Below are 57,671 nucleotides of genomic sequence, written 5' to 3'. Positions count from 1 at the left end.
CGGGGAAATTATTCGGTGTGCTGCTCCAGGGCTCAGGGAAAGAACGGTCTGGATAAATCGACTCAAAAAAGGCATAGCCGACAGGATCATACGCTTTCAATTCCTCACGGGTATTGACCGGGCCACGGACGCCATCCCACGTACCATCGCTGCTCTCGGCCATAACATTAAACCAGATGGCCGTTAGAGTCGCGAAGTATTCTTCGTAATTCGAGATGGCATAGGTTCCAGGCCAAAGGTTATTCGAGGCAGCATGCTCATAGGCATCAACAAGCTGCTTGGCTAATGTCTGGTCTTCCAGATTATTAATACCGATTAAATGGACGGCATGCCCGAATTCATGGGCCACAATGGATTCATTTTTGTATTTGGTCTGAGCGGAACCTTCTACATAACGCATAACATTCTTTTCCGATACCGAAGTCACGGGGATGGTTGGAGTTCCGCCGAAGCCCTCTACGGGATATTGTAAGAAATCCGTTCCGCCGCGATGCTCCGGTATGTCGTATGCATCTTCCTGCAGGCCATAAATAGCCAGGGCAGCATGAAGCTCTGCCATCTTCTTCGCGATCTCAGGCCTTTTACATAACATGATTTCAATCATCTCACATGCCTTCTCATGTACAGCATAGTCAACCCGGGCCGAGGATTTAATCAGAATTCCTGATGTAGTGCGGGTGAACCGGGTATAGAAGTGTTCCAGATTCTTAACAGGATAGGAGTGATGAATGGTTGGCCCAACGACCGATAGCGTAACTTTACCTAAATCACTAAACTGTATGGGGTTCTGCAGACTTAGGGTGGTTCTCCGTTTAGACTTCTCGTATACACAACGGGTGTCCCAGGCTTCGGGATCATCGTTATTGCACAGCGGCTGCTTCACTCCATGAAGCTCCACTGAAAAAGACCCCGGATCATTGGCCCCTTTTGCATCAGCGTTCCAATAGATTTCGATTCTTTGGAGATCAATAAATCGGACGGCAGAAATGTTCAATTCAGCATGTTCTATCATAGAATCCCCCTGTAAGGTTGTTTTGCGGAAACCGCTTACTTTTAGGATAGCATCAATTTCTCTGAAAAACGGTAGCGCAAACCTTACTTAAAGTGGACTATGCAGCATTCCATTATTTTTTATTATAGTGCTTGTAAAAAAAGGTTTTTCGATACTCGGTGGGGGTGACACTCTCATATTTTTTGAACAAACGCATGAAATACTTCGAATCCTCATATCCGGCATCCGAGGCGATTTCGTTAATGCTTAGATCCGTCTCGGTTAACAGTTCTTTCGCATGCTTCAGTCTGAATTTGATAATCTGCTCCGAAATCCCGATCCCCGTATTTTTCTTATAAATTCTGGATAAATAATTTTTATTATATTTGAAATGATCGGCAATATGTTCAAGCGTAATATCCTCAAAGGCATGGATTCTGATCCAGTCCTGGATGGGCTGCAGCCGGTTGCCGTTAAATTCTTTCTGGATAAGATAATCCATGATTTCCGAGGTCAATTCGTGTAATAGACAGGTCAGATAAGCATTCAAGTAGGTTTGTCTTTTATTTTTCTGATACAAGTCGAGCAGCTGATTGAACATGATGTGAAAGCGTTTGGAGTCGATTTTGTTGGTGTAAACGGGCAGAACAATCATTTCATCCAGATTGTTATCGTTAATTTCCTGGATGACCTCCGCTTCAGTCCTGAGCTGCAGATTGCTTGCTGCGAAGTGCAGCCAGTGAAATTTGATCCGGCCTTCACAATATTTGAGTCCCCGGTGAAGCGTGTGCGGAGGAATCACAAGAATCTCACCGGATTCAATAGCGTAGGGGGTATTGTTGCAATCAATGTGCAGGGTTGAATCTATAGGACTGATAATTTCATAGCTGTCGATGATCCTTTCTTTATGAATCCAGGGCCGATCCGAAATAAAAGTTCCGGCAGAAATGAGGGCTGCTTGACCTGAATATTCCTTATCAACGAAGTACATAGCTTAAGCTCCTCCCATATTCGAAATTGCCATATAGTAAATATAATCCACCTATTCTTTTTTTCAACTACCGACAGTAAATTTTATTTCTTGTAACATGGATGATGTGAAAGCGATTAAAAGTACGCGTAGGAGGAAAGCCGATGTCGAATACATTGAGTGCTCTGGAAATTGTCCAAAAGGACATTGAGGCCCTGCATCTTGGAAATCTCAAAACTGTAGAGTTTGATATCACCTTGCCGACCGAAGGCAAAAACGGTTCGCAAATTACTTGGGTCTCGAAAGATGATCGCTGGATTGACGGTTCCGGGAAAGTACACCAGCCTGAGTATGGTAAAGGGGACCGGGTCGTTCCTGTGACCGCCACCTTCAGTTTTGGTGGGGCGAGTCTTCAAAAGGTTTTTGAAGTGAAGATCCTGGAGGAGAAGAATAGAATCCAGGTTGAAAAGATTTTCCCAATTTATATTCGGCGTGAAGTGAACAAGGAATTTCATCTGCCTTCCGTTGTCTCCATTCAAACGGTAAGCGGAGATGTACTGGCCCATTCGGTGACATGGCGTGGGGGCGACAAACGGAATTATGCTGATATCGGGGAGCAAAGTGCGTTTGGCATTCTGACGGATACGATCTATGAGGTAGAGGCCGTTATCCTGATAGAGAACAGCACTCCCAAAACGGGCGATAGAAAGCAACAACTGAATGCAGTCCCGACTAAGAAGGTGCACCTGGAAGGCTCCTCCTTGCCAAAAATTGCCCAGGACCGGAGACTGGAGTTTCTGCTTACGGTTGACGATGACCAAATGCTGTACAATTTCAGGAAGGCCGCCGGTCTGGACACAGCAAATGCTCCGGCGATGATTGGCTGGGACTCGGAGGACAGCTTGCTGAAAGGGCATACCACCGGGCACTACCTCTCTGCCCTGGCTTTATGCTATGCCTCAACCGGCAATGAGCAGATTTACACAAAATTGAACTACATGATCGAAGAGTTGAACAAGGTGCAGTTGGCCTTTGAGGCGGATGACCGCTACCATTACGGATTTATTAGCGCATATTCCGAAGAGCAGTTTGATTTGCTGGAGGTATATACACGTTATCCGGAAATCTGGGCTCCGTATTATACCCTGCACAAAATTTTGGCCGGTCTATTGGATGGCTATAATATTGCGGGCATCGGACTGGCGCTGACCATCGCCGACAAGCTGGGAGACTGGGTCTACAACCGCTTAAGCGCGCTGCCGCAGGGGCAATTGAAGAAAATGTGGAGCATGTATATTGCCGGAGAATACGGCGGCATCAATGAATCCCTGGCTGAGCTCTTTACTTATACCCATAAGGAACATCATATTCTTGCGGCAAAGCTGTTCGATAATGACCGCTTGTTCTTTCCGATGACGCAGCAGGTGGATGCTCTGGGCGCGATGCATGCCAATCAGCACATCCCGCAAATCGTCGGAGCCTTCAAAATTTTCGAAGCTACAAAAGAAGATAAATATTATGAGCTCTCCAGATTCTTCTGGGAATCGGTTGTGGATGCGCATATCTACTCCATTGGCGGAACCGGTGAAGGGGAAATGTTCAAGCAGCCGTACAAAATAGGCGCACATCTTACGGAGCATACGGCTGAAACCTGTGCCTCTTACAATATGCTGAAGCTGACCAAGCAGCTATATATGTATGAGAAGGATGTAAAGTATATGGATTATTACGAGCGAACCATGATCAACCATATTCTTTCTTCAACGGATCATGAATGCCTGGGTGCCAGCACCTACTTTATGCCGACCCTTCCGGGCGGACAAAAAGGGTTCGATGAGGAGAACTCCTGCTGTCATGGGACGGGCCTGGAAAACCACTTCAAGTATGCCGAGGCGATTTTCTTCGAGGATGCGGATTCCTTATATGTCAATTTGTTTGTTTCGTCTGTCCTGGAGGATGCGGAGAAGGGACTGAAAGTTGTACAATCCGTTCCTGAGGTGTTCACCGGTGAGCTTGAGCTTAACATTGAGACGCTGGCGAGAACCAGCCTGAAGATCCGCAAGCCCTATTGGCATCAGGGAAAGGTCTTGGCTTATGTGAATGGCACAGAAGTTCAGGCTGTAGAAGAAAACGGATACATCGTTCTGTCCCGGAACTGGAGCAAGGGCGAAAAAGTGAGCATCAAGTTTAATCCGGAGTTGCGTTTGGAATATACACCGGATCAAGCCGATCTCGCTTCGGTAGCCTTTGGCCCTTATATTCTTGCTGCTGTGTCACCTCAGAAGGAGTACTACGAACTACCGGTCCATGAGGGAAATATTACGGAGCAATTTGAACGGGTTGCACACTCCAACCGCTTTATCTATAAAGATCAGAAGCTTGAATTTGCTCCGTTGGCTGAATTGAACCATGAGCACTATCATTTGTATATAAAAACTATATAAAACTATATGACAAGACGCTGGGAGGGATTAATACATTCCTCCCTTCTGTTATGAAGAAGGAGAGTAATGCAAGATGAATCGGATTGAACGTTTGTTGAAAAAAATGTCAGATGAGCATCTTCCGGCCCTATATGTGAGCAATCCTAAAAATGTCCGCTATTTATGCGGGTTTACAGGAGAAGATTCAGCTTTGCTGCTTACAGCAAATGAAATCTATTTTATTACGGACAGCCGTTATGTGGAGCAGGCCCGCGAGGAGCTAAGCGACCGGATTCAGATTGTATGCTGGAAACAATCACTACTAGATGAAGCGGCGGCAATCATCCACAAACAAAACATTCAAGAGGTTGGATTTGAAGGGGGACATTTGAGCTACAGCGATGGAGAGCATTTCAAATCGCTAGTTCAAGTGAAGGCCAGAACAGCAGACGGCTGGGTGGAGGAGTTCCGCGCTGTAAAGGACGATGATGAAATCCGCAAGACCATAGAGGCGGTAAAAATTGTTGATCAGACGTTCATACACATTCTAAATTATATCCGTCCGGGCCTTTCGGAGAAGCAGGTAGCTGCTGAAATGGAATACTTCATGAAGCAGAAAGGATCGGAGAAGACCTCCTTCGACACGATCGTTGCCTCAGGTATTCGCTCCTCTTATCCTCATGGTGAGGCAAGCGGGAAAGTCATCGAACAGGGAGATATGGTCATACTGGATTTTGGCGCAACCTTCCAAGGGTATGTCTCAGATATCACCAGAACAGTTGCGGTAGGCCAGCCCCATCCGCGTCTTGAAGAAATGTATGATTTGGTGCTGGAGGCGGAGCTGGCAGGCGTAAACGCAATTCGTCACGGCATGATAAGCAAGGAGCTGGATTCAATTATCCGCAGTCCCTTCATAAGAGAAAATGTGAATGACCTGTTCAATCACGGTGCCGGCCACAGCATCGGGCTGGATATTCATGAAGCGCCTTATATCAGTTATCGGGCTGAGTACTCGTTTGTTGAGAATACAATCATGACGGTTGAGCCGGGTCTGTACTTGCCGGGCATTGGCGGAGTACGGATTGAGGATGATGTTCTGGTCGGAGCCGAGAAGAGCCGGGTGTTGACGAGAGCACCCAAGAGTGATTTAATCGTGTTGCCGTTTTAATAAATCCGGGTCAAGCTCTGCTCTCCACCGGCGATGCCGGGTGACTATTTGCGGGCGGATACGCCGGCTGTGGAGCCGGGTACACCCTGTATAGAAAATGAGGACATTCAAATTTCTGCAGCCGGCCCGGCGAATATCATGGTCTGAAACGGCGGAGAGGGGACGGAACTATATGTATTTGGTTACTGCGGAGCAAATGCGGGAGCTGGACCGCGCGACGATCGAACGGCTGGGCATTCCGGCGGTTGCGCTGATGGAGAATGCCGGACGGGCGATTGCGGAAGAGATCGTCCGCTTTTGCCGTGGGCGGAGGCGTGTGTTCGCAGAGGGTTCGGGCTTTGGGCATCCGGCGGTTGATGGAGGTTTCCGGGCGGGTGGAGCTAATGCGGCGGATGGCTGGTATGTGAGGGGCACGGATAGAGCTCTGGAGGCAGGGTGTCCGGCAGGAGCGGATAGAGCTGGAGATGCTCTGGGGGCCGGAAACCCGGCGGGCGCGGATTGCCGGAACCGCGCATGGGACGGGCACACCGGGGAACACGGTGCGCTATTCTCGGTCAGCGGCGATGCCGCGCTGACCCTGGAGCATGGCGGCGACGAGCACTGGCTCGTGCTGGTCGGCAAAGGCAATAACGGCGGCGACGGCATCGCCGCCGCAAGGCATCTGCGTGAGGCGGGTATCGCCGTCACGCTGGTGTATGCGGCCGCGCCGGAGTCGCTGGCCGGCGAAGCCGCGCTGCAGCAGAATGCTGCAGCAGCCATGGGCCTGCCCGCCGTAGTCTACGGCCGGGACCGGGTGGACTTTGCCGCATGCAGCGGCATCCTGGATGCGCTGCTCGGCACCGGCAGCGCGGGAGCCCCGCGCGGTGCCTATGCGGAGCTGATTGCCGCTGCGAACGGCAGCGGCAGACCTATTGTGTCCGCAGACATCCCGAGCGGGCTGGATGCGGACACAGGCCAGGCGCATGAGCCCTGCATTCATGCGGCAGTGACGGTCTGCCTCGCGTTCCTTAAACGCGGGCTGCTGCAGTATCCCGGCGCAGCGAGCGCCGGGCAGGTGGTGGTCCGCTCCATCGGCATCCCGGCTGCCTTGGCCCGGGAGAGCGGCGTCCAGGCCAGCCTGCTGACGCCGGAGGTGCTGCGGACACGTCTGCAGGTCGACGTGTCGCGCCGCCGTTCGCCCGAAGGCCACAAGGGCACCTACGGGCATGTACTGGTGGCGGCAGGAACCTTAAGCATGAGCGGCGCCGGCCTGCTCGCTTCCCGCGCTGCGCTGCGCGCCGGCTGCGGCCTGGTGACCTGGGCGCTGCCTACGATGCTGCTTCCCTATGTCATCGGAGCGGCCCCGGAGCTGATGCTGGCAGCGGCCGGCGGAGAGGACGGAGCCTGGAGCGCCGGGACTGCCGCCGAAGTGTTGCGGCTCAGCAGCGGAAGAGATGTCACCGCCGTAGGACCGGGGCTTGGCCGGTTTGAAGGCGACGGGGAATGGCTGCGTGCGCTGTGGGAAGGCATCGAAGCTCCTCTGGTCATCGATGCCGATGCACTGAACATTCTGGCGGACAGTGAGTACAGCTCCTGGACAAGCCGCCGCCATCCGGTGATCCTGACACCTCATCCGGGGGAAATGGCCCGGCTGGCCCGGCTATCTACGGCTGAGGTGCAGCGGGACCGGATCGGTCTGGCACTGGCTTATGCCCGGGAGCACGGGGTTACCCTAGTGCTCAAAGGAGCTCACACGGTCATTGCAACGCCTGAGGGCGAGGCTTATGTGAATATCACGGGCCATCCGGGTATGGGAACCGGCGGTGCGGGCGATGTGCTGACCGGCATGATTGCCGGATTGCTCGCACAGGGGCTGAATGCCGCGCAGGCAGCGGCCTTTGGGGTCTATCTGCACGGGCTGGCGGGTGAGAGAGCGGCCTGCCTGCGCCATGATCCGGCGGCGTTGACCGCCGGGGATATCATCGAGGCGCTCTGAGCCCGGAGGGCAGGGCGGTGTTATACGTTTGCAAGGCTCTAACGGTGCTGGGGTATTCACAACACATCCCAACTCACCGTGCGTTCGCGGGTGCGCAAATGCAGCTAAGCGGAGGGGACATCCCCCCTAAGTGCAGCCTAGAACAGCACCAGGCAGAGCAGCGGGACAAACAGGGCAAATACCGGGAGCAGGAGCGGCTGGCGCTCTCCGGCCAGCTGTGCAAGCCGGAACAGCAGCAGAGCGAAAATTCCGGCGATGCCGCAGGTTACCGCATCCCCTCCCTGTTCCGAGGCGATCCACAGGCCTGCACCATAGCCGGCGGCCGCGTACAGGAAGAGGGCCGGGACGAGCGAAGTGGAGCGGAACACGCGAAGCAGCGCATCCGCGACCAGCGCAGCCGGCAGTCCGTAGGCATAGATGGCGTAAGGCACTGAGGTTGGCCAGCCTTCCGGGACGCCATCGGTATGCGGGAATCCCAGCATCACGAGGGAGACCAGCATAAATGTCAAACCGGCGGCAGACAGTTTAGTTAATGCGTACATCCCTGCGCTTAGACGGACGGACGGAAGATTGTAATCCTTTATCTTGTTCATTTATTTAACATCCTTTCAGGGAAGTGAACACGGCTGCCGGGATCATCCATTTCTTCGGCGGCTGTTTAGCTTGTAACCATGTCCCCTCCGTTAACATGAATACAGGTTCCAGTGACATAAGAGGAATCGGGACCCGCTAAATAGACATAGGCTCCGGCCAGCTCATAGGGCTGGGCAGCCCGCTTGAATGGGGTGTCGCTACCAAAAACGCTGGTCTCTTCAGCAGAAAAGCTGGAAGGAATCAACGGGGTCCATACGGGTCCGGGAGCCACGCTGTTTACACGGATCCCCTGATCGGCCAGCGACAGGGCGAGCGAGCGGGTGAACGAGACAATAGCGCCTTTGGTAGACGAATAATCGATAAGGTCTTTTTTTCCCTGATAAGCCGTAATAGAAGCTGTATTGATGATCGTTGCCCCGCGTTCCATATGCGGAAGTGCAGCCTGTGTCAGGAAAAAGAACGGGAAGATATTCGTGCGGTACGTCTCGTAGAGCTGCGCCTCCGAGATATCCAGAAGGCTCTGCTGCGGATACTGCACACCATGATTGTTGACCAGGATGTCCATTTTGCCGAAGGTCTTCACGGTATGTTCCACCGCCTGAGTACAATTTGCTTTATACCGCAAATCCGTCTGAATCCTCAGGCAGCGTTGCCCCAGCTCTTCAATACGCCGCTGTGTGGCTTCCGCATCCGAAGCTTCGTATAAGTAGGCAATGGCGACGTCGGCCCCTTCTTTGGCAAAAGCGATCGCAGCGGCTTTACCGATCCCGCTGTCTCCGCCCGTGATGAGTGCCACTTTGCCGCTCAGCTTTCCGCTGCCGCGGCTCTCCGGGTTCTCGCTGATGGGCCGGGGCTGCATCAGACTCTCCAGGCCCGGCTGGCGGTCCTGGTGCTGCGGGGGGAAGCCTATAGGCTGCACACGGCAGACCGTACGTTCCCCGTAATAGGGGTAAACAGGATTCATTAGCGACACTCCTCAGATGCGTTCTGGTTTCCTGTATATTTTTATGCATGCGCCCAGAAAAGCGTGCGCCTCTGCTGTCCGCTGCCTCACAGAAGATAAGAAACCGGTTATCAAAGTTGCTGCACTTGGGGAAATTGGATGATAGATTAAAAGGATCAGCGAGTACAACAGGAGGTGAAGCGATGCTGGAGAGGAACGGCGGTTCTGGCCGAGCTGAGGGGGAGCGGGGCAACGAAGTGCTGAGAGAGGTACGGCGTTTATTGCGTGAGCTGCGCATCATGGAGCTGCTGGCGGAATATCATCCGCTACTGGCGGGAACGGTCCCCTTGGGAATTCAGGTGGAGGGCAGTGATCTGGATATTATTTGTGAGGTGCATGATTCCCGGCGTTTTATCGCTGAGGCCCGAAGTCATTTCGGTCAGCTGGAGGAGTTCTGTGCGGTCACCCGTACGGTAGAGGGGATCATCCGCACTAAGATTAATTTCCGGGCAGGCGGGTGGCAGGTCGAGCTGTTCGGCCAGCCCTTAGCCACGGAGAAGCAGAATGCCTGGCTGCATATGCAGGTGGAAGGACGGATACTGAGCCTGCTGGGGCCCGGCTTTCGAGAAGAAGTGCTCTTTCTGAAGTCCGGAGGCATGAAGACAGAGCCCGCTTTTGCCAAGCTGCTGAGGCTGGAAGGCGATCCCTACGAGGCTATGCTGTCTCTTGGCAGACTGACTCTGGAAGAGCTCGCCGCAATTTGCCAACGTGCTTATCCATACATACTAAATCCAAATGGAAATGGGGAAAGAGAATGAACTACAGACCCATGATTGCCGGTGATTATGAAGCCGCATATCAGTTATGGGAGAATACGCCGGGAATGAACCTAAGTGCTGCGGACTCCCGGGAAGAAATTCTCCGCTATCTGGAGCGTAACCCCGGAATGAGCCAGGTCTGCGAGAACGAAGACGGCACCCTTGCCGGTACAGCGTTGTGCGGACATGACGGACGCAGGGGATATATGTATCATGTCGCGGTCAGCGGACACAACCGCGGCAAGGGAGTCGGCCGTGGGTTGGTTTCACGTTGTCTGGACAAGCTGCTGCAGGAGGGTATCGATAAATGTCATCTGATGGTGATTGAGGGTAATAGCCTCGGCCGCAGCTTCTGGGGTGGGATCGGGTGGCAGGAACGGGAGGGTATTCTCCTGTTCTCCCGGAATACTTTTCACGTAACAGATAATGTCATGGTGTAGCTTTTACGCTGCTGCAGTATAATATAGAAGTGAAGTATATTGTCGAATTTTGATAGGTGGAGATCTGAACAATGCGGTTCAAAGATGTATTCTCAATTATCGGTCCGGCCATGGTCGGGCCTTCCAGCTCGCATACAGCAGGTGCGGCGAGGATCGGCAGGGCTGCCCGGCAGGTGCTGGGTGAGCCAGCGTCTGAGGCCGAGGTGACTTTCTTCGGCTCTTTTGCTGCGACGTATCAAGGGCATGGAACAGACCGGGCGATTGCCGGGGGGCTGCTGGATTTCGCTACGGATGACTCCCGTCTGCCCGATTCCATCGAGCTCGCTGAAGAAGCCGGGATGGCTATTTCCTTCGGTCAGGGAACGGGGCTCTTCCCTCATCCCAATACAGTACGGCTGCGTTTGACGGGTGCTCAGACAGGTACGGAATTAACGCTGACCGGAATATCCATTGGCGGCGGAAATATCGAAATTGTTGATATAGACGGATTCGGAGTTAAGCTTACAGGAATGTATCCCACGGTGCTGATTAATCATATGGATTACCTGGGGGTGCTCGCCAGTGTTACGGATGTCATGCGCAGAGGCCACTTCAATATCGGGCATATGTCGCTGGACCGTAAAAACCGCAGCGGTGCGGCTCTGACGGTTCTGGAGCTGGATGAATCTGCGACTCCTGAGCTATTGCAAGAGCTGAGTGCTCTGCCTGCTGTCCAATCCGTCAAAGTGGTGGATCTGAATGAAACTCTGCAAGAACAGAAAGGGAAGGACAACACACCATGAATTTTCAAACCTTAAGCCAGCTGGCTGTATTATGCGAGGAACGGGGAATGGATATCGGCGCCTTGATGCTGGAGGAGCAGAGCAAAGAATCCGGACGGTCCAAGGAACAGGAATTTGCTACCATGAGCCAGTATTATGGCGTGATGAAAGAAGCTGTCCACCGTGGCATGACTGAGGATACCACCTCGCGCAGCGGGTTGACCGGCCTGGACGCCCAGCGGGTTGCCGCCTACAACGCAGCGGATGAGCCTTGTCTCGGCGGACCTGCCGGTCAGGCCATGGCCTATGCGCTGGCTGTATCAGAGGTCAATGCGTCCATGGGACGCATTATCGCCACACCGACAGCCGGCTCCTGCGGAATTATTCCCGGCGTCTTTCTGAGCTGCCAGGAGCGTTTCGGCTGGGATGATGACTATATGGTATCCGGTCTGTTCGCCGCCGGAGCTATAGGATATGTGATTGCCAATAATTCGTTTGTCTCAGGCGCGGAAGGCGGCTGTCAGGCAGAGGTCGGCTCGGCTATCGGAATGGCAGCGGGAGCACTCACTGAACTGCGCGGAGGAACCCCGGCGCAAGCCGTGCATGCCGTTGGCCTCGCGCTCAAAAATACACTGGGGCTGATCTGTGATCCTGTGGGCGGACTTGTAGAGATTCCCTGCATCGTGCGCAACGGCTTCGGAGCCGTTACGGCGCTGGCTGCTGCCGATATGGCATTGGCCGGGGTACGCAGCGTGATTCCATCCGATGAGGTCATCAAGGTCATGCTTGAGGTTGGCTCGGCCATGCCGGAGAAGCACCGGGAGACGGCTGGGGGCGGACTGGCCCAGACTCCAACCGGACGGAAGATTATGAAGGATCTGAAGAATAAGAAATAGTCCGCAGCTTGTATTATGGACATCGGAAGCATATGCGCTCATCTGCGGATCAGAGCATATGGAACCTTTCGAGCTGCTCCCATTGCCCTTCCTGCCGGAGAATTTCCGGCTGTTTCGGTCCCATAAGATCGAAATGCGGGAAAGGCTTGCGGTTATGAATGTACCGGGACGGCAGCCCATGCTGCTCGCACCAGCTGTGCAGGCGGTCCAGATTGCTGCAGCCGACTTTGGTTACAGTGGTCATCCCCGGGAATCGCGGGTCCAGCCAATAATGGGTTAGGAAGGCGATCTCTCCTGCGGAGACCGCCTGTTTCCAGCGGGTCAATTCTGCTCTATTAATACCGAAGGCCATTGTTGTCTCATCCTTATCCTTAATCTGAAATATAGTAACTCCATTATAACTTAAGAAAGGGGAGCGCATCATGAACGGACAAGTTAGAGCGGATATCCGTGCCGGACTTGAGGTGGATATTGTGTTGAAGCAGGATCAGGCTACCGGCAAACTTACGCATGGCGTAGTCAAAGATATATTAACCAACTCGCCCCGCCATCCGCACGGTATCAAGGTACGGCTGGCTGACGGCCAAGTCGGACGGGTCAAACATATTACGTAAATTATAGGAGTGCTCCCGAGCCGGGAGCGCTTTTTTAGCGCCCCATAAATTCCTCCACGTACTGGTCGGCTTTGGTCTGGTTGCACAGATTGCAGGCGCAGACGCAGTTGTCCGGCGTAGTGTGGCCTCCTTTGGCGCGCGGCAGCAAATGATCAATGGTATCTCCGTACAAGCCGCAGAAATGGCAGGTATACTTGTCCCTGGTCAGAATAAAGGCGCGGAAATCCTTATTACTGTATATTCTGCGGATCGTGCGGCGGTTTACCACTACAGCGGCATGCTCTCTGACGAGCGTTACGGCAAGTTCCAGATCGATTTCCTGATGCCAGCGCCGGCCCTTGTCGCTGTGGCCCCGCATGAGAATCATGCCTTTGGACGACGGAATGAGTGCAGATGCATCCTGAGGATCTGGCTTCGGTCCTCTAATCTGTGGCGCCTTACGGCGGGGGTCGGCCCCGCGCGGCCGCGCTTTGCCCTTGATCCCGTGTGCCGGAGGAGCTGCTGGGTCTTCCTTGGAGCGTTCCGGCGAGGAAGCCTTATGGGCTCCAGGTACAGCGGACTTGGAAGCTGAAGCAGCCGGGTCCGGGGGGAGCGGATACCGCGTAAGCACGAGCGTATCGGTCAATCCGGAATCGGAGATCACGGTGGCTGCAGTCACAGTGGCTACTTTTCCCCGCACAGCAGGCTTGGGTTTATGCGCCAGAAGCTCCTTGCGGCACTCCCGGCAGGCACCGCGGCGGGACTGGCCCTTGGAGCGCTTGCCTGTACGCCTGCGGAATTCAGTTAGAGGTTTATACTGCTGACAGTAGGCGCACTGTTTGGTTAATGGCTGATGGGTATCGGTCATAGGTATGTGTGGAAGGCCGTGATAATCGCCTGTCCAGTCCCCTTCTTTTTTATGGTAGCTTTAGTATAGCGCAAAGTGCGGTGAATCACACAGCAGGCAGGGTAAGGTGCAGATCTCCTAATTTCTGCTGGACGGCGGCGTCCAAAGGCGTTAGAATGGCAGTGAATATAAAAGGGCTTTCATTTGGGGCCGGCGGGAGTGAACCGGATTGACAACGATATATGATATTGCCAAAAAAACCGGCTACTCGCCAACCACAGTGTCCAAGGCGTTCAATAATTATTCCGATGTGCGGGAGAAAACCCGCCAGGATATTTTGCGGGCGGCTAAGGAAATGGGGTATTTGCCCAACGCGCATGCCCGTACCTTGACTACCAAGAAGTCATGGACTATCGGTGTGCTGTTTGTGGAGGAGACCGGTGCGGGGATCCGCCATCCATTTTTCAGTGCGGTCATTGAGAGTTTCAAGCAGGTTGCGGTAGCCAAAGGCTATGCGCTGATGTTCATTTCCAAGGATGTCGGCGGCAAGCAGAGCGGATATCTGGAGAATTGCCGGATTCGCGGGGTGGATGGGGTTGTGGTCTTCCTGTCCGACTATGACGACCCTTATTTTCTGGAACTGCTCGAAAGTGATATTCCTACGGTTATTCTGGACTATGATACAGCGCAGTCGCATACGGTTTGCTCGGATAATATGGCAGGAGCGCAGCTGGCAGTGAATTACCTGGCGTCTTTGGGTCACCGGCGGATTGCTCATATTTCCGGAGGCGGGAACTCCTTTCCAGGAAGCCAGCGCGAGTTGGGATACATAGCAGCCATGGAGCTGCAGGGGCTTGAGGTGCGGGACGGCTACATCGCTGAGGGAGCTTTTTTTTCAAGGGAAAGCGGTTATGCAGCAATGCTGAAGCTGCTTGAGCTAGCGGAGCGTCCGACGGCTGTATTTGCTTCCGGTGACCTGCTGGCACTGGGCGCGGTGATGGCAGCCAAAGACAAAGGCCTCTCTGTACCTTCGGATATTTCAGTCATCGGGTATGATGATATCGAGCTTGCCGCCTATGTATCGCCGGCACTGACGACCATCCGGCAGGATACGGAAAGGCTCGGGACCCGGGCGGCGGAGATTCTGCTCGCTTCCATCGACGGTAAAGGACAAGAGAAGGAGGCATTGATGCTTCCTGTAGAGGTAGTGGTGCGGAACTCCTGCGCGCCGCCGGGCGGGGAATAAAAAGGTTCCGCCGGGTGCGCATTTTTTTTCGAAATAATCGAAACCGGTTTCGATTATCATATAAGCATAAAAAAGGAGCTGGATGAAATGACAAAGGCACGCACAGTGGTAACTGCCAGGGATACGGGAGAACGCTTAAGCCCCGGAGAGGCAATCGTATTCAGAGCCCGCACAACCGAAGAGCACGCAGATGTGCAATTACAGCCGGAACGGGAGTTTCAGCAAATGCTTGGTTTTGGCGGCGCTTTCACGGAGGCGGCGGCCTATACCTTGTCCCGGATGAGCCCCGGGAAGCGGGCCGAGGTCATCCGGAAGTATTTTCACCCTGAAGAAGGATTGAATTACAGCATGGGGCGTGTGCATATCCACAGCTGCGATTTTGCGCTCGGAAATTATACCTATGTGCAGGAGGGAGATACGGAGCTGGCGACTTTTGATATTTCCCATGACCACAAGTGGGTGCTTCCGCTGATCAAAGATGCGATGGAGGTGCGGGGCGGCCCCTTCACGATGCTGGCTTCCCCCTGGAGTCCCCCGGCCTGGATGAAGACCAATGGAGAGATGAACAACGGCGGTTCGCTGAAGCCGGAGTACGCAGCAGTCTGGGCGCGGTATTATACCAAATTCATTGAGGCCTACCGCAAGGAAGGCATTCCGGTCTGGGCTGTCTCCGTGCAGAATGAGCCGGCAGCCGTACAGACCTGGGATTCCTGCGTATACAGTGCGGAAGAGGAACGGGATTTTGTAAAAACCCATCTGGGCCCTGTGATGCATGAAGCGGGAATGGCGGATGTGAACATCGTCATCTGGGACCACAACCGCGATATCATGGTCGAACGCGCCTCCACCGTGTTATCCGACCCGGAAGCTGCCCGGTATGTATGGGGGACAGGCATTCACTGGTACGGCGGCGAGGAATTCGATAAGGTGGCCAAGGTGCATGAGCTTTTTCCGGATAAGCATCTGCTGTTCACGGAAGGCTGCCAGGAGGGCGGTGTGCGTCTGGGCGAATGGTTCACGGGTGAACGCTATGGACGGAATATGATCGGTGACCTGAATGCCTGGACCGAAGGTTATCTGGACTGGAATCTGGTGCTCGACGAGACCGGAGGGCCGAATCATGTGGGCAATCTCTGCGATGCTCCGGTGATTGCCGATACAACTTCCGATGAAGTCCATTACAACAGCTCCTATTATTACATCGGGCATTTCAGTAAATTCATTGTTCCCGGCGCTGTGCGTATTGGACTGGATTCAGCCGCTGAAGGCGTTCTGGCTACTGCATTCCGCAATCCGGACGGCAGCTTCGCCGTTGTCCTCATGAATGAGGGGGAAGAGCTGCGTAGCGTGACTCTGGGGCTTGGCGATGAGCTGGCCGCATGCGAGCTGCCGCCGCACTCCATTGCAACACATCTCATTTTTTCGTAATGCGTCTATTGCTGCAGTTTAATTTGAAGGAGGCAAATGTATGAGCCATTATTATTTTGATTCCGGCAACTTTGTGATTGAGCAGTTTCATGAGGGCAAGCCGTTTGCGAGCTTTCTGCCCGGACTGGCCGGATTGAAGGGCATTCCGATGTGGACCTTTTATGTGAACCGGGGTCAGGGAATTTCCAGCTTCGGGGTACGCGACAAAAACTCGCCGATCATGGAGTTTTCACCGGCGAATATTTCTTACAAGAACGTAGCTTCGTCCGGCTTCCGCACATTCATCAAGATAAAGGGTAATCCGGAAATATATGAACCGTTCCAGTCGGCACGGCCTGATTCCGATGCGAAACGCAAGATGACGATTCTTCCGAACGGGCTGACGATTGAGGAATCCCATGCGGGTTACGGATTAAAAACAACCGTCCACTATTTCAATCTGCCGAATGATGACTATGCAGCGTTGGTGCGGCGCGTAGAAATCGAAAATATTGGCGGCGGTGAGCTTGAACTGGAGCTTCTGGATGGTCTGCCGGAGATTTTGCCGTACGGTGTAGAGAATAGCGGTTACAAGGAGATCGGCAACCTGCTGCGCAGCTGGATGGAAGTATACAATCTGGATAACGGTATTCCGTTCTACAAGCTGCGCTCCAGCACCAATGATGATGCCCAGGTCAGCGAAATCCGCAGCGGGCATTTCTATCTGTCCTTCACAGCAGAAGGAGAGCGGCTGGCACCGGTTGTGGACTTCGAGACGGTGTTTGGGGGCAATACTTCCCTAGGTTTTCCGGAGCGTTTTGCTGGTCTTGAGCTTGCAGAACTGCTGGCACAGCCCCAGTATCCCGTCAATAAGGTTCCCTGCGGCTTCAGCGGCACGGCGCGGACGCTCGCTCCGGGCAGCAGGCTGACATTGAATACCATCATTGGGCACGTGAACGATATCGATAAAATCAACCGGAAAACGGCAGCCCTCTGCCGCGATGAATACATTACGTCCAAAGCCCGGGAAGCGGCCAGCCTGACCGACGAGCTGACTGCGGATATTGACACCCGAACCGCTTCGCCAATATTTGATGCGTACTGCCGGCAGTCCTATCTGGATAATTTCCTGCGCGGCGGCTATCCGTTCATTTTTGACAACGGAGGAGAAGGTTTTGTCGTGCACCTGTTCTCGCGCAAGCATGGCGACATGGAGCGAGACTACAACTTTTTCTCGCTGGCACCGGAGTATTACTCGCAGGGAAACGGGAATTTCCGCGATATGAACCAGAACCGGCGCAATGATGTCTTTTTCAATCCCCGGGTCGGCAGCTTCAACATTAAAATGTTCTACAGCCTGATTCAGGCGGATGGCTACAATCCGCTGAGTGTACAGGGGACCACCTTTGAAATTCTGCCAGGCAAGTCGCCGCAGCTTGCAGAATGGATTCATGGGGCGGCTGCCGATCATCAGGAAGAGCTGATGAAGCTCTGCGCGGGCCGTTTCACTCCCGGACGTCTGATCAATTATATTGCCGACCATGACGTTACATTAAAGGCGAGTGAGCAGGATTTCCTGAGCGGCGTGCTGGCTTTGTCTCAGCAGAATATTGAGGCAGCCTTCGGGGAAGGCTTCTGGTCTGATCACTGGACCTACAACCTCGATCTGGTGGAGGGCTATCTGGATATTTTCCCGGAATGCAGACAGGAGCTGCTCTTCGGAGATGAGAGTTATGCGTTCTATGACAGCCCGGCCTATGTACTGCCGCGCAGCGAGAAATATGTGCTGAGTGATGGCAGAGTACGTCAATATGGTGCTCTTCTGGAGGATGAGGAGAAGCTGCATCTGCTGAAGCGAAAGGCTTTGGAGACGCACTGGCTCCGTACCCGAGGCGGACATGGAGACATCTACCGTACCAGTCTGTTCGTGAAGATGCTGTCGCTGGCCTTGAACAAATTTGCCACATTGGACCCTTATGGCATGGGCGTGGAGATGGAGGGCAACAAGCCGGGCTGGAATGACGCTATGAACGGACTGCCGGGGTTATTCGGTTCAGGGATGAGCGAGACATTTGAGCTGAAGCGGATGATCGTCTTTTTGCTGGAGGTTCTGGAGAGCAATGTGCAGGGGACTGGAACTTCGGAATTAGCCGCCAAGCTTCCTGCGGAAATGTCCCTGTTGCTGGAGCAGGTGCACAGTGCGACAACCGCTGTTCTGGCAGGAGAGCTTGCGCAGTTTGAATACTGGAATACTGTATCGTCCGCACGTGAGTCCTACCGGGAGCATATCCGCTTTGGTATCACCGGGGAAGAGCGGCAGGTAACGCTTGCAGTGATTCTTGAGGCGCTGGGCAAATTCTTGCGCAAGATCGATATCGGGATTAATCTTGCAGTCGAACTGGGCGGCGGTCTGACCCCAACCTATTTCCGCTTTGAGGCTACGCGGTTTCAGGCGGTGACCGACGAGGCCGGCCAGCCGGTAATGAGCGGTTATGGTCTGCCCAAGGCGGTGGTGGAAGCGTTCGAAGCCTTCCCGCTGCCGTACTTTCTGGAGGGGCCGGCCCGCTGGCTGAAGACGCTGGACAATGAGGGCGAGGCCCGGGATATTTATAACCGGATCAAGCAAACGGAGCTGTATGATCCGGTTACGTCGATGTACCGCACATCGGTCTCTCTGGATAAGGAGTCCAATGAAATCGGACGGATGCGCGCGTTCACCCCGGGCTGGCTGGAGCGGGAGTCCAACTTCCTGCATATGTCCTACAAATATTTGCTGGAGCTGCTGAAGGCGGGGCTCTATGAGGAATTCTACGGGGAATTGACAACCTCGCTCATCCCTTTCCTCGACCCTGCAGTATATGGACGGAGTACCCTGGAGAACTCATCCTTCATTGCCACGGGCGGCAATCCCGATCCAGGCACGCACGGAAGGGGCTTCGTTGCCAGACTTAGCGGTTCCACCGCAGAGTTCCTGAGCATGTGGCGGACAATGATGGCCGGAAGCCGGGTATTTTCGGTGGTAGACGGGGAACTGGCTTTGTCCTTTGCCCCGGCACTTCCAAGCTGGCTGTTTGATGAGCAGGGGGAAGTATCCTTCACTTTCCTGGGAAAGACCCGGGTGACCTATCACAATCCGCGCCATCTGAATACTTTTGGTGAGGGAGGGGCTTCTATCCGTAGCCTGGCGCTGACCTACCGTGACGGCACCGTGAGCCGGATCACCGGTTCGCTGTTGCGCGGTACGGAGGCCGAGGCGCTGCGCCGGGGGGATGTCATCGAAATCCGGGCGGTGCTGGAGTAACGGACCCTGCCAGGCTTGCAAAACGGGCTGTAAACTTGGTTAAACTGCACGGCTCCTTGTTCAATGGCCGGATTCTAGGTGGAATTTCTGCAACTAATTAGTCCAGATCAGCCGCACAGCAACGTTTAGTTGGATTTCCTCCACCTAATCCGGGCAGCATCGGCTGTTTTCGCTCAAGCTGTCCGGATTAAGTGTCCTTTCTCCAACATAAGATGATCTGATAGTCGTATCACTCAGGTTAGTGCTACTTTTTCCAATTAAGCAGGCTGGTAAGTAAGATGCCATCATAGCAACTGAAGCAGCCTAAGCCACCAGCCGCCACTGAATCCTAGAACAGCGAGGTGGCCAAGGCTCAGGGTGGACAGTGAAGGCAAAGAGAGGCTGAACAGGCCTCTCTTTGCCTCTCACTCCGCCTGATTTGCTATATCATTTGAACTTAAAGTCCAGCTTAAGAAGGTGGGAGTGGCGGAGGGGAAGTTTGGAACTGGAGGAGCGGCAGCGTTCGCCTTTGTGTCCGGATTTCATCCGCTAGAAGCGGTATGAATCAAGAAATCTGGATACAACAGCGACCGGAAGTCCAAACATTTCCCGCAGTCACGGTTTTCACCGAACCAGCCGCACTTTACTTCAAATCATATAGCCGAAAAATCAGCCCCCAAATACGAAATCTGGACCCTTACAGCCCCATCCGAAAATCGATACAATAAACACATGGAACTGTAAGCGCTTCACATAAATGCAGACAGATAGATTTTGGAGGCCATAGGATGGATAACAAAAGAAGCACCCAAGTAAATCAGGCGATGCAGCCGCTTCTTTCGCCAAAAATCGAAACCGGTTCAGGTCGAAAAAGCTCGCTTTGGAGGAGATTGCTGGCCCAGCGCCATTTACAGACAATGGCCCTGCTCGGCGTGGTCTGGATGATTATTTTCAACTACATTCCAATGTACGGGCTGATTATTTCCTTCAAGGATTACAACATTGTGAAGTCCATAGCTGAAGCTCCCTGGGTGGGGTTGACGCATTTCCGGGAGTTCATGGATGACGAGGATCTGGTTAATGTTATCAAGAATACACTGGGCATCAGTTTAATCAAGCTGCTGATCGGTTTCCCGCTTCCGATTATTTTCGCTCTGTTTCTGAACGAGGTCCGTTCCTTAAGGTACAAAAAAACGATCCAGACCATTTCGTATCTGCCGCATTTTCTCTCCTGGGTGGTACTGGGCGGAATTCTGGCAACATGGCTTGCGGATGTGGGAATTGTGAACAACATTCTGTTGTCGCTGCATCTGATTGATCAGCCGATTACCTATCTCGCTGAGCCCAGCTATTTCTGGACGATTATCATTTCCTCCGACATCTGGAAGGAGCTTGGCTGGTCCGCAATCATCTACCTGGCAGCCATCTCCGGGGTCTCTCCGGAAATGTATGAAGCAGCGACGATCGACGGAGCCGGACGATTCCAGAAAATGTGGTTTGTCACGCTGCCGGCGATTAAATCGACGATCAGCATTCTTTTCATCCTGGCAGTCAGCGGTGTGCTGAACTCCAACTTTGACCAGATTCTGGTGTTGCGCAATTCGCTCAATGACAGCGCCAGCAACGTAATCGACTATTACATCTACTATACAGGTATAGTCTCCAACCGCTTCTCCTACTCTGCGGCGGTCACCCTGATCAAGGCGGTCATAGCACTGATTCTACTGCTAATTGCCAATCAGGTATCCAAAAAAATCAACGATACGTCGCTGTTCTAGACAAGGAGGACTTAACCAATGTTTGCTCTCAAACGCAAGACGAAGGGCGAAGCCCTATTCGATATCGTCAACAATCTGATTATGCTGTGTGTCTGTTTCCTGACGCTTTACCCGATCTGGTACGTGCTGATCAATGCCTTCAATGATGGAAATGATGCGATGCAGGGCGGGATTTACTGGTGGCCGCGCATGTTCAGCCTGAAGAATTTCGACGCGGTGTTCGCGAGTCCGGGCATCATGCAGGCCATGGGAATTACGGTTGCCAAAACGGTGCTCGGCGTGCTGGTGCATGTGTTCTTCACGGCGATGGTAGCCTACGCGTTATCCCGGAAAGGGCTGATCGGTGGCAAATTATATATCCTGCTGGGCACGATTACACTGTTCTTCAACGGAGGCCTCATCCCGACCTTTCTGCTGAACCGGGACCTGCATCTGCTGGATAACTTCATGGTCTACATCATTCCGGTGATGTTCAGCTTCTTCGATCTCATTATCTTCATGACCTTCTTCCGGGAAATTCCCGAGGGTCTTGAGGAAGCGGCGCGGATTGACGGTGCCAACGACTGGTCCATTTTCCTGCGGGTCGTGCTTCCGGTATCCATGCCGGTCATCGCGACGATTGCCCTCTTCCATGGCGTGTATCAGTGGAATGATTATTTTGCCGGGATCATCTATGTGAATAATCCGGACCTGCAGCCGATCCAGACTTACCTGTTCCGGGTGGTAGCACAGTCCAGCTCTAGCCAGATGATGGTGGCCGTGCAGGGCAGCAGTGTTACCAAAAGCGTGACCTCACAGTCCATCAAGCTGGCCACAATGGTGGTCACCACGCTGCCGATTGTGTTCGTCTATCCGTTCCTGCAGCGCTACTTCGTAAAGGGCATGATGATCGGTTCGATCAAGGGCTAAGGCTTGTCTTCAAGCCAAGCAAACCCAAGCGATCAAGCCACAAAGGTAACTCCTCCGGCGCCCGGGCACAGAAGGGTTATGGAGTTGAGCTTATAATTTACTACAATTTCAGAAAAGGGGTAAATAAGCATGGGCATGAAACGCAAGCCGAAAGCAATGGTGCTGCTGCTCTTGGGGCTGATGCTGGCATTCTCGGCAACAGGCTGTTCAAGTGGCAATAATGCCGGAAACAATGGCAAGGATAACGCAGGGAGCGCTACAAATGCGGCAGAGGCCACCAAAGCACCGGCAGAACCGGCGGCGTCAGCGGTCTCGGCGGATGAGCCGGGCTGGAAAAGCGACACCTCACCGATCACGTTCGACTGGTATTTGAATTTCGCCTGGTTTCCGAATAAATGGGGCGTAGACCCTACCTCCCAATATGTAACGAAAAAGACGGGTGTAAATATCAACTTCATTGTTCCCGCAGGGAATGAGAATGAGAAGCTCAATACCCTGATTGCTTCCGGCAAGCTGCCTGACTTCATTACACTGGGCTTCTGGGAAGATGCGATCAAGAAGATGGTAGAGGGCGAGCTGGTGCTTCCATTGAACAAGCTGGCCGAAGAATATGACCCGTACTTCTTCAAGGTATCCGATGCCGACAAGCTGGGCTGGTACACACAACCGGACGGCAATGTATACGGCTATCCTAACTCCTCCTCTTCACCTGCTGACTATAAAAAATACGGCAAAAACTATGTCTCCAACCAGACATTTGTCGTCCGCAAGGATATTTATGAAGCCATCGGTAGCCCGGATATGCGCACACCGGAGGGCTTCCTGAATGCACTGAAGCTGGCGAAGGAGAAATACCCTGAGATTAACGGCCAGCCGATTATTCCACTCGGTCTGCATGAGTTCACTGAGACTGGCAACGACTCGCTGGAAGGTTATATTCAGAACTTCCTGAACATTCCGTGGGAAAAGGACGGCAAGGTCTATGACCGTGAAACCGATCCTGAATATGTACGCTGGATGAAGACGCTCCGCCAGGCCAACCAGGACGGACTTTTGGCCAAGGACATTTTCATTGACAAGCGCGCTCAAATGGAAGAAAAGATTGCGCAAGGCCGCTATTTCGCCATGCTCTATCAACGTACCGACTTTGCTCCTCAGCTCGGTACCATCTATCAGAAGAATCCGGAACAAACCTATATCGCTGTAGAAGGACCTGCGAACACCAAGATGGACCCTCCGGCACTGAACGGGCCGGGGATCTCGGGCTGGACAGTAACCCTGATCTCCAAGGATGTGAAGGATAAAGCCCGGGCGATTAAATTCCTCAGCTACCTGAACAGTGAAGAAGGCAACAAGGATCTTTTCCTGGGTGAAAAAGGGGTCAGCTATGATACCATTGACGGTAAAGACCAATTTCTGCCGGAAGCCTTTGACTTAATGAATAAGGACCGTGCGGCCTTCGATAAGAAGTACGGATCTTCTTTCACCTTCTGGATGATGCAAAATACAAATATTACGGACCAATGGGCTCCAAAATCCGTTGAACCGTTCAAACAGCTGGAAGATTGGACCCGCGGCAAAGCGGTTAACACTTCGGAATTCCAGCAGATTGATCCTACGGGCAACTCGCCTGAAGGCATTATCGCCACCAAGCTCAAAAGCCTGCGTGGCAAAACGCTGCCGAAGCTGTTGATGGCTTCCTCCGATGCGGAGTTCGATAAGCTCTGGAGTGAGTATCTTGCGAAGAAGGAAAAAGAAGGTCAGGCGACCTTTGACGCTTACCGTCAGACGAAATACGAAGAAAATAAGAAAAAGCTTGGAATGTAACTCACTATACTACTGCCCAATTGCCCGCTGACCGCGGGCTTTTGGGTTATTTTCTTCTAATCTGCGGTCTTAGAGGCGAGGTGTACAGGATACAGGTGAACATGCACAAACGAACCGGGGCATTATGGAGCTCCTTCAGCTATTGGTGGGGACGAAGATCGCTGCAAAGCCGGCTGGTAGCGGCCTATATATTCATTATTCTGGGTCCGTGTCTGCTGGTGTCACTCTATTCCTATAGAGCGATTAATAATACGTATGTCCGCGATGCTGTAGACAAAAACAACTATTTACTGCAAATGGAAAAGATGCATATCCTCAATCAGATACAAGCCATGGAGCGGGCAGCGCAGATGGCCTATTCCGACAAGGTGATCCAGAATTATTTACTCAATGAGAGCGATCCTACACTCGGAGAACTGATTGATTTCAATACGACCACTTTTGTGAATTTGAACCGGATTCAATTCAATAATCCAAATATTGAGCATCTACGGCTGTATTCGCGGAGCAAGGAGGTGCACGAGATCTGGCCGATTATTTTCCGGGAGGAACGGGTGTCCATGGAGCCATGGTATCAGCAAGCCTTGAAGCTGCAGGGGCAGGAGCTATGGTCTTTTCAGAAGAATGATCCGGATCCCATGCAGCGCTATACAGGCCAGGCACCGGAGGGACAGCCCAAGGTTTCTTTGCTGAGGGAGATCAGTATTCCGGCCGGCCATCATGTCGGCATGATTCAGGTGGATATGCTGCTTAGCCGCTTCACGCCGAAAACCTACACGGATGTGCGCGACAATCAATCACAAATGTTCATCACGGGGGATGGGCTGCAGCTGTTTACGCGGGCGGACAACTCTTTTGAGGAGGATAACCCGAAGCTGAACAGAGCGATTACCGAACGCTTGCGGCAGTATGCGGAAACCGGGGAGTGGGATGTCCACTACAAGGAGAACGGCAACTCTTTTCTGCTGATTCATACCCCGCTTACGCAGATTGGCGCTTCATTGCTGAATGTAGTGTCGACGGAGAGTGTCATGAAGGATATTTCGCATACCCGCAATCTGATTATCGGGCTCAATATCGGTTTTATTGTTCTGGTTACAGCTATTGCTTATGTGCTGAATGCCTTTATTCTGAAGAATCTGCGCCGTCTGACCGAGACGATGAAACGGGTGCGCAGAGGGGAGGCGTATACGAGCATCAGCATCCGCGGAGGAGGGGAGGTCGGAGAGCTGGCGCATCATTTCTCCAAGCTGATGAATACAATCAATACACTGGTTGCCCAGGCCGTGAACAAGGAGGCGCTCTCCAAAGAAGCGGAGCTGCGGACCCTGCATAACCAGATCGATGCCCATTTCCTCTACAATACGCTGGAGAATATTAAAATGCTGGCAGAGATCGAGAATCAGCGGGGCATTTCCGATGCTCTGACCTCGCTCGGCGGCATGATGCGGTACAATTTCAAATGGTCCGGTGAGTATGTGAAGCTGCGGGATGAAATCCGTCATATCGAGAATTACATCGAAGTGATGAATATCCGGTTTGAGCATCCCATTGCGCTGGAGCTTTCGATTGCCCCCTCTTATCTGGAGCTGGAGGTGCTGAAGATGTCACTGCAGCCGATCGTGGAGAACAGCGTGAAGCATGCCTGGTCAGCCGGAACAGAGGAGCTTCAAGACCGTTCCATCCGTATCCAGATTTCAGAGGCGGAAGGGGATATCCTCATTGCGATCCGCGATAACGGGTTCGGGCTGTCTCCGGAGCGGTTGACGGAGCTGCATACCTCGATTTATGCCAAGGAGGGGCCGGGTATGGATGCTTCCGGGTCCGCAGCAGGCGGTTACAGAGGCGGCGGCATAGGACTGCGGAATGTGCACCAGCGGCTGCAGCTGTTCTACGGGGAAGCCTACGGGCTGGAAGTGAAGAGTCAAGCGGGGGAATGGACGACGGTGTTCATGACGCTGCCTAAAGTTCTTTTGACGGGGGATAGACAGACATGAAGAAGCTGCTGATTATAGATGATGAAAAAATGATCCGCCAGGGTCTGCAGGCCATGATTGAGCGGGAATACCCGTCCTGTTACAGCATCGCGCTTGCGGGGAACGGTGCAGAAGCACTGGCACTGTATCAGCAGGAGCGCAGGGATATTATTATTACCGATATCCGCATGCCGGTGATGGATGGGATTACTTTGCTGGAGCGGCTGTCCGCAGAGGCGGAGCCTGGCAGTGAAGGACCTGCGGTCGTGATTCTGAGCGGCTACGATGATTTTGAATATGCCAAAAGTGCGATCCGCTACCGCGTCAAGGACTACCTGCTGAAGCCGATAAGACGCGAGGAGCTGTTCGGGATTCTGGAGCAGATCAGCAAAGAGTGGGTGGAGCAGGAGTCCAATTCCCGCAGACTTGCACAGGAGACGGAGGGCTACCGCCAGGAGCTGCGTACTGCCCGCCTGCGCGGACTGCTCATGCAGGAGCCTGTGGAGCCGTCACCCGAGCAGCAGCAGGAGCTGGAACAGCTGCCTGTTCCTTTTACAGTGGGCGTGCTGAATTTCTATTACAAAGACGGGGCGCGGATGAAGCCGGACGAAGTTCAGGGGCTGATCGAACGGATGGGCGGACCCCTGGCCGGGCCGTTTGCTGAAATTCTGACGGATTGGGAAGGAAAGCTGGTCCTGATCGGAGCCGGCAAGGAGGCATTCCTGGAGCTGGCCCGGCAGGCAGAGGCAAGAGAACTGACGGGTCTGCTCATCGGTATCAGCGGTGAAACCCGGAATCCGGCAGACTTCCGCACCGCGTACAAAGAAGCTTGCCGCGCGCTGCAGTATACGTTCCTGCCGCCGCAGGCCAGCTTCATAGATTACGCGGATTTGCGGGAAGGACGGCTGCGTTTTCCAATGCCGGAGGAGGAACTGCGCAAGTTGCTGAACATGCTCGGCACGGACCGCGAGAAGGAAATCAGAAGCCTGCTGGGGGTGATTTTTCAACTGGATCATTTGCAGCATCTGGATCTGGCGTATCTGGAACAGGTGGGCCGCAGCATGAACGAACGGGTGCTCGATGAGGTATTCCGGCTGCACGGGGAAGCCTCCGTAGAAGTGCTTAAGCTGTACCGTACGGTGGGCAATCTGTATAATTTCCGCCATTTTCACGACTATTACCGGACACTGGAGCATTTGCTCATTACGGTGAACGATTATATCATAGGAATTAAGTCTGCCCATACGGAGCATGCCGACATGGAGGAGGCACTCGCCTATATTGAAGCGAATTATGCCCGCCCGCTGAATATGGCGATGGTGAGCAACCATGTGTCGCTTAACTATTCTTATTTCAGTGAGGCCTTCAAGGCTTATACCGGCGAGAGCTTTGTGCTGTATCTCAAAAGAGTCCGCATCCGCCATGCCAAGGCACTGCTCTCCGAGAACCGCATCAAGCTGGCCGGCGTCTCCGAAGCCGTCGGCTTCGAGAACAGCAAGCAGTTCGCCCGTGTGTTCAAGGAGCTGGAGGGCATTTCGCCAGGCGAATACCGCGCCAAGCTTCTGCTGGAGCGCTATTCCGGACGTCTGGGGGATAAGGAATCGTAAGTAGGCGGGGAGGCAGGGGCACTGCTCTTTTTGTTAGTTGGAATTTGTTTAACTAATTTAGTGATTTTGTGCTCTTTTTTCGATTTAGGTGGAAAAAGGGAACTTGAATGTTCAGCTGTAGGCATATTTGGGTGTATTCTAACGATTACAGAAAGTTCAAGTGCACTAATTCCAACTAAACATGGATAGGGGTTGTTATGAGAGGAATTAGTGGGAGAAATTCCAACTATTGATCATGGAACCCAGTGCGAGGTTGGGCAGATGATTAGGAAATCTTCTTCGAAGCCAGGTAAGTTGTCTTCGGATATGCGAGGGGGCTGTGCTCAGCATACGGGCTGCTAAAATTGGCACAGTTCTACCCGGATCAGTCGAATGAAAGTTGTAAAGGGAGTGCTCGAATGGAAGAAATACGAGGGGAACTTATTACAGTGGGGACACTGGCATCCGACTTTCGGAAGCTTGGGGTGTGTGAAGGGATGACGCTGCTGCTGCATTCCTCCTTTAAATCGCTGGGACAATGGGTGGCAGGCGGGCCGGTTGCCGTTATTCTGGCGCTGGAGCAGGTGCTTGGAGAAGGGGGGACTTTGGTGATGCCGACCCACTCCTCCGATCTGACCGATCCATCGGGCTGGAGCAATCCGCCGGTGCCGGAGGCGTGGTGGCAGAGCATCCGGGAACAAATGCCGGCCTATGACCCGGATGTAACGCTATTGCGGGGAATGGGCGTAATTCCCGAAACCTTCCGTAAGCAAAAGGGGGTTCGGCGCAGCAGCCATCCAGTCCATTCTTTTGCTGCCTGGGGCAGGCACAGGGATGAAATTATCGACGGGCATGCGCTGGACGCTGCTTTTGGTGAACAATCGCCTCTGGCCCGGATCTATGATCTGAAGGGAAGCGTACTGCTGCTTGGCGTGGACAGCTTCAATAATACTTCGCTGCACTTGGCCGAATACCGGGCTGAGTATGCCGGGAAGCAGGAGGTCACTGCGGGAGCGCCCATGCTGGTCAACGGGGCCAGACAATGGGTGGAGTACAGGGATTATAACTGGAATTCGGAGGATTTTGCCGCTATTGGTGAGGAATTTGGACAAGAGACGGGACAGATTACTTATGGAAAGGTTGCCGCAGCGGCAGCCCAGCTCATCCCGCAGCACGAGCTCGTAGACTATGCGGTGAAATGGCTGGAACACAAGCGGGTATAGCCGAAAATAAGTTCATTTTACATAAAGGGGAGGATCTTCTTGAAAACAACAACCGTATATTTAACCCGGCACGGGCAGACGGAGTGGAATGTCCAGAACCGGATGCAGGGGCATCGCGATTCGGCGCTTACACCGCTTGGCGTACAGCAGGCAGAGTGGCTGAACCGTGGGCTCCAGCAGGAACCGTTAGATATGATTTATTCCAGTTCAAGCCCCAGGGCACTGCGGACAGCAGAGATCGTAAGGGGGGAGCGGGGCATCCCGCTGATCGCTTGTGATGAATTCATAGAAATTGGTATGGGGCTATGGGAAGGACGGGACTCCGCCGAGATCGAGGCCGGGGACCCGGAGCAGCATCATCATTTTTGGAAGGACCCGGAGAAATTCAGTGTGGAAGGCAGCGAGACCTTTGCCGGGGTACAGAAACGGGCGCTGGAGAAGCTGCAGGAAATTGTGGCGGCGCATGACGGGCAACACATCCTGATTGTTACCCATACCGTAGTGATTAAAGTATTGATGGCTTATTTTGAAGAGAGAGCCATGGAGAAGCTGTGGGACCTGCCATATATTTATCCGACCTGTCTGTGCCGGATCGATTTTACGGACGGACAGGCGGAGATCCTGCTGCACGGGGATACAAGCCATTATGTGAATAGCGTAGAAGATGAACTATTTGATTAGCCCCCATTAAACTTGTATAGAATGTTGGTGGGAAAAAAATCAGCCTGCAGGCGATGCTCCAGTGTTATGGACATCGCCTGTTTGGTGTGGACCACCCCTGCGGCCCTGCCGTTGTCTGGCTTCAAGCGCGGACAGGTCGCCGTCGAGCATCCGAAGGCCGGGGAGCAGAAGGGCGGCTCCGGCACATAACGCCGGCAGCAGTCCGGCAGCGATGAACAAGGCCGGCACACCATAGGCCTCGGCAATGGCCCCGCCGGCAAAAGCGCCAAAGGGCTGTAGGCTGCCGCCGATCAGGAAGCGGATAGAATTCACCCGTCCCTGAAGATTGCCCGGAACGAGGCGTCCATGCAGGGAGGAGCTTAAGGAGCCGAAGAAAGGGCCAAGGGCGCCAGATACAAATACGGCTGCAAGCGCAAACGGAAAGCTGGGAATCAGCCCCCATATGGTTGTAATGATTCCGATCGTGCCGAGACTGCTAAGCATCACGAGGCGTCTGCGCTGAATCTCGCCCAGCAGGGAAATTACACCAAGGCCAACCAGCATTCCAAGCGCGGAAGCTGTGGTAAGTGTGCCCATCGCTGCTGCATCGCGGTGGAGCACCTCGCGCACATACGGAACCATCATCGTCCAGACCGCGATGGAGCTCAGATTGCTGACCGAAGCCATAAGCATAATGGTAAACATGGCCGGGAACTGCTTGTAAAAGGTGAAGCCTTCAGCCATTTCACGCAGGTATAAGGAAAGGGAGAAGCCCCCAAAAGCAGCATCCGGCTTGCCCGGCTTGGGCAGCTTCGGCAGGCAGAGTAGAGTGGCGATAGCGGCAATGTAGCAGAGCATATTAATGCCCAGTGCCGGGAGTGCCCCGCTGGCAGCGGTCAGCGCGCCAGCCAGCGCAGGTCCGAGCAGCGCTGCCGCTCCCTTGCAGCCGTCGATGACGGCGAAGGCGCGCACCAGCTTCCGGCTGTCCGCGACGCCGGGAATCACAGCCATCGCCGTGGGCATGAACAGCGCGGCGCAGGCGCCGCTAAGTCCGGCTGCGGCGAATAAATGCCAGAGCTGGAGCTGGCCGGCGAGGCCCATGCCCAGCGGAAGGGCGATGGCCAGCAGCCGGATCGCGGCCAGGCAGGCCATGAAGCGCACGCGGTGCAGCCGGTCGGCCAGCGGGGAGCCGAGGAGGCGCAGCAGCAGCTCCGGGATGCCGGAGCTTAGCGCCAGCGCGCCCATGGCCAGCTTGGAGCCGGTCAGGTCATAGACCAGCCATTCCATCGCCAACAGGCCAAAGGCATCGCCGAAGGCGCTCAAAGAAATCGTAGACAGCAGACCATAGTAGCTGCGTTTCAGCATAGGGGATTCGCTCCTTTTTCTTGTTAGCCGCCAACTACTCCAAATAATCGGCAATCCGTTTGGGCAGATCATTCAGCGCATCCAGGCGCAGGCTGTAGGACGCACTTTTGCCGGTGGAATGGACAATGACCAGTCCAGCCGAGCGCAGCGTGATGAGATGATAGTGAATCGTGCTTTTGGACAGGCCAATCTGCCGGACGATTTCCGTGAAACTGAGCTGCTTCCCCGCAAGCAGACGGAGAATGAAGAGCCGTGTCTCATCCGACAGCGCCCGGGTCAGCCGCAGCAGTGAGGGAGCGGGCCGTCCTTCCTCCGGAGGCAGCGCATCATAGGCATAGCTGGTAAATACAAATTCATCGTATAAAGAAGTAGTGACCAATGGACGGGCATGGTAGTGCGGAATCAAAATAATCTGCTTCAGGCTCTCCCCGGGATACAGCCGCATCCCCTGCGTCGCCCGTTCGTAGACCTCCATGGCATTGGCGCCGCTTAGTTCGGCCCGTCTGGATTCCGCCTCCCGGCTCAGCCCTTCAAGTATAGCGGGATCGATTCCGCCAAAATACCGTTCATTCCATTCCCTCAGAATATCGGAGGTGCGGCTGCGCAGTCCGGCAAGATTGGACGATACCGTGGATCCGAAGCGTGCAGCGGTCTCGAACAGTTCTCCCGGAGACAGGCCATCGAACCAATCCAGGAAGCCGTCCACCGAACGGTCTCCGGGACAGCTCCAGATATAAGGAGTGAGCGTGAAATCTGCATTTTCCTTGGAGAATTCCTGCATGTTCTGCAACTGAGCGGGGGTGAATCTCTTCTGAACTTCCTTGACCCAGACCTTTCCGGACTCCAGAGCGTTATGATTCTGCTTGTAGAGAAAAGCGGTCAGACTGGTAAAGCATTCATACATTGGGGCAAAATCGACTTCTACCGTATAATCCATGTGTGTTCCTCGTTTCCTAGTGAATTGCGCCATATAGACGATTATGTAGCAGCTGAGTTGTGTGGATCAGAGATCGACTTATATTTGTTCTATAAATATAGAACTTAGTATTTGTTTTATTATAAACGAACTTACTTTATATATCAAGAAAATCGAACACCGGGGAACTCCATGCGATTTAGAGCAGGTGCAGCAGGGGGTGTAGAGGCTTACACGGAGGCCATCTGGCAGTTTCAAAGACCCATATATCTGTACTGCTATTACAGCTGAGTTACAGTTCCGCTGAAATAGAGGATGTGACAACACCCTGTATGCAATAAAAAGACGGCCCCTTGAGGCGCATTAGCGCTTAAAGGGAACCGTCTCTTTCAGTTAGACCGAGCTGTCTGCCCTCCTTGCGGGCACAAGGCTCCTTGTAGCTTTAGTTGATGAACTGAAGCGACTTCAAGGTCTTCTCCAGCATCGTTGCGGCTTCTGCACGGGTGGCCAGCACCTGTGGTGCGAACGAGCCGTCCGGTCTGCCCTGAATGATGCCTTCAGCGGCAATTTCGGCTACGGCCGCCCGGGACCAGGCCGGAAGTCCAGAGGCATCGCTGAATTTGGCCAGCGCTGCAGGATCGGCATTCAGTGATTTGCCCGTGTACTTCATGGCTTTGGACAGAATGGTGGCCATCTCCTGGCGGGTAATCGGGCTGTTCGGCTTGAAGCTTCCGTCGGTATAGCCCGTAATGAGCCCCGCGGCAGCGGCTGTCTTGACAGCATCCGTATACCAGGCATTTGCTCCCACATCACTGAAGGTGGTTCCGCTGCTCATGGAGGCAAAGCCGAGGGAGCGCGTAATCAGCGCTGCAAATTCCGCGCGGCTTACCATCTGCGAAGGCTGGAATGTGGTTGCGCTCGTACCGGTAATGATCAGCTTGGAGGCCAGCAGATCAATGGATGATTTGGCCCAGTGTCCGGTAATATCTCCGAACGTTTTACTCGATTTCACAACCGTGTAGAAGCTGTTGCTGTTACGTTTGATCGTAACCTCGGTGGTTCCGTCAGGCTTGCCGGCAAAGACTGAAGGTACAAAAGTGAGCTTGCCGGTAGCCGGATCAAAGGATACTGCAGTCGAATTCATGGAGTTCAGCACAGAAGGTGCAGTAAGCGTCCGCTTCACATATGTGCTGCCGAAGCTGTTCAGCGGAACGCTTTTGCTTCCAGCCTGCGCTGTAACTGTAAATTCTATGACCGGTGCAGCCAGACTTAGTGATCCGCCCTGCGCTGTAATGGCCAGGTTAAGACTGCTGAGTGTTGAAGCACTTGCCTGCAGCAGGGATACGGTGACTGTGAAGTCGCTGGTGCCCAGCTCAGCTGCCAGTGCGGTTCCGTTCAGTACACGGAGCGGAAGCGAGTAGGAAGCTCCGCCAGGGATGGTGAACGTAAGGACGATAGCAGGATTCGAAGCTGCCTGCTGAACAAGTACGCTGCCCGGAAGAACAGCCTGCGCTCCGCCGCTGGAAGCGGTGAGCGGGATAACCAGCTCACTGGTTCCTGCAGGCAGGGCCGTAAGCTTGCTGGTCAGATCTGCTGCGGTGATCGTTGTCACCTGCGGTGAAGCCAGCGGAGCCGTGGTAGTACTAGGCGTTGGTGTTGGTGTAGCAGGTGTTCCGCCGCCTCCCGGTGGATTGGCCGGAATCGGAGTCGGAGTCGGCGCAGGTGTCGGCGTAGGCGTCGGAGTAGCGCTAGGTGTCGTACCCTTCAGATCCGTAATCCGTCCCTCAGTGCCGATGGTGACTGGGTTATGATTTTTCAAATAGGACAAAAGAACTTCGAAATCCGGAAGCCCGAGTTCATAATAACGTCCGTCTGCCTTGGCTCCGGCCAGTGCGCGGTAGAAGTCACCGCCGCCTGCCATGAACGAGTTCGTGGACAGCAAATAGTAAGCTTTCGGGTCAATCGGCAGATAAGAGCCGTTCGTCTGCCGGATTTCAACAGACACAATGCGCTCTCCGGCCTGGGTAACCTGGTTGGTCAAAGGATCTACAATTTCCGGTTTCTTCGTAGAATCATAAGTGTATTTCATTCCGGAAACCTGGGCGAAGCGGCCCTGGTCCGAGCTTAGCCCGCTGACCGAGTTCTCCAGAGAGGAAGTGATTTCAGCACCCGTCACTTTGAGAGCGACCAGACTGTTACCGAACGGCAGCGTGGTCAGCACCTCGCCCATCGTAACGTCGCCTTTGTCAATGGCTGCGCGGATTCCGCCCCCATTTTGAATAGCAACAACGCCCTTAATGGAAGCAAGGTCGCTTGCTGACACGAAGCTTGGCATCAGCTCTCGTACCTTTTCGGCGATACTGTCAGCAATCATATTACCGATCGGAGTTTCTTCCTGACGCACGACACGGACGGATTTGCCGTCGATGGTGCGGTTCGTGTAGAGATCAACGCTAGAGTTGCCGACGACTGTGCTGCGTACAGCAGCCAATTTGGCATCATATGGAGCAAGCATCGCTTTGGCTGTGGCGTCTTCGCCAAACAGATTCACATCGAGCAGCTTGCCGTTGTAAGTCAGGATGTCCCCCTTTTTATCAAACGTCACATTCAGTTCACCGAGGAACTGGCTGTATTCACCAGTCTGTACGATCAGTACATTTTTACCGGTGCCGACATTGACGATTGGCGTTGGAGGATTATCGATCTTCGTATGCGAGTGTCCGCCGACAATGATGTCAATGCCCGGAACAGCTTTTGCCAATTCCTGATCTACAGTGTAGCCCAGGTGGGTGACGGCGATGATTTTGTTAATGCCCTTTGCTTCCAGCATCGCTACTGTATTCTTGGCACTTTCTACGTGGTCCTTGAAGCTGATTTTATCTCCCGGCGAGGACAGTCCAATGGTATCCTCAGTGGTCAGGCCGAAGATGCCGACCTTTTCACCGTAGACATCTTTAATGACAGAAGGATAAATGTTGCCGTCTTTTGCGGTGCTCTTGGTCTCGTCCGTTTCCAGTGTGCCGATGGCATTGTGATACAGCTCCGCCAGCTCACTTCCTTTGGTCGTAAAGTCAATATTCGCGCTGGTGAACGGGAACTTGGCGGCGGTGACGAAATCTTTCAGCACCTCCGGCTGCTCCTTGTTCAGATCGAACTCGTGATTGCCGAACGTCATGGCATCATAGCCGATGTTGTTCATGAACTGGATGTCTGCCTGCCCTTTGAACTGGGTGAAATACAAGGTTCCTGAGAAAACATCGCCTGCATCCAGCAGTACGGAATTGCCTGTCCGCTCACTGCTGATCGCCGAGGTGCGTCTTGTGATATTTTCCAGGTGACCGTGGGTATCGTTGGTATGCAGTACCCGCAGGTTAAAATGGTCGGTGCCGAAATCAATTTGCGTCAGCAGCGGATCATGGTCACTCACACGTCCGTCTTCCTCCTGGAAGTCGGCATTGATGTGCACAATGTCCAGTGTGGATCTTGTGGCCAGCTTGTTGTTGACCAGCATATGGTCCAGCGTCTGGGCATTGCCCTGGTATACGTAAGAATAACGCTCTCCCAGCGGCAACGTGTCGATCAGGTTGGTTAATGCGCTGCCTTTCAGAATTTTCAAAGTATTCGAGAACTGGAAGTCGTTCAGATCGCCAAGCACCACGATATTCGCATCAGGGTTCTTGGCCAGCACATCAGATACGAAGCCGTTCACAACGGTGGCAATTTTCGCCCGCTGGGCTTCACTTGGTTTGACGGGTGGCTGGATACCGCCGTAAAGTGCGGAGTCTCCCGTCTTGGAGTTGAAGTGATTCGCAATGACCATTACTTTTTGGTTATTGAACATAAATTCCGCCGCAAGCGGTTTACGGGAATTATCGAATGCGGAGTTGGTCGGATCAATCCGGCCCGGATTCAGGCTGAGTCCGCCATCCTTGGTATAGGCTACCGCTGTTGTAGCGTCACCTTTGTTGCCCGGAGCAAGCTGGACGCGTGCGGTGTTGTAAATGAATCCGGCCCGGATGTTAGCGCCCGGCGCACCGCCGTCCATATTGTTAACAGGCGTAATATCTGTAAAAGCATAAGTTGGGCCGCCTTTATCCTTAATGGCATTGATCAGCGCGTTATAGCTGTCGGTGGCATCCACGGTTCCGGTGTCGCCCGAGCCGTCATTATCCTGAATCTCCAGAAGGCCGACAATATCCGGCTTGTTCAGGTTGGTGACGATGTCTTTGGCAATATTGTTGATTTTGGCGGAAACGCTCAATTTGGAGAAATTCTCCACATTGAATGAGGCAACCGTTAATTTATCTTCGCCGCCTGCCAAAGCGGTTGTTTCCCGCTCCAGGGAAGTTCCTTTTTCAACAGCAAGCAGTTCTCCGTCCGGACGAACTTTGTAATTACCATAGTCATAACCGAGAATACCGGTAATGTTCCCGCTAAAGACCTGTCCCGTTCTAACCGGCTGGCTCGGTTTAGCGGCGATCAGAACACGCTGGGGATTGAAGTCCGCCCCTGTAAGAACGAGACCACCCGAGGGCGAAGTGACTTCTGTTGTACTGGTGCCGTTGTTCACGGTGACCGGAATTTCATGTTTATCAAAAGGTCCGATAATCTTCGGGGTGTTGAGCTGAACCCGCATGCCTTCAAGACTTTCGTAGAAGTCTAAGGCATATTTGGCAGGATCAAGCTCTTTAGTCAATCCCACAGAAATGGTAGCAGTGGGAATTGCCCGCCCGCCGGTTCCGAGAATCGTAGCCGCAGGGAGTGGGATATTGCTGGATACCACGGTTACCTGGGTTGCCGCAATTTCCGTAGTCAGGAGATCTGAAGCGTCCGCATATCCGCCTTCCTTGTACTCCTTGACCCATCCGTCCACCAGAACGGAATCGCCCAGTTTCACTTTGTTGCCCGGGAGGTAGATCATGATCGCCTCAGAGGTCCGGGGGTCGCTGTCCGGTGTTGCGGTCTGAATGTAGAAGGTGCTACCGCTGGTGTAAGTAACAATACCTGGTACACCTTTCACCAGCTGTCCCGCATAAGTGGAGGATTGGACGGTGCCCTGAATCTTGGGAATCGTCAGTCCGCTAACCGCTTCTTTGGTGGTGTAGCTGAATTGGGAGATGTCGCTGTCGGTTTTGCCTTCTTCTGTAGAATAGGCTTTGATGAGTACGGTGTCGTCCTGCAAAAGAATAGGAGTGCTGTACAAAGCGTAATCGGCCAGGGCACTGGTGCTGCCATTGGCATAGACGCTGTAGTATACGCTTGCGGTTACACTGCTTGTGCTAAGGGAGAGTTGGGTGCCTTTGGGTACAATCTGCCCGGAAGCGAGGGAAGCAGTGACTGCCGGAGCCTTGGAGTTGTCTATACCTGAAGTGCGGGGCTCCGGTGCCTGTACACTAAAGTCTGTAGAGTTCTGATTAGTATCCAATCCGCGGTTGCCGGAAGGGAGCTGAGGGGATTCATTGCGGATGGCTGCGGTTGTGCTGGATAGGGCTCCTGTTCCCCCGGTTCCTTCGTATTCTTCAGCTGCCCCGTAGCCAACCAGATCAACACGGTTGCCGGCCTTGTCCAGCAAGTCCACTTTTCCATCTGATCCACCCATGAGAAGCGTACCGATTGCATTCGCGGTTGGTAGGCTGTCGGTACCTCCGGTGCCTACGGCTTCTTGTATTAGATAGTATCCTCCTGCCGGAATTACACCCGTCAGGACGGTGCCGGTACTACCGAAGGTGCCTGTTTTACTCGCATATCTGACCTTCCAGCCTGTTAAATCAATAGCAGTATTAGTAGGATTGTATAGCTCAATGAAGTCATTCTTGTACTTGGCCCCCGAGTTACCTCCGCCGCCATATACCTGGGATATTACGGGAGCGCTGTCATCCATTGCTGCTGAAGCAGTTGGAGCTGCGGGCAGGGCCATGCCGGCAATTAGCACGAATGAGAGTGCTGCCGACCACCATTTGGTTCGATTTGTAGAAATCTTCATTTGTTCTATATTTCCCCTCTCTGCATACTAGTAATCAACCTATGCAAGTTTAGCATCTTTGTATTAAATGATAGGTTGTCTATCATTAATATATAGTAAATAATTGTAATTTAAAATGGAATCCCAAGGATATTTGGAAAAATGCACAAAAAAACTATGAATCCTTCCTGTTCATGCTAAATAGCTGGCAGGATAAGGAGATTCATAGTTTAATAACTCCCTCTAATAAAACACGAAACGTTATTTATGAGTTAGCTCTGTGTAAAATGAAATGGATTTGAATCGTCTGTTCCGTCCTTGGGAAAGGACAATATTGTTTAAATGGGAATAGGAGGTTCCGCGGTTGTCCCCGCAGCAGGAAGAACTTCCTGCCCGCCCATGTATTTACGAAGCGCCTGCGGGATATAAATCGACCCGTCTTCCTGCTGGTGGTTCTCCAGCAGCGGGATCAGAATCCGCGGCGTGGCAACTGCGGTATTGTTCAGGGTGTGGCAGTACTGCAGCCGTCCGTTCTCGTCACGGAAGCGGATGCCCGAGCGGCGGGCCTGGAAATCCAACAGGTTGGATGCCGAATGGGTCTCCCCATAGGCATTCCGGCCGGGCATCCAGGTCTCGATGTCATACTGCTTGTGCGTCTTCAGCGACATATCGCCGCTGCAGACAGCCACTACGCGGTAGGGCAGCTCAAGCAGCTGCAGAATGTGCTCGGCATTCGCCAGAATCTCCTGCAGCATCTGCTCCGATTCTGCCGGATCATTGCGGCAGATTACGACCTGTTCGATCTTCGAGAACTGGTGCACCCGGTACAGGCCGCGCACATCACGCCCCGCTGAACCGACCTCCCGGCGGAAGCAGGCCGACATTCCGGCCAGCCGCAGCGGCGTATCGGCCTCGATGATCTCATCGCTGTAGAGCGATACAAGCGACACTTCCGAGGTTCCGGCCAGCCAGCGCTTTTCTCCGTTCAGCTCGTAGGTCTGGTCCATCCCTCCAGGGAAAAACCCGGTCCGCTCCAGCGCCTCCGGCCGGACGATGACCGGCACGTCCATCACGGTGAAGCCGCGCTCTGCCAGTACATCCAGCGCCAGCCGCTGCACGGCGAGGTGAAGATAGAGCCCCGCCCCTTTCAGCACATAGCTTCTCGGCCCTCCGGCTTTGACCCCTCGGGGTATGTCAATGATGTCGTGAAGCTCACCCAGCTCCACATGATCGCGCGGCGCAAAGCCGAAATTCGGCACCCTGCCGGTCCGCCGCAGCTCCACGTTCTCACTGTCATCTGCGCCGACCGGTGTATCCGCCGATATCGGATTTGGTGCAAGCAGCAGCAATTCGCCCCAGCGCCGCTCTGCTTCTGCCAGATCCGCCTCAAGCTTCGTGAGCAGAACGTTAATCTCCCGCACTTGCGCCTTGGCATGTTCTCCGGCTCCGGCATCTCCCTGGCGCAGCAGGCGCTCCACCTCCTTGGTCAGCGCATTGCGTTCCGCTCTTTGCTGCTCGGTTTCCCGCCGCAGCTCCCGCCGCGTATCATCCCATTCCAGCAGATCATCCAGCGGGAAGTCTACCTTTTTCCATACCGCCGTGTTTCTTACGAGTTCCTCATTCTCCCTGATCCAGTTCATGTCCAGCATGCCGTTTCGCTCCTTTTTTGTCTTATAAAAATACAAAAAACGCCCTCATCCATGGGACGAGGAGCGTTAGCTCGCGGTGCCACCCAGGTTGACCGAATCCTCTGAAATCACAGCAGGACAAGGCCCTCTTTGGTCTTCGCGGTAACGGGCGAAACCCGGTAAACTTAGGAAGCAAGAACATTGCTCCGGTCGCAGACGCCTCACGGTTGGATGCCGGTCACTGGCCTGATCGGGATGTAGTATTGCCGCTTATTATAGCTCAGGATTTTACCGGGTGCAAGAGGCGATGTTCGTTTGACAATAATCCCTGTACTCTGCTAGGATTATTACTAATTTGAAGGTTTTTTACTGGAACAAGCGGCAGGAGCTTATAGCGGATAACGAACGGAAGAGGTGGGAAAGTGGCCAAAATAGTTGTCATCAACGGAACACCATCCCTTGTCTCGCGGATTAACGCGGTTATTGAATATGCGGAAGCGGATTTACGGGGACAGGGATTTGAAGTCGAACGCATCAATGTAGCCGAGCTCCCGGCAGAGGATCTGATCCATACGAAATTTGAGAGTGAAGCCATCGTCAAAGCCAACGGTCTGGTAGCTGAAGCCGATGCGGTCATCGTCGTCAGTCCGGTATATAAGGCATCCTATACGGGTGTCCTGAAGACCTTCCTGGATCTGATTCCGGAAAAAGGCCTGGCCGGCAAAATCCTGCTTCCGCTCTTTATGGGTGGCAGTCTGGCACATCTCCTCACCATGGATTATGCACTGAAGCCGGTGCTGTCCGTGCTGGGCGCCCGCCATATTTTGGGCGGAGTATATGCGGTAGATTCCCAGGCGGTGCGTAACGATCAGGGTGTCGTCGAGCTGGCCGGCGAGCTTAAGCTGCGTCTGGATAGCGTACTTACGGAACTGGCGGAAGAGACGTCGCATAAGGCGGGGCGTAAATCCGCAGAGTAGCTAAATTAATAAGCAGATTCCAGATGTGCTCGGCGTATCGTGTGGGCGCATTTTAACGTGAGCCGAGTGTCTCCCATTCCCGCGCAGTAATGCCGTACGATGAATAGCGAAAGCCCCTTACTGCCGAAATTTCGGCGGTAAGGGGCTTTTTCGTCGCGATACAAGACTCGCTGCACAAGACACGCTATGGAACCAGCTTTTGGCCATTCTATTGTATTCTGTGCAGCAGAATTGCTTCCGCAAACGGTGAGAGTAGATTTCATTGCACTTTGTACAGCAGAATGTGGCGGATACGCCTCAAAAGTGCCATTTACTAAAAATCTGCTGCACGAAATACAATAGATACCTTTTTTACGCCGGAATTGGGTTGTTCTGCTGTAGGAAATACAACAGATTCCCGTTTAGCGTGAATAAGTCTGGCTAGTGTATGGATCGAGTCAGGCGGCTGCCTGCCGCACTCACATCAACTTGAACAACCGGAAATCACAAATCGTCGAACCCGTTGTCGTCGCCAACCTTGCCGTAGTTGCGGGACTTGGCTTCGAAGAAGTCGGTTTTGGTCGCGTTCAGCGCTTCGTCGGAGAATGGCTTGATCCATGGCATGCAATTGACGTCTACGCCCGTGTAGGCTTTGTCCAGACCCATCAGCGTCAGGCGCTTGTTAGCGGTGTATTTGATGTAGTCGCTCAGCTCGTTCATATCAATGCCGCGCACGTTGGTGAGCGTGTAGTGCCCCCAATTGGTCTCCAGCTCTACAGCGCGGTCGATGGTGCGGTAGACGTAGTCCATATTTTCTTTGGTGTTCAGCTCAGGGAAATCTACCAGCAGCTGCTTGAATACTTCGGCGAAGAAGTAGCAGTGCTGATTCTCATCACGCTGAATGTAAGAGATCATCTGGCTGGTCGCCATCATTTTCTGGTCACGGGCCAGGTTGTAGAAGAAGGCAAAGGTACTATAGAAGAAAATCCCCTCCAGAATCAGATCGGCCACCATCGCCCGGAAAAAAGTTTCCTTGGACGGCGCATCCCGGAATTCCTGATAGATGTCAGAGATGAACTGGTTACGTTCCAGCAGCACCGGATCATGTTTCCAGTATTCAAAAATCTCTTTCTGCTCGCTATCCGATACAATGGAAGAGAGAACGTAAGAGTAGGACTGGTTGTGCACAACCTCCTGCTGTCCGATGATCGCCGAAATAGCTTCCAGCGAAGAGTCGGTAAAATAACGCTTCACATCGCCGACGAACATCGTTTGCATCGAATCCAGCACCGCTAGCAGGGCGATGTTAATCTTGAACACACGCTGTTCTTCCGCTTCCAGCTGCGGGAACTGCTGCGCGTCCTTCGACATCGGGATCTCATCGGCGATCCAGTGGTTCAGCAGCAGCACCTTGTACAGCTTGTACATGTGCGGCATGCGGATATCGTTCCAGTTCAGTATCCCTGAGCATTCCCCGTCGATGATTCGTGTAGACTGATTCGGGGCTTCGGTATTAAAAATCTTTTGCAGTTGCATGTTATTGTTTCCCTCCTGTATTTTGCGGGGCTAATCTTCTGTGGTGTCCTACAAATAGAATACGGCGATGTAGTAACGGAGAGGAAGTTTGGAACTGGAGGAGCGTTAGCGTTCGCCTTTGTCTGCGGATTTCGACCGCGAACAGCGGTTTAAATCAAGAAATCTGCAGACAACAGCGACCGGAAGTCCAAACATTCCTCGTAGTTACGGTTTTATCGCCGTACTCCTATATTTAGGCACTAAGACAATTAGCTCGCGCAAGACTCACACTCTTCTATGGTTAATGCACGGCTCCGCACATAATAAGTCGACTTCAATCCGCCCTTCCAGGCGTTTAGATGCAGGTTCAGGAAATCGGTGGCCTTGATATCAGGTGTCACGTACAAGTTGAAGCTTTGGCCCTGATCGACATGGCGCTGGCGGGCTGATGCCATGCGGATGGACCAGTTCTGGTCGATCAGGAACGCCGTTTTGTAATACCAGATCGTTTTCTCGGACAGATCCGGTGCCGGGTTGGCGATCTTGTAGGTGGTCTTTTCCTCATAGGAGAGCAGCTCATACAGCGGATCGATGCTGGCGGTGGACCCGGCAATGATCGAGGTCGAGCCGTTCGGGGCTATCGCGAACATCCAGGCATTGCGCACGCCGTCGGCGGCCACTTCCTGCTGCAGCTCACGCCACTGCTCTGTTGTCACGTATTTGCCTTCCTGCTCGCCGCTGGTATAGCCGCGCGAGGTGAAGTAAGCCCCGGTTTCCCAGTCAGAACCGGCGAACTTCGGATAGCGGCCCTTCTCGCGGGCCAGCTCCATGCTGGAACGCACGAGCAGATAGTTAATGTGCTCGTACAGGTGATTGTTATATTCCACGGCTTCGTCGGATTCCCAGCGGATGCCCTTCAGCGCCAGCAGGTGATGCAGACCAAAGGTGCCGAGGCCTACCGCGCGGTATTGGCTGTTCGTGTACTGGGCCTGCAGCACTTCAATATTGTTGATGTCGATGACATTGTCGAGCATGCGGACCTGAATCGGTATCAGCCGCTCCAGCACTCCGGCCGGAATCGCGCGGGCCAGGTGGATGGAATTCAGGTTGCAGACTACGAAGTCTCCGGGAACCTTCGAGATGACGATCCGGGTCTGGCCGTCCTTGGTAACCAGTTCTTCACTCTCGATAACCGTTGCCGATTGATTCTGCATGATTTCCGTGCACAGGTTGGAGGAGAAGACCATCCCCTGGTGCCGGTTGGGATTGGAGCGGTTCACCGTATCGCGGTAGAACATATACGGGGTGCCGGTTTCCAGCTGCGATTTCATAATCCGCTTCATGATGTCAATGGCCGGAACCGTGATGCGGGACAGCTCCAGATTGGCAGTGGCTTCGGCATACTTTTCACGGAAAGCGCCTTGTCCAAGCTTCTCGTCATAGAAATCCTCGAGACCCAGCGCGCGTCCGCGGGCATCCTTCCAGCCCATTACCTTCTTCACTTCATGCGGGCAGAAGAGGTTCCAGTGGCTGCGTGCTTCCACAGCCTCCATGAACAGATCGGGCAGGCAGACACCGTGGAACACGTCATGCGCACGCATTCTCTCGTCGCCGTTGTTCAGCTTCAGGTCGAGGAAGGCAAGAATATCTTTATGGAAAACATCGAGGTAGACAGCGACAGCACCTTTGCGTGTACCGAGCTGGTCTACGCTGACTGCGGTATTGTTCAGCTGGCGAATCCACGGAATGACACCAGAGCTGGTGTTCTTGTGGCCGCGGATATCGGAGCCGCGGGCCCGCACCTTGCCGAGGTAGACGCCGATTCCTCCGCCCATTTTGCTCAGCCGGGCCACATCGGTATTGGAGTCGAAAATGCCTTCGAGCGAGTCGTCCACGGTGTCGATGAAGCAGCTGGAGAGCTGTCCTGCGACCTTTTTACCCGCATTGGACATGGTAGGTGTGGCAGCGGTCATGTAAATGTTGCTCATGGCCCAGTAGGCTTCTTTGACCAGATCCAGACGTTTCTCTTCCGGCTCTGTGTGCATGAGGAACATCGCGATAATCATATAACGCTCCTGTGGAAGCTCCATTACGCGGCCGTCAAAGTCATGCGCCAGATAACGGTCCGACAGGGTCAGCAGGCCGATGTAGTCGAACAGCAGGTCACGCGTGTAATCGATGCAGCTGCCCAGTTCCTCGATCTGCTCCTTGGTGTAGTGGGACAGCAGTTCTTCACGGTAGATGCCCTTCTTCACGAGATCGGTAATCAGCGGGTACAGCTCGCCGTAAGGCTCGTCCGGGTAGGCTTTGTAGCGGCGGTTAACGGCGGCTTTCTTATAGAGGGAAGTCAAAAGCGAACGTGCAGCAGCGAACTTCCAGTCCGGCTCCTCTTTGGTAACCAGTTCAAGGGCACTCATCGTAAAAGCATTGCTGATCTCTTCTCCGCTGACCTCATCACGGCGCAGCTTGGACTGCACTCCGCGGATCAGAGTTTCCTTGCTTAATTGATCCAGGCCGTTCAGGATACGGTCGGCGTACACGGAAAGGCGGATTTCGTCAAAAGCCAGTTGGCGGTTATCGGGTTTCACTACGAGCTGTGGCATAAGTTCAACCATCCTTTCATTTTTGGGTTTAATTTTCAATATCACAAATTGAAGTATATAAGCGCAGAGAGCGGCCCGCCCCGAGGCTTGGCCTGCTCTTTGAAAGTTAACTGAATTTATAAGGCAGCCGGCTCCCAATGTACGATTTCCGTACCGGCGAGACTGGCCTGAATATCAATAATGCGCTGGTTGCTGCTTCCCCGGTAGGGAAGGGTGGTGTCTTTGAGTTCTTCCACAAAACGTCCGTCGATCACGACCTGGCACAGGGCCAGCAGGTTCCATTCGGGTGAGCCGGGTGTCGCTACAAGCTCTTCATAGGTATAGCCGGTGTAAATCCAGATGGGATACTCCGGCAGCTCGCTGCGCAGCTCCTGAATGAAGCCCGCAGCCTCCTCTGCCGAGAAAAAAGGGTCGCCGCCTGCCAGTGTCAGTCCGTCCAGCAGCGGATTCGCGGCTATTTCGGCAATGATCTCCCGTTGGCGCTCCGGGGTGAACGGCTCACCGAAATTAAAGTTCCAGGTTTTGGGATTGAAGCAGCCCGGGCAGCGGTGACGGCAGCCGCTGAGGAAAAGGACGGCCCGCATGCCTTCTCCTTCATTGATCGATTCCGGGTAGTAGCCGCATATGTTCATAGATGCTTAACGCGGTCCCTTACTTCGGCTTGCTTGGCGGCATTGAAGCGGGTCTGATAGTCGCCGGTCAGGTAGCCGGTTACCCGGCGCAGACGGCGGATATGCACATCGTTCTCATGCGCGTCGCAGGAAGGGCAATTGGTGCCAATCACGCCTTCGTAACCGCAGTTCGAGCAGCGGTCCACCGGATGGTTGATGCTGAAATAGCTGACTTGCTGCTCCAGCGCGTAACGGATAATCTTGACAAAAGCCGCCGGGTTGCTGCGTGCATTACCATTCAGCTCCACATAAGAGATTGCACCCGCATTGCAGTATTCATGGAACGGGGCTTCCAGGCTGATTTTCTGCGCAGCGCTCAGCTCATGGTAGACCGGGATGTGGAAAGAGTTCGTATAGTATTCACGGTCGGTGATGCCCGGAATGGAACCAATTACTTTACGGTCCACCTTGGTGAACTTACCGGACAGCCCTTCAGCAGGTGTGGCGAACAGAGTGATGTTGAGGTTCAGTTCCTCGCTCTTGCGGTCGCAGTATTCCCGCATGTGGCGGACAATAGCGAGCGCCTTGGCATGGATCTTCATGTCCTCGCCGTGATGCTTGCCGTACATGGCCTTCATGCACTCCGCCATGCCGATGAAGCCAATCGACAGACTGCCGTGCTTCAGCAGTTCGCCAACAGAATCCTCGGGAGCCAGGTCCTGGCCGCCTTCCCAGACGCCTTCGCGCATCATGAAGTCAGAGGCTTTGGCCTTCTGGGAAGCCTGGATGCGGAAGCGGTGGAGCAGCCCTTCCAGAGCGATGTCCATGTAATGGTTCAGATCGTCATAGAAACCGTTCTCGTCCGCGGCAAGCCGGCGTCCTGTGGCGGTGCCGTAAGCCAGTCCCAGCCGCACGAGATTGAGCGTATTGAAGGACAGGTTGCCTTTGCCGGAGCAGTGGTTGCGTCCGAAGCGGTCGCCCAGCACCCGTGTGCGGCAGCCCATGGTTGCAAATTCAGTATCCGGGTCGGCCGGATCATAATATTGCATGTTGAGTGGCGCATCCAGATTGGCGAAGTTCGGGTACAGTCTGCGGGCGGAGCATTCGGCGGCCTTGAGGAACAAGTGATAGTTCGGATCGCCCTGCTGCTGGTTCACGCCCTGCTTGCATTTGAAGATCTGGATCGGGAATACCGGCGTTTCGCCGCTGCCGAGTCCGTTCATCGTTGCGGTCAGCAGCGAGCTGATCACCAGCTGACCTTCGGGAGAGGTGCACGTGCCATAGTTGATGCTGGTAAAAGGAATCTGGCCGCCCGAGCGGCTGGACATCGTATTCAGGTTATGTATCATGCTCTCTGCAGCCTGCAGCGTTTCGCTCTCCGTCTCCTTCAGCGCAAAGCGGAAGGCCCGCGGATACAGCTCTGACAGATCGCTGCGGCTCATAGTGACTTCGCCAAGATGCTCACCAGCTTGTCCTTCTTCGAAATATTCGAGTCCCTTGCGGAACAGCTTGGCAAAGGACTTGGTCACATAAGGGGCCAGGTCATAATCCAGCTTGTTGGCGGATACGCCGCCGTATTGGGCATTTTGCTGAGACTGGAAAATAATCGCCACAAGTGACATCGCGGTCATAATCGAGTTCGGAGGTCGCACACTGCCGTTGCCAGTGTTAAAGCCTTCGCGGAGAAGACGCTCGAACGGGATAAAGATGCAGTTGGTGGTTCCGATGGCGTATTGGTCCAGATCATGGACATACACTACGTTATCGAGGGTAGCCTGTACCAGTTGCGGCGGCATTGTGAAGTTGCGGGCATACCACTTGGAATACTCACTGCCGAACTTACTCATTTTGCCGGAAAAGCTTTCTCCGTTCAAATTGGCATTCTCGCGCAGCAGATCCAAATCCCGGCTGTCGATAATATCGCGCCCCAAATGGATGAGTTCCTCTAACATAACCTCCTGTGCATCTTGTCCACCGTTGTACCGTTTCTCCAGCAACGTCATTGTGCAGCTCTCCTCTCCGTATATAAAAAACGTCCTGATAGTAATAAGACACCCGTTAACTCAGTAAAAAGAGCATCTTCCGCCGAGGACGGCGGAAAATGCCCGGATGCGTAACACAAATAACCGAAACCGGATATTTGCGGATGGTCTCCATGGAAAGAAGCTTTCCCGCAGAAGCCGATACCTGAACGCGATAAGGCTTATCGCATTCAGGTATCGGCAGCCTTTGCTTCCCATCCTGGGGGAAGGCTAAATCTGCTTTTGCAGGCCGCATACGGACACCTCTCCTGTTCCTCGCAGGCGTAAATGATGGTGCCCGGAAACAGGCAGGTCTCCTGGCTTCCGGTGAATTCCGGAGGCGCCTTCCCAAGGGGCAATGCCCTCAGTGGCGTGAGCCTCCAGATACTGTCCCGCAGGGCTTGTGGAAGCCTGCTGAACATCCGGTTACAGTGGCGGGACCACAGCGGATTTGCACCGCGCTTCCCTATTAAGCTTCAGCGCTCGTTATAGAGGCGAAGCACCTGTTTCCACTATATTTTGTTGTCGCTAGATAAAAATAACCCAATATCTTGTGTTTGTAAACATTTTTTTGCGAGCCCGCGCTGGGGGCGGATTCAGCCGATTTACTCACAGATGATCCACAGTTAGTCCACAGATGTTCCCGTGTTCGTCCACAATTAATCCACAGGTAATCCACAGAATAACGACAAATTTTGCCGAATTTGATTCAAACATTGGCCCGAAAACCGCCACAAAGACTCCATATATACGGTGAGTACAATCACGGGATTTCTTGCGGAGGGTTGTTAGGACTTTAGGCGATTTGTGACGGTAGACAGGAGTTGTTACAATAGAAGGGACTGAAGACTTATATAACGGATTTTTTTATATTTTATAGTAGGAGGGATTTCAGAATGGCGATTGGTGAAGTAACCGTAATTCCGATCGGCACAGGCAGCACCAGCCTCAGCAGCTACGTGGCTGATATGCAGCGGGTGCTGGAGACGGTGGAAGGCATTACCTACGAACTGACATCCATGGGCACGATTATTGAAGGACCGCTCACGCGGATTCTGGCTGCTGTAGAAGCGCTGCATGAGTCCCCGTTCACAGCAGGTGCGCAGCGTGTCTCTACTTCGCTTAAGATTGATGACCGCCGCGACAAAGCCTCTACGAGCCGCAGCAAACTAGAATCGGTGGAGCGCAAGCTGCAGGCGGAATAGTTCTGAATAATTACAGCACACAAGGAGCGTGTCCTCTATGGCGGCAATGAATCAGCAGATCGGGATACAGATGTATACACTACGGGATATGGCCGAAAAGGATTTTCTGGGCACACTGTGCAAAGTGGCGGAGATCGGCTACAAGTCGGTAGAATTTGCTGGTTATTTCGGCGTATCGGCTGCCGAATTGCGCAGAACGCTGGATGAGCTGGGGCTGGCGGCTCCCTCGGCACATGTCGGATTGGATTTCAGCAGTCTGGAGAAGATGCAATCGGCATTATCGAGAGAGATTGAATATGCCCGGGAGGTGGGGCTGGAGTATATCATCACGCCTTCGGCGCCGCTTCCGCAGCATCCGGCACTGGATGATGTGCTTGCACTGGTGCCCTTCTTTGAAAAGGCTTCTGAACTTGTGCGGGCGGCGGGTCTGAAGTACGGCTATCATAACCATGACTTTGAGTTCAAGCAGGTCAACGGGCAGGCTGTGATCGACATCTGGCTGGAGCGGATTCCGGCTGAGCATATGGTGGCTGAGTTTGATTTGGGTTGGGTGCATGTAGGCGGTGCCGTACCGGCAGAATATGTATCCCGTTACGCCGGGCGCGTTCCGCTGGTCCACATCAAGGATTTTGGCGCGGGCCATGAAGAAGCCGATCTTGGGAAGGGCCAGGTCGACTTCGAGAGTGTCTTCAAGGCTGCGGATGACGCCGGCATTCGGCACTATATTGTGGAGCAGGAGGTCTTTGCTTCTTCTTCTCTGGAGAGCGCAAGGCTGGCACTGGATTACTTCCGCAGACGGGGAATGCTGGGATGACTTTGAGGGACTCGATTCCCCTCCGCAGCGCGGGTCCTGTAGAAATTACGGTCGCAGCACTGTGAAAGAATGGGTTGCGTTTTTCCCCAGACGGGGTATAATGTATTTTGTTTGACAGAAAAAAAGCTTTAAGCTGGTGTAGCTCAGGGGTAGAGCAACGCACTCGTAATGCGTAGGCCGGGGGTTCAATTCCCTTCACCAGCATCCTTAATAACTCAATCATGGCGCGGCTTTCCGGGATTTCGGGGGGCTGCGTTTTTTTATGATAAACCTACTACTGTAACTATATATAATCAAGTTGGAGGTTAACACATCTGTGAAAAGTGAAGACTTATATCAACTTATAGGTAATAAACTTGTAGGGATTATCCCTGATGAGTCAAAAATGAGTTGATATATAGCCATAGTATTCCTGAGATTTATAGAGTAGATGAGCGCATTTATGACCGCTTGTGCAGTGAATTAGAAGAGTACTTCGTTGATCTTAATGCGGAATACAGTAAAAGCAACCCTCAACAATGGACAAATTTAACTATGTATTTAAACCAATCAGGTAAGTTTAATATCGATTATAATTATGATGAAGTTTTGTTTTCCCCTTCACAACAGCGTACAATCTGGAAATATGAAATTCTAGGTTTACATCCTACAGATGGTTTTCACCAAAGGTATCTAGATGAGTATTTAAAACAAAAGGCCGATTAATCTCCCAGAAAGCCATAACGGTAGTACTCACTAGGGGAATTGTATATTTATAATTGTGTTGCAGAAAAAATTTACTTTTCTGCAACTTTTTCTTTATTTTAGCGTCATGTAAGAGGATGCTAAATTGTGTGAATAGGAGGATTTCTCTGTGGTAAAGAGAATTTTTGTTATTTTTGCTATGACTATAGGATTAATGGTATCTGCTGATCAGTCCTATGCCCATCCCACTGAGTTACCGCCAAGTAACGACCGTACGGATGTGGTCTATGTTAGTGAAAATGTAGTAACACTGGTTGACTATATTAATAATAAAGCAGATATAGTTGATTTAAAGACAAAGATAACCACAAATATTTCGGATGGTTCAAATACGATCCTAGATATAGAGGTTATAAAAAATCCTCAAAAAATAGTGCTGCTTCAAAAAGGAAACGGAAATAAAATTTCAAAAACAGTATTCTCTTTTAACGGAAATCTTATTAGCAAGACTGAGATCGCTCTTGAAAATGTGGGAGATAAAATCAAATGGGTAGCTCCTACAGGCACAACAAACGAACGAATAATGGTTCAATCTAACAATTCCTTTAGCCTGTATCAATACCCTTGGACTAAACCAAGTGTGAGCTACAACGCAAAGATCGTTGATATGGGATATGAAAGTGTATCAGTAATGGATTGGGAATTTGAGGGGTATCCTAATTTGGCCATTAAGTACCATGCGCAAGGTATAATGAGGGATGATTATTTCGTTAAAATGGTCTATCTTTATACAAAGAATGAAACTTCGCTCAAGGAGTTTAATTCTGATTTCTTAATTAAAACTAGCGGTAATTACCTTGCAGCATTATCCTCTTATACCTATCAGGCAATACCGGGAAATGTAATCCGCCCCTCAGCCAATGATGCTCAAAAGGTATTTCGTTTAATCAATAAATCAACTACAAAGGAAACTGCTTCTATAAAAGAAGTTTTTAAACAAGATGGTGACATTTCCGGGTGGAAAACAGAACTAATTAACGGTCAAGTATTTGTAGGGGATTTAATTGAACACACATGGTCCTTGTTTTCTCAAGAAGGAGCTATAATTTTAAAAAACAGGACTGGCCTAAAAATGGTGCCACGAAATTTTTGTACTACAATTTAAAATCACAAACAGCATATTTTCTGGATTATTCATCAGGTGAGATCTCAATAATGGAGAAGCCTTCGAAAAAATAGAACGGAAACGGGGAAACGGTAGATGTGGCGTAAATACATACTAATTGTTACAAGTCTGCTTGTGGTCTTCGTAATGCTTCTACAGCCCGGACCTGCCCATGCGGCGGATGGCGGAACGATAACTACAGACAGCGGCATCCAAGAAAGGCTGATAGAAAAGTATGGACTTGATGATTCCAAACCTTCTTCTCAACCCGGCTGGGGCGGAGCGGATATAGGTATAAGTGAACCTCTTTCGCTCGTCCTTTCCATATTCAGGGTGATTGTCAATCCTCATGCGTGGGTGGTTCCGGAGTTTATCCATCATTTGTTTTACCAATAACGACAGTAAAAGTTGCATAGAACCCCATAGAGTCATACAATACAGTAGTAGAAAGCACACACAATGCGCAGGCAGGGGCTTCATGCTCCTTCGCCGGCATCCCGATAAACAATAGGCGGCGCGGCTTTCCGGATGTTCGGGAGGCTGCGTTTTTTGCTCTTCTGGAGAGGGGAATAGGCACAAGATGAAATGTCTCACGGTCCGGCAGCCTTGGGCCACCTTAATTGCTCTTAAGGAAAAGCAGTTCGAGACCCGTTCCTGGCAAACAGCATACCGTGGTGAGCTGGCTATTCATGCCGGGATGGGGATCGACAAATCCGCCTGCAGGCAGGAGCCGATCCAGTCGGCTTTGGCACGGCATGGATTCAGTGCAGACAACCTTCCTCTCGGAGCCATTATCGCTACAAGCCGTCTGGCCGACTGCTACCAGGTGACGGATGAGGATTCCGGAGCGGGCTGGCCGGGCGGCAATGAATTTGCTTTTGGCGATTATTCACAAGGGCGTTATGCCTGGAAGCTGGAAGAGGTAACGGCGCTTGTTCATCCGATTCCCGCAAAAGGCAGGCTGAGCTTCTGGGAACACCCTGTGCTGGAGGGAGAGCAGTGAACCGCTGGGCTGTACAACCTTTTGGCATAATCGAAATTTATTTAGCGGCCCAAGCCATTATTGGGTATGAACCGGCTGACTCGCGGGTAATCTTCTTATAAGGCCGTTGGTGCAGCCAATGAAATGAACCCCGCGTGATCATCAGGATGATAAGAAAGGGCGTATGCATAGGAAATGGGAAGTCTCCTTATTGCGTGGCTTTGTATGCTGTGTTTGTATTTTTCGTTCGAGGATAAGGTTAGCCGGAAAATTATCTTTCCCGTGGCGCTGGTCGTTTTTTTAGGCACCCTGGGCTATTGGAAGCTTTTAATGTAATTTTTATGTAATTATAAGCTTGTTTTCAGGTTAAGGATATATATTGAATGTACCAGACACTCCCCAGTGTTTATAGATAGCTTACAGGGTCTTGCCAACTCCCTTGGCGAGGCCCGTTTTTTTTATTTTGTTTGACTGACCCTAAGTATTTATAAACAAGATCAATAAATGTGATATTTTTCACAATAAAATACGAAGAATTATTATATATTAAATTTGAAATACTAAAGATTAAAGTGTAAGAAATAAAGCACCCCAAAGAGGAGAATGATGATGAGTCATGAAGGAAGTCTCCGCCGTGGTTTGGCATTTGGTTTATTTTTGAGCATTCCGTTATGGATGTCGATGATTGGCTGGATTCAACTGCTGTAACATACCAATCAGCTATATTCGCATTGTCTGATTACGAGAGCGCATATAGCATACATAGAGGTGGATCAAGAACTGCTTACGGTTGTTTCCGTGGCAGTTCTTTTGTTTTTTTTGCAAGTCTGGAGAATATTAGGCGTATAGTTCAATAATACTATTTTTAATATTTTAAATTTCAGATAAAATGCAGGTTTGGGACTTTTTAAGAGTAATCCTTAGATCCGACGCTATTTCGTATGCAAGTGAAGTTTTGGTGTATGTAAGCTATAATCCCTTATGTACAAAGGGTTGTCCAATATCTGTATGTGCCAAGCACCTGAAAAAACACTAAAGGAATAGATTGACAATAGGGGGGTGGAGGGATAAACTGGAACTAGTTCGAAAGTAACAATTGTCATAGACTACATAAGAATCGCCAAATTACACACCATCATGTATAAACGCAAACTGTTCGAAAGGACAGGACGCAAAGTCAGGAATCTAATGCCCGCAAGCAGGGGCTATGATCGTCCGGCCGCCGTGAAGCTAACCCTTCGTGGCGGTTTTTTTGTTGTTATATGTTTTTGGCGAAATCATAGAATAAGTTACTAGGAGGTGCATGCGATTGAAAAAAAGAACACAGAAGGCAGCAGCTCTGTTACTGACAGGGGTGTTGATATTGGGCAGTACGATTACTTGGGGATGGAACGTTAGTGCAGCGGCTAATATGCCGTATACCCCAACACCTGTTTTGGGCGTTGCCGGCAATTTTAACGCATTTATATTTGGGGATTTCACGCAATCATATGATCAGATTCATGGAAGGCTTGCGGCTGAAGGGAATATTACTTTGCAAGGGTACGGTGTATCCAAGGATGCGCCTGGCGGGGATGTGCTGGTTGCAGGCAAGAATCTCAGTCTGACAGACGGTACAATATATGGCGCAGCAGTATATGGCGGCAGTATAACCAATACACGTGCAGACCTTAAGGAAACTCCCCGGAAGGGAACACCGATTGATTTTGCAGCCGAGGAACAGTTTTTGATACAGCGTTCGGATGAATTAGCCGCTTTGCCGCAGACACAGCCTTTTGTAAAAGAATACGGGAAGATCACCATTAACGCTCCGGATTCCTATAATGTCATTCGTCTGGCCGCTGCTGATTTGGCTGATGCCAATGGCTTGCAGTTCAACATAACAGGTGATGCCACCGTGGTTATTAATGTGAGCGGGAGCTCGGTGAAGATTCCTAATTTTCAATTCTGGGGAGGCAAAGCCCGTAAGGTACTGTTCAATTTCTATGAAGCTGCTTCTTTGAATATTGGGAATACAACCATTGAGGGCACCATACTGGCTCCTCATGCCAGCGTCTTTTATGATCACGCAGAACTTCATGGCACTCTAATCGCAAAAGCGTTCAGTGGTTATGTGCAGATGCACCACTATCCGTATGACGGGTCGGAACCACCTATAAAGCCAACACCAACACCAAGCGCATCGACATCACCAACACCAAGCGCATCGACATCACCATCGCCGAGCGCATCGACATCACCAACACCAAGCGCATCAACGTCACCAACGCCGAGTGCGTCAACGTCACCAACACCAAGCGCGTCGACGTCACCAACGCCAAGCGCGTCGACGTCACCAACGCCGAGCGCATCGACATCTCCAACGCCGAGCGCATCGACATCACCGACACCAAGCGCATCTGCATCACCGACGCCGAGTGCATCGCCAACGCCGACAGCGCCACCAAGCGCGTCACCAACGCCAAGCGCGTCGACGTCACCAACACCTAGTGCATCGGCAACGCCAACGCCGACAGCACCACCAAGCGCGTCTCCAACACCAAGCGCGTCTCCAACACCGAGCGCATCGACATCACCGACGCCGAGTGCATCGGCAACGCCAACGCCGACAGCGCCACCAAGCGCGTCACCAACGCCAAGCGCGTCAACGTCACCAACACCGAGTGCATCGGCAACGCCAACGCCGACAGCGCCACCAAGCGCGTCACCAACACCGAGCGCATCGACGTCACCAACGCCGAGTGCATCGACATCACCAACACCAAGCGCATCGACGTCACCAACGCCGAGTGCATCGGCAACGCCAACGCCGACAGCGCCACCGAGCGCGTCACCAACACCGAGCGCATCGACGTCACCAACACCAAGCGCATCGACGTCACCAACACCGAGCGCATCGACGTCACCAACACCGAGCGCATCGACATCACCAACACCAAGCGCGACACCATCACCGGTGGTGAACCCGTCGCCTACGCCTACAAGCGTAGTAACACCGACACCAACGTCAAACACTACAATCATTTTTGTTCCGGTAACCGTGCCAACACCAACGCCAACAACGTTAATCGGTACGATTGTAGACGATACGGTAATCAATGATGATCCAATACCTTTGGGGCCGGTGGCAACGCTAGCTCCATCTCAGCCGACAGCATCACTCCAGCCTACACCAGCTCCTGCCCCTGCTCCGTCAGCAACAGTAACACCGAAGTCTGGGGATGAAGTGATACTAGATGATGAGATTCCTTTGGGCAGTGTGGATACACCCGACAAGCTGCCGCAGACCGGGGAATCCAGTCCGGCACCTTATTACATCGCCGGTCTGGGAATAGCAGGCTTGGGCTTGCTGCTCAGCAGAACAGCAAGAAGCAATAAACGCAAACGGTAAAAGTAACTGGAAGCCATATAGATGATGGAATACTTCATCGTAACGGGTTAGAGGATATAATTCACAGCAGTAAAACAAGTGATAAAAACAGGGCCCCTTCACCATGAAGGAGTCCTGTTCTTTTGTTTGGTCATTTAATGAATTTTTCCAGGATTCAGCTGGATTTCCAGTTGGTCCCCGAGCCATGTTATACTATGCAAAAATCGGGTGGCGCTAAGGCCACTCTTAAGTGGGATTCCATTTTACCGAAGAAAGGTGACAAACATTCATGTGGAGTGTAATTATAATTGCCGCCTTGCTGATCATTGCTGGCGGTGTGACTTATGCAGGATTCTTTTTTTATGGTGTTGCGATCAAGCGGGCGCCGAAGGAGTTTCTGGCCAAGACTCCTGATCTTAAGGTAGACCCGCCGGTTGCCGGGGCATCCTGGGGGGAAGGGGCGGAGTGGGTATCCCGTCACACCTTCAGAAATATTGAAATTTCATCTGATGACGGGCTGACGCTGCGAGGCTATTATCTGCCGTCAGAGCGTGCCGCGGGGCGGACCGCTATTATAGCCCACGGATATTCCGGTAAAGGTAAGGATATGGGGGCATGCGCCAAAATCTATTATGAGACCATGGGCTATAATGTGCTGATTCCCGATGCCCGTGGACATGGCGACAGCAAGGGGGATTATATCGGGTTCGGCTGGCCGGAGCGCCGGGATTATCTGAAGTGGATCGGGTACATCCTTGCGGAGGACGGGCCGGAGGCGCAGATTGTGCTGCACGGGATATCCATGGGCGGGGCAACCGTGATGATGACTTCAGGAGAAGAGCTTCCGCCGCAGGTAAAAGTTATCGTAGCCGACTGTGGATATACCTCTGTCAAAGCACAGCTGTCTTACCAGCTGTGGCGGATGTACCATCTGCCAAGCTTTCCTTTCGTACATATGGCGAGCCTCATCACCCGCATCAAGGCAGGATATTTCTTTGGAGAGGCTTCGGCGCTGAAGCAGGTGCGTAAAGCCCGTGTGCCGATACTGTTCATACATGGCGATGCCGACAAGTTCGTGCCCTTCCATATGATGGATGAACTCTATCGGGCATGTAGAAGTCCCAAGGACAAGCTTGTAGTCCATGGTGCGGGACACGGCCTGGCGTATGACACAGACAAGGCAGCGTATGTAACAAAAGTGGCCGATTTTGTGACCCGGTATGTCCTTTAACCTTGAAAAAAAAGTCCCGGAAACGTAGACGCGCCCGATATCCGCAAACTGCGGTTATCGGGCGCTAATATGTTCCACACATGGGACCGCATTCTATGTACAAGAAAGCAGCGAAGCCATGTCTTCTGCGTATATTTAATCCCCCGCCGTCCGTGAGAAAAACGGGTGTCTTGATCCTTGTTATTTCCAGCAGCCGTGTGGCGAGAATAATCCTTCCAAAACGACAAAAGCCCTACCTCTCTTTTGTCCTTGCGGCTCCGTGGCCGCGCCAGTGCGAATCGGAAAACTATGTTCGAATTTAATCTCATAAAAAGGAAGAGTACTGCAAGAAAACGTAAGATTTTGTGTCCAAAATGCCGATAATAGATAAATGGGCAACGAATCGGCTTGACATCTTCTTGATGGGGATAATATATACTGCAAACAAATATTCACTAAGTATAGCATGGATTGTCAAGAAATGCAAATCATTAAGCTTTAAGGAAGGCTGGAAACGGGGGGCCCGATGAATTTATACGGAGTTTTTTTGAAAAAACAGATTCGTAATTACATGTTTGGCTCCGTGATTGCCGTGCTTGCGGTGGGAAGTCTGATTCTTCTCTCCTCACTTGAAATAAGCCAAACTGAGTATTTGCGGCTGCTCTACGTATTGCTGATCTCGTTCGTCATTATGGCTGTGACGGAGATCAGTGTCTTCCTCAGGCAAATGCGGCCTATCCGGATGGCACTTACGGAGCGGAAACCGACACTAGCCATGCTGGAGAAAGCTTATCTGCATACTCACCGGCTGCCGAAGCTTGCGGTGCAGCGGATACTGGGTCCGCATTTTCTGGGGCTGTCTCTGCCAGCATCGCTCCTGACCTTATGGATGATCCGTACCGGATTAATCAGCTTACCCTACTTCTATCTAGTGCTTGCAGTCGCCGGGGCTATTCTGGTGGCAGGTATGCATGCGTTGATTGAGTTTTTTCTGACCTCCTCGGCGATCATTCCGCTGATTAAAGAATTCAGAAACCGGGCATTGACCTTGTACATGGTTGATTTTTCTCTGGAAGGCCATGTGTTTGTGCCAATCCGCCCCAAATTTCTCGTCACTTGTATGCTGATCGGTACTTTCCCGCTCTTTCTATTTATTATGGCAACCCAAATCAGGCTGGAAACGCTGCGGGGCGGTTTAGCCGATGGCATGCAGAATTATTGGGATTGGGCGGGGCTTATGCTGCTGATCGGTACCCTTTTTTCATCCATAGCGGCTTGGCTTCTAACCCGAAGTGTGCAGCATCCCATTAACGAATTGTACCAAGCAATGAACAATATTAAAGACGGGCGGCT

The 57,671-nt window shown here is 52.5% G+C and carries 43 protein-coding genes, 1 tRNA gene and 2 riboswitches (2 of these 46 only partly in view); of the genes, 29 read left to right on the top strand and 15 right to left on the bottom strand.

Going from position 1 to position 57,671, the window contains the following annotated elements; translation table 11 throughout:
- Together ACTJKB_RS25055 and ACTJKB_RS25050 are read right to left on the bottom strand one after the other, a co-directional pair.
- A protein-coding gene (locus ACTJKB_RS25055) for a hypothetical protein (protein WP_440837053.1) crosses the window boundary here: on the bottom strand, positions 1-1,012 show its 5' portion. 14 nt of this gene lie to the left of the window's left edge; only the first 1,012 of its 1,026 coding nucleotides appear in the window; its start codon is at positions 1,010-1,012; its stop codon lies off the left edge, out of view.
- A 112-nt stretch (positions 1,013-1,124) separates the two neighbouring features.
- Positions 1,125-1,982, bottom strand: coding sequence for a helix-turn-helix domain-containing protein (locus ACTJKB_RS25050; RefSeq protein WP_440837052.1), 858 nt, complete (start codon positions 1,980-1,982; stop codon positions 1,125-1,127).
- 143 nt (positions 1,983-2,125) lie between these two features.
- On the opposite strand from ACTJKB_RS25050, the gene ACTJKB_RS25045 reads away from it, so the two are divergent.
- The 3 genes from ACTJKB_RS25045 to ACTJKB_RS25035 all read left to right on the top strand — a co-directional run bounded on the left by ACTJKB_RS25045 (position 2,126) and on the right by ACTJKB_RS25035 (position 7,527).
- Positions 2,126-4,405 (top strand): beta-L-arabinofuranosidase domain-containing protein, encoded by a 2,280-nt coding sequence (locus ACTJKB_RS25045; RefSeq protein ID WP_440837051.1) that lies wholly within the window; start codon positions 2,126-2,128, stop codon positions 4,403-4,405.
- Positions 4,406-4,478: 73 nt separating this feature from the next.
- Positions 4,479-5,552: a M24 family metallopeptidase gene (locus ACTJKB_RS25040; RefSeq protein ID WP_440837050.1), complete on the top strand. Its 1,074-nt coding sequence runs from the start codon at positions 4,479-4,481 to the stop codon at positions 5,550-5,552.
- A gap of 172 nt (positions 5,553-5,724) precedes the next feature.
- Positions 5,725-7,527 (top strand): NAD(P)H-hydrate dehydratase, encoded by a 1,803-nt coding sequence (locus ACTJKB_RS25035; RefSeq protein WP_440837080.1) that lies wholly within the window; start codon positions 5,725-5,727, stop codon positions 7,525-7,527.
- Positions 7,528-7,664: 137 nt separating this feature from the next.
- Here ACTJKB_RS25035 and ACTJKB_RS25030 read toward each other — a convergent pair whose 3' ends face one another.
- The gene (locus ACTJKB_RS25030) at positions 7,665-8,120 is read right to left on the bottom strand and encodes a hypothetical protein (protein ID WP_440837049.1); all 456 of its coding nucleotides are present in this window, start codon (positions 8,118-8,120) and stop codon (positions 7,665-7,667) included.
- 65 nt (positions 8,121-8,185) lie between these two features.
- A complete protein-coding gene (locus ACTJKB_RS25025) occupies positions 8,186-9,085 on the bottom strand; it encodes an SDR family oxidoreductase (protein ID WP_440837048.1) in 900 nt (299 codons plus the stop codon).
- A gap of 182 nt (positions 9,086-9,267) precedes the next feature.
- On the opposite strand from ACTJKB_RS25025, the gene ACTJKB_RS25020 reads away from it, so the two are divergent.
- From ACTJKB_RS25020 to sdaAA, 4 genes are all read left to right on the top strand, one after another.
- Entirely contained in the window at positions 9,268-9,882 is a 615-nt protein-coding gene (locus ACTJKB_RS25020; protein WP_440837047.1) for a DUF4269 domain-containing protein, read from the top strand.
- Positions 9,879-10,322, top strand: a complete 444-nt coding sequence (locus ACTJKB_RS25015) for a GNAT family N-acetyltransferase (protein ID WP_440837046.1) — start codon at positions 9,879-9,881, stop codon at positions 10,320-10,322. Before ACTJKB_RS25020 ends, ACTJKB_RS25015 begins: the two co-directional genes overlap by 4 nt.
- Positions 10,323-10,393: 71 nt before the next feature.
- Positions 10,394-11,104, top strand: a complete 711-nt coding sequence (gene sdaAB / locus ACTJKB_RS25010; protein WP_440837045.1) for an L-serine ammonia-lyase, iron-sulfur-dependent subunit beta — start codon at positions 10,394-10,396, stop codon at positions 11,102-11,104.
- Positions 11,101-11,979 (top strand): L-serine ammonia-lyase, iron-sulfur-dependent, subunit alpha, encoded by an 879-nt coding sequence (gene sdaAA, locus ACTJKB_RS25005; protein ID WP_440837044.1) that lies wholly within the window; start codon positions 11,101-11,103, stop codon positions 11,977-11,979. Before sdaAB ends, sdaAA begins: the two co-directional genes overlap by 4 nt.
- 49 nt (positions 11,980-12,028) lie before the next feature.
- Here the strand turns inward: sdaAA and ACTJKB_RS25000 are convergent, their stop codons facing one another.
- A complete protein-coding gene (locus tag ACTJKB_RS25000; protein ID WP_074086701.1) occupies positions 12,029-12,331 on the bottom strand; it encodes a hypothetical protein in 303 nt (100 codons plus the stop codon).
- 70 nt (positions 12,332-12,401) lie between these two features.
- On the opposite strand from ACTJKB_RS25000, the gene ACTJKB_RS24995 reads away from it, so the two are divergent.
- Positions 12,402-12,593, top strand: a complete 192-nt coding sequence (locus ACTJKB_RS24995) for a YwbE family protein (RefSeq protein ID WP_020426781.1) — start codon at positions 12,402-12,404, stop codon at positions 12,591-12,593.
- A gap of 34 nt (positions 12,594-12,627) precedes the next feature.
- Here the strand turns inward: ACTJKB_RS24995 and ACTJKB_RS24990 are convergent, their stop codons facing one another.
- Entirely contained in the window at positions 12,628-13,440 is an 813-nt protein-coding gene (locus ACTJKB_RS24990) for an HNH endonuclease (RefSeq protein WP_440837043.1), read from the bottom strand.
- Between the two features lie 208 nt (positions 13,441-13,648).
- On the opposite strand from ACTJKB_RS24990, the gene ACTJKB_RS24985 reads away from it, so the two are divergent.
- From ACTJKB_RS24985 to ACTJKB_RS24940, 10 genes are all read left to right on the top strand, one after another.
- Positions 13,649-14,665 carry a LacI family DNA-binding transcriptional regulator gene (locus ACTJKB_RS24985; RefSeq protein ID WP_440837042.1) on the top strand — a complete coding sequence of 339 codons (1,017 nt, stop codon included), beginning with the start codon at positions 13,649-13,651 and terminating at the stop codon, positions 14,663-14,665.
- Between the two features lie 87 nt (positions 14,666-14,752).
- Positions 14,753-16,093 carry a glycoside hydrolase family 30 protein gene (locus ACTJKB_RS24980; protein WP_440837041.1) on the top strand — a complete coding sequence of 447 codons (1,341 nt, stop codon included), beginning with the start codon at positions 14,753-14,755 and terminating at the stop codon, positions 16,091-16,093.
- A gap of 40 nt (positions 16,094-16,133) precedes the next feature.
- Positions 16,134-19,373 carry a cellobiose phosphorylase gene (locus ACTJKB_RS24975; protein ID WP_440837040.1) on the top strand — a complete coding sequence of 1,080 codons (3,240 nt, stop codon included), beginning with the start codon at positions 16,134-16,136 and terminating at the stop codon, positions 19,371-19,373.
- Between the two features lie 803 nt (positions 19,374-20,176).
- Entirely contained in the window at positions 20,177-21,130 is a 954-nt protein-coding gene (locus ACTJKB_RS24970; RefSeq protein ID WP_440837079.1) for an ABC transporter permease, read from the top strand.
- An 18-nt stretch (positions 21,131-21,148) separates the two neighbouring features.
- Positions 21,149-22,039 carry a carbohydrate ABC transporter permease gene (locus ACTJKB_RS24965; protein WP_440837039.1) on the top strand — a complete coding sequence of 297 codons (891 nt, stop codon included), beginning with the start codon at positions 21,149-21,151 and terminating at the stop codon, positions 22,037-22,039.
- 129 nt (positions 22,040-22,168) lie between these two features.
- Positions 22,169-23,866, top strand: coding sequence for an extracellular solute-binding protein (locus tag ACTJKB_RS24960; RefSeq protein WP_440837038.1), 1,698 nt, complete (start codon positions 22,169-22,171; stop codon positions 23,864-23,866).
- Between the two features lie 101 nt (positions 23,867-23,967).
- On the top strand, positions 23,968-25,863 hold the full coding sequence (locus ACTJKB_RS24955) for a sensor histidine kinase (RefSeq protein ID WP_440837037.1): 1,896 nt from the start codon (positions 23,968-23,970) through the stop codon (positions 25,861-25,863).
- A complete protein-coding gene (locus tag ACTJKB_RS24950) occupies positions 25,860-27,449 on the top strand; it encodes a response regulator (protein WP_440837036.1) in 1,590 nt (529 codons plus the stop codon). The genes ACTJKB_RS24955 and ACTJKB_RS24950 overlap by 4 nt, the downstream gene beginning before the upstream one ends.
- Positions 27,450-27,847: 398 nt before the next feature.
- Positions 27,848-28,651 (top strand): aminoglycoside N(3)-acetyltransferase, encoded by an 804-nt coding sequence (locus ACTJKB_RS24945; protein WP_440837035.1) that lies wholly within the window; start codon positions 27,848-27,850, stop codon positions 28,649-28,651.
- A 39-nt stretch (positions 28,652-28,690) separates the two neighbouring features.
- Entirely contained in the window at positions 28,691-29,332 is a 642-nt protein-coding gene (locus ACTJKB_RS24940) for a histidine phosphatase family protein (RefSeq protein WP_440837034.1), read from the top strand.
- Positions 29,333-29,371: 39 nt separating this feature from the next.
- On the opposite strand, the gene ACTJKB_RS24935 is transcribed toward ACTJKB_RS24940, so the two are convergent.
- The 4 genes from ACTJKB_RS24935 to serS all read right to left on the bottom strand — a co-directional run bounded on the left by ACTJKB_RS24935 (position 29,372) and on the right by serS (position 39,203).
- Complete coding sequence (locus ACTJKB_RS24935; RefSeq protein WP_440837033.1) at positions 29,372-30,676, bottom strand: MFS transporter; 1,305 nt, start codon at positions 30,674-30,676, stop codon at positions 29,372-29,374.
- 34 nt (positions 30,677-30,710) lie between these two features.
- On the bottom strand, positions 30,711-31,613 hold the full coding sequence (locus ACTJKB_RS24930) for an ArsR/SmtB family transcription factor (protein ID WP_440837032.1): 903 nt from the start codon (positions 31,611-31,613) through the stop codon (positions 30,711-30,713).
- A gap of 421 nt (positions 31,614-32,034) precedes the next feature.
- On the bottom strand, positions 32,035-37,575 hold the full coding sequence (locus tag ACTJKB_RS24925; protein WP_440837031.1) for an S-layer homology domain-containing protein: 5,541 nt from the start codon (positions 37,573-37,575) through the stop codon (positions 32,035-32,037).
- 317 nt (positions 37,576-37,892) lie between these two features.
- A complete protein-coding gene (serS, locus tag ACTJKB_RS24920) occupies positions 37,893-39,203 on the bottom strand; it encodes a serine--tRNA ligase (RefSeq protein WP_440837030.1) in 1,311 nt (436 codons plus the stop codon).
- A 401-nt stretch (positions 39,204-39,604) separates the two neighbouring features.
- On the opposite strand from serS, the gene ssuE reads away from it, so the two are divergent.
- Positions 39,605-40,159: an NADPH-dependent FMN reductase gene (ssuE, locus tag ACTJKB_RS24915; protein WP_440837029.1), complete on the top strand. Its 555-nt coding sequence runs from the start codon at positions 39,605-39,607 to the stop codon at positions 40,157-40,159.
- Positions 40,160-40,642: 483 nt separating this feature from the next.
- Here ssuE and ACTJKB_RS24910 read toward each other — a convergent pair whose 3' ends face one another.
- The 5 genes from ACTJKB_RS24910 to ACTJKB_RS24890 all read right to left on the bottom strand — a co-directional run bounded on the left by ACTJKB_RS24910 (position 40,643) and on the right by ACTJKB_RS24890 (position 47,144).
- Positions 40,643-41,674 (bottom strand): ribonucleotide-diphosphate reductase subunit beta, encoded by a 1,032-nt coding sequence (locus tag ACTJKB_RS24910; protein ID WP_074086718.1) that lies wholly within the window; start codon positions 41,672-41,674, stop codon positions 40,643-40,645.
- A 248-nt stretch (positions 41,675-41,922) separates the two neighbouring features.
- Positions 41,923-44,256 (bottom strand): ribonucleoside-diphosphate reductase subunit alpha, encoded by a 2,334-nt coding sequence (locus ACTJKB_RS24905; RefSeq protein ID WP_440837028.1) that lies wholly within the window; start codon positions 44,254-44,256, stop codon positions 41,923-41,925.
- A gap of 116 nt (positions 44,257-44,372) precedes the next feature.
- On the bottom strand, positions 44,373-44,888 hold the full coding sequence (gene nrdG / locus ACTJKB_RS24900; RefSeq protein ID WP_440837027.1) for an anaerobic ribonucleoside-triphosphate reductase activating protein: 516 nt from the start codon (positions 44,886-44,888) through the stop codon (positions 44,373-44,375).
- Positions 44,885-46,870: an anaerobic ribonucleoside triphosphate reductase gene (locus ACTJKB_RS24895; protein ID WP_440837026.1), complete on the bottom strand. Its 1,986-nt coding sequence runs from the start codon at positions 46,868-46,870 to the stop codon at positions 44,885-44,887. The genes nrdG and ACTJKB_RS24895 overlap by 4 nt, the downstream gene beginning before the upstream one ends.
- Positions 46,871-46,925: 55 nt before the next feature.
- Entirely contained in the window at positions 46,926-47,144 is a 219-nt protein-coding gene (locus tag ACTJKB_RS24890; RefSeq protein ID WP_440837025.1) for a hypothetical protein, read from the bottom strand.
- Positions 47,145-47,178: 34 nt separating this feature from the next.
- A riboswitch (cobalamin riboswitch) is annotated at positions 47,179-47,410 on the bottom strand.
- A gap of 374 nt (positions 47,411-47,784) precedes the next feature.
- Here ACTJKB_RS24890 and ACTJKB_RS24885 point away from each other — a divergent pair.
- The 10 genes from ACTJKB_RS24885 to ACTJKB_RS24840 all read left to right on the top strand — a co-directional run.
- On the top strand, positions 47,785-48,093 hold the full coding sequence (locus tag ACTJKB_RS24885; RefSeq protein WP_440837024.1) for an MTH1187 family thiamine-binding protein: 309 nt from the start codon (positions 47,785-47,787) through the stop codon (positions 48,091-48,093).
- 37 nt (positions 48,094-48,130) lie between these two features.
- A complete protein-coding gene (locus ACTJKB_RS24880; protein WP_440837023.1) occupies positions 48,131-48,907 on the top strand; it encodes a sugar phosphate isomerase/epimerase family protein in 777 nt (258 codons plus the stop codon).
- A 132-nt stretch (positions 48,908-49,039) separates the two neighbouring features.
- Positions 49,040-49,111 (top strand) — tRNA-Thr (locus ACTJKB_RS24875).
- 186 nt (positions 49,112-49,297) lie between these two features.
- Complete coding sequence (locus tag ACTJKB_RS24870; protein WP_440837022.1) at positions 49,298-49,612, top strand: immunity protein YezG family protein; 315 nt, start codon at positions 49,298-49,300, stop codon at positions 49,610-49,612.
- Positions 49,613-49,760: 148 nt separating this feature from the next.
- Positions 49,761-50,756: a hypothetical protein gene (locus tag ACTJKB_RS24865; protein ID WP_440837021.1), complete on the top strand. Its 996-nt coding sequence runs from the start codon at positions 49,761-49,763 to the stop codon at positions 50,754-50,756.
- A 96-nt stretch (positions 50,757-50,852) separates the two neighbouring features.
- Positions 50,853-51,152: a hypothetical protein gene (locus ACTJKB_RS24860; RefSeq protein WP_440837020.1), complete on the top strand. Its 300-nt coding sequence runs from the start codon at positions 50,853-50,855 to the stop codon at positions 51,150-51,152.
- Positions 51,153-51,336: 184 nt separating this feature from the next.
- A complete protein-coding gene (locus ACTJKB_RS24855) occupies positions 51,337-51,759 on the top strand; it encodes an ASCH domain-containing protein (protein WP_440837019.1) in 423 nt (140 codons plus the stop codon).
- Between the two features lie 1,115 nt (positions 51,760-52,874).
- Positions 52,875-52,965, top strand: a riboswitch (cyclic di-GMP riboswitch).
- Positions 52,966-53,047: 82 nt separating this feature from the next.
- Entirely contained in the window at positions 53,048-55,129 is a 2,082-nt protein-coding gene (locus tag ACTJKB_RS24850; RefSeq protein WP_440837018.1) for a choice-of-anchor A family protein, read from the top strand.
- A 268-nt stretch (positions 55,130-55,397) separates the two neighbouring features.
- On the top strand, positions 55,398-56,339 hold the full coding sequence (locus ACTJKB_RS24845) for an alpha/beta hydrolase (RefSeq protein ID WP_440837017.1): 942 nt from the start codon (positions 55,398-55,400) through the stop codon (positions 56,337-56,339).
- A 526-nt stretch (positions 56,340-56,865) separates the two neighbouring features.
- Positions 56,866-57,671 carry the 5' portion of an HD domain-containing phosphohydrolase gene (locus tag ACTJKB_RS24840; RefSeq protein ID WP_440837016.1) on the top strand. The gene runs 706 nt beyond the window's last position, so only the first 806 of its 1,512 coding nucleotides appear in the window; it begins with the start codon at positions 56,866-56,868; the stop codon falls past the right edge of the window.

This window comes from Paenibacillus sp. 22594 (assembly GCF_052044425.1).
Classification (GTDB): domain Bacteria; phylum Bacillota; class Bacilli; order Paenibacillales; family Paenibacillaceae; genus Paenibacillus_AQ.
Note: the sequence above shows the minus strand (reverse complement) of the source record. Positions and strands in the feature narration are given on the sequence as shown.

What these genes read in the sequence shown, in the direction of transcription:
- ACTJKB_RS25050 (WP_440837052.1), bottom strand. Translation starts at nt 1,982, where the DNA reads ATGTACTTCGTTGATAAGGAATATTCAGGTCAAGCAGCCCTCATTTCT.
- ACTJKB_RS25045 (WP_440837051.1), top strand. Translation starts at nt 2,126, where the DNA reads ATGTCGAATACATTGAGTGCTCTGGAAATTGTCCAAAAGGACATTGAG.
- ACTJKB_RS25040 (WP_440837050.1), top strand. Translation starts at nt 4,479, where the DNA reads ATGAATCGGATTGAACGTTTGTTGAAAAAAATGTCAGATGAGCATCTT.
- ACTJKB_RS25035 (WP_440837080.1), top strand. Translation starts at nt 5,725, where the DNA reads ATGTATTTGGTTACTGCGGAGCAAATGCGGGAGCTGGACCGCGCGACG.
- ACTJKB_RS25030 (WP_440837049.1), bottom strand. Translation starts at nt 8,120, where the DNA reads ATGAACAAGATAAAGGATTACAATCTTCCGTCCGTCCGTCTAAGCGCA.
- ACTJKB_RS25025 (WP_440837048.1), bottom strand. Translation starts at nt 9,085, where the DNA reads ATGAATCCTGTTTACCCCTATTACGGGGAACGTACGGTCTGCCGTGTG.
- ACTJKB_RS25020 (WP_440837047.1), top strand. Translation starts at nt 9,268, where the DNA reads ATGCTGGAGAGGAACGGCGGTTCTGGCCGAGCTGAGGGGGAGCGGGGC.
- ACTJKB_RS25015 (WP_440837046.1), top strand. Translation starts at nt 9,879, where the DNA reads ATGAACTACAGACCCATGATTGCCGGTGATTATGAAGCCGCATATCAG.
- sdaAB (WP_440837045.1), top strand. Translation starts at nt 10,394, where the DNA reads ATGCGGTTCAAAGATGTATTCTCAATTATCGGTCCGGCCATGGTCGGG.
- sdaAA (WP_440837044.1), top strand. Translation starts at nt 11,101, where the DNA reads ATGAATTTTCAAACCTTAAGCCAGCTGGCTGTATTATGCGAGGAACGG.
- ACTJKB_RS25000 (WP_074086701.1), bottom strand. Translation starts at nt 12,331, where the DNA reads ATGGCCTTCGGTATTAATAGAGCAGAATTGACCCGCTGGAAACAGGCG.
- ACTJKB_RS24995 (WP_020426781.1), top strand. Translation starts at nt 12,402, where the DNA reads ATGAACGGACAAGTTAGAGCGGATATCCGTGCCGGACTTGAGGTGGAT.
- ACTJKB_RS24990 (WP_440837043.1), bottom strand. Translation starts at nt 13,440, where the DNA reads ATGACCGATACCCATCAGCCATTAACCAAACAGTGCGCCTACTGTCAG.
- ACTJKB_RS24980 (WP_440837041.1), top strand. Translation starts at nt 14,753, where the DNA reads ATGACAAAGGCACGCACAGTGGTAACTGCCAGGGATACGGGAGAACGC.
- ACTJKB_RS24975 (WP_440837040.1), top strand. Translation starts at nt 16,134, where the DNA reads ATGAGCCATTATTATTTTGATTCCGGCAACTTTGTGATTGAGCAGTTT.
- ACTJKB_RS24970 (WP_440837079.1), top strand. Translation starts at nt 20,177, where the DNA reads ATGCAGCCGCTTCTTTCGCCAAAAATCGAAACCGGTTCAGGTCGAAAA.
- ACTJKB_RS24965 (WP_440837039.1), top strand. Translation starts at nt 21,149, where the DNA reads ATGTTTGCTCTCAAACGCAAGACGAAGGGCGAAGCCCTATTCGATATC.
- ACTJKB_RS24960 (WP_440837038.1), top strand. Translation starts at nt 22,169, where the DNA reads ATGGGCATGAAACGCAAGCCGAAAGCAATGGTGCTGCTGCTCTTGGGG.
- ACTJKB_RS24955 (WP_440837037.1), top strand. Translation starts at nt 23,968, where the DNA reads ATGCACAAACGAACCGGGGCATTATGGAGCTCCTTCAGCTATTGGTGG.
- ACTJKB_RS24950 (WP_440837036.1), top strand. Translation starts at nt 25,860, where the DNA reads ATGAAGAAGCTGCTGATTATAGATGATGAAAAAATGATCCGCCAGGGT.
- ACTJKB_RS24945 (WP_440837035.1), top strand. Translation starts at nt 27,848, where the DNA reads ATGGAAGAAATACGAGGGGAACTTATTACAGTGGGGACACTGGCATCC.
- ACTJKB_RS24935 (WP_440837033.1), bottom strand. Translation starts at nt 30,676, where the DNA reads ATGCTGAAACGCAGCTACTATGGTCTGCTGTCTACGATTTCTTTGAGC.
- ACTJKB_RS24930 (WP_440837032.1), bottom strand. Translation starts at nt 31,613, where the DNA reads ATGGATTATACGGTAGAAGTCGATTTTGCCCCAATGTATGAATGCTTT.
- ACTJKB_RS24925 (WP_440837031.1), bottom strand. Translation starts at nt 37,575, where the DNA reads ATGAAGATTTCTACAAATCGAACCAAATGGTGGTCGGCAGCACTCTCA.
- serS (WP_440837030.1), bottom strand. Translation starts at nt 39,203, where the DNA reads ATGCTGGACATGAACTGGATCAGGGAGAATGAGGAACTCGTAAGAAAC.
- ACTJKB_RS24910 (WP_074086718.1), bottom strand. Translation starts at nt 41,674, where the DNA reads ATGCAACTGCAAAAGATTTTTAATACCGAAGCCCCGAATCAGTCTACA.
- ACTJKB_RS24905 (WP_440837028.1), bottom strand. Translation starts at nt 44,256, where the DNA reads ATGCCACAGCTCGTAGTGAAACCCGATAACCGCCAACTGGCTTTTGAC.
- nrdG (WP_440837027.1), bottom strand. Translation starts at nt 44,888, where the DNA reads ATGAACATATGCGGCTACTACCCGGAATCGATCAATGAAGGAGAAGGC.
- ACTJKB_RS24895 (WP_440837026.1), bottom strand. Translation starts at nt 46,870, where the DNA reads ATGACGTTGCTGGAGAAACGGTACAACGGTGGACAAGATGCACAGGAG.
- ACTJKB_RS24890 (WP_440837025.1), bottom strand. Translation starts at nt 47,144, where the DNA reads ATGCGGCCTGCAAAAGCAGATTTAGCCTTCCCCCAGGATGGGAAGCAA.
- ACTJKB_RS24885 (WP_440837024.1), top strand. Translation starts at nt 47,785, where the DNA reads ATGGCGATTGGTGAAGTAACCGTAATTCCGATCGGCACAGGCAGCACC.
- ACTJKB_RS24880 (WP_440837023.1), top strand. Translation starts at nt 48,131, where the DNA reads ATGGCGGCAATGAATCAGCAGATCGGGATACAGATGTATACACTACGG.
- ACTJKB_RS24860 (WP_440837020.1), top strand. Translation starts at nt 50,853, where the DNA reads ATGTGGCGTAAATACATACTAATTGTTACAAGTCTGCTTGTGGTCTTC.
- ACTJKB_RS24855 (WP_440837019.1), top strand. Translation starts at nt 51,337, where the DNA reads ATGAAATGTCTCACGGTCCGGCAGCCTTGGGCCACCTTAATTGCTCTT.
- ACTJKB_RS24845 (WP_440837017.1), top strand. Translation starts at nt 55,398, where the DNA reads ATGTGGAGTGTAATTATAATTGCCGCCTTGCTGATCATTGCTGGCGGT.